Raw genomic sequence first — 57671 nt, 5'->3', positions numbered from 1 at the left:
TCGAACGGCTCGGGCCCGAACCGCCGGCGCAGGGTCTGCTGGACGCGCAGGGCGAGGCCCTCCAGGGAAGGCAGGGCACACGCGTCGTCGCCGAGGGGCGGGAGCTCGAGGGCGAGGAATACGCCGAGCTCCGCAGGCCAATCCGGGCTCTGGTCGAGCTCGTCGAGGCAGGCCTCGGGCTGCGCGGAGTCCCCAAAGGCGCGAAGGAACGCAAGGGGGTTCATCGCGTGTTCACGTCCGTTGTACCTCGGGGGCGACTTCGGACGGAACCTCTCTCGGATATCGATTCACGACACCGCCCCTGCTGCGGGAGTTCGCCCTGGTCTTGGATCACCGCGAGCCCGCATCCTCATAGCGCCGCGACCACAGCCCGGTGCACTCCGGGATGCGGCGCCACGCTCGCTCCCTGACCAGCGCGCCGAATGCCTCTCCAAAGAAGAAACCAGTGACGTCGGCGGCCTGATCGACGCTGTCGAACAGGTAGTCCGTCCGCAGGTGACCACGCACGAGCCCGAGTTCGTTCTCGAGCCAATCATAATACTCGGCCAGCGCTGGATTGGGCGGCTCCGGCACCTCGCGCCCCGTGCCCAGGGTCTCGATGATGATCAGTGCCCCACCTGGACGTAGGGCGCGCCGCATCTCCGAAATCGCGCGGCCGATGCTCTCCCGCCAGTCTTGGGGCATCCAGTAGCGGAAGTGTCCAAAAACCCAGCCTGCGATGGCCGCGGAAGCCCAGCCTGACTCTACCGGGAGGCTCTGCGCGTCCCCGAGCTCGAGGCGGCAGCCGTCCCCGTGCGCGCCGAGGTGCTTGCGCGCCACCTCCAACATGGCCGGAGATTTCTCGAAACCCACCACCCGCGCGCCCGCCCCGACCAGGAGCCGAGTGATGCGGCCGGTCCCCACGCCCACTTCGAGGATACTCTCCCCCTGGAGGGGCGTTACGGCCTGAATCGCCGGAAGCAGGTGCGCGTCCACGTCCTCGGCGTTGACAAGCTCGTCGTAGCGGTCTGCGTGTTTAGCGTAAATTTCCAGGAAATCCATAGGGCTGACTCGACCGAAGATTCGTCGATGACGACCGCTTTCGCAATTCATTTCGGGTCGGCACGCCGGCACCGAGCGTGGCGTCGTGATCCTGCGCCGACAGGATCGTCGTTGTAGGGTCGAGGCCGCCGTGATAGGTCTTCGACCCGTGCGTGAGAGCGGCCCTATCGCCGATGTGATCGCCCTTCCGGCGTCGGCCGCCGCTGCCATTGCGTGGCGCGCCGCAGGGCAGCTCCAGCTCACCGTCATCGCCAAGGCCACGTTCGCCTTCGTGCCCGACGCCGATATGCAGCGCGCCGATCCGCAGCCCATCCTGCGGGCCGAGGTCCATCACGGCAACAACCCGAGCCGCAGCGTTCGGTTCACCACGGACGTGGCGCCGTATCTGGGCCGCGCCGATGTGCTTTTCACGGGCCACGCCCACGCGCCCCCGGAGCGCGCCGCGCAGCCTTTGCCATTGCGCCTCGCGGTCTTCGACGGCACGAGGTTCCTGATCGACAAACGGCTCGTGGCCCATGAAAAGGCGGGCTTTCAGCGCATGCCCGTCGTCTACGAGCGCGCGTGGAGCGGCGCGCTGGGGGAGGAAAATCCGCTCGGGATCGCGCAGGGCGCCGGCGAGGCGAGCATCACCGATCCGGGCGCGCCGCTTCGCCCTGCCGGCTTCGGCCCGATCGCGCGTGCCTGGCCCGCGCGCAAGCGGCTCCTGGGAGCCACGCCGCGCAAGGCGCTCGAGGGCGCGATCGCGGAGATCCCCGATGGCTTCGACTGGTCGTATTTCCAGGCGGCGCCCCCGGATCAGCGCATGACGTTCCTGCGCGGCGATGAGTGGATCGTGCTCGAAGGGCTCTCGCCCGCGCGGCCGCGCCTCGCCACGCGCTTGCCGGGGGCGCGCGGCGTCGTGAGGATTTTTGGTCTCTCCCCGTTCGGCGTGCCCGAGGGACATCCGCTCGATCTCGTGGCCGACACGCTCCGCATCGACGGTGACGAGCAGCGATGCACGCTCGTGTGCCGGCGCAGCTTCCCCGTCGCGAGCGAGGCGGCGCTCGCGGCCGCGCGCCTCGTCGCAGGCATCGAGGTCGCGGGGGAGACGCTCGTGTGGCCCGATCCGCGACGGCTGGAGCAGGCCGCGGCTCCCGCATCCCTCGTGACATCGCTCCGCGTCGATGGCGACGACGCCGCGACGGTGGTCATCGGCAAGGGCGCGGAGACCGTGGTGCTCGCGGGCGACGAAGGAGCGTCGGCGACGCGGCCGATCCTGCCATTTGCGCGAGCTTCGAGTCACGACGCGCCCGCGGCGCAGACCGCCGCCGCGGCCTCGACGTTCGTGCTGCCGCCCGATGACGGTGTCGTCACGGCGTCGCCGCTTCCCTTCGCGGATCCGGGCACGCAGGGCGCGCCGCGCGTAGGGCCCGCTGCGCCGATCGCGGGCGCTCCGTGGTCCGGTCAGAGCGCGCCGCGCATCGTGGCGCCCGCCTTCGACGCCGGTACGATGATGCTCGCCCCGGAGTCCGAAGAGATCGCGCCGATCGTCCCGCCCGAGCCGGAGCCTTTCGTCACTCCCGCACCTCCGCCCACGCCGGCGCCTCCGGCCTTGATGGCACCCATCGTTTTACCCGAGGCAGAGCCCCCTGCGGCACCGGCGCCTCTCGCGGCCACTGCACGAGCGACCCCGCCTTCACCGCACGACCGGATCGACCTCGAGCGCTGCGCCGCGATCTCGGCGGAGCTCGCCGAGCGGGCGGCGTCGCGCGCCGAGATCCTCGCCGGGCACGGGCTCACGGAGGAGAGCTGGCGCGCCGCGGAGCAACGCTGGAACGACGCAGTGGATCAGGAAGTCAAGCGCGGGGTGAAGGCGCTGCGCGATCGCTTCGACGCGGCGTACATCGCTGCGTGGGAGGCCATCCGTGGCCCGCTCGACGTAAAAACCTACGCGACCCTCGTCGTCGCCGATGAGCGCGGCAGCCTTTCCGCGGCGCTCGATGCGCTCCGGATCCGGCGCACCGTGTGGACACGCGTGAAACGGCGGTGGGAAAAGCGGATGGTCGATCCGGCGCTCGCCGCGCAGGTCGAAGAAGAGATCGTCCGGGTCCGGTCCGCGTGAAACGACATCTCGAAGTTTACGCTCCGGCTGCTCGGCGCATACCGCCAGACGCAGGTCATCACGTCTTTTTTCTCGGGAACCAAATCGCTATACTCCGCGCCCGAAGCGCCGGGCCCCTCGGCGCCGCGATGAGAAAGGTACACCCATGCGCGACCTCATCACCTTTTCGTCGAGCGGACTTCCCCGCCCGTCGCGTGTCGTCGGCTTCCGTGGCACCGAAGCCGTGTCGCGGCCCTATCGATTCGAGGTCTACCTGCAATTTCACAGCGACGACGGCGACATCGATTTCGCCGAAGCCGTGGGCGACCCGGCCAGCCTGGTGATCGATCGCGAGAGCGACGACATCCCGCCCTTCGTGCTCGCCGGCGTGCTCGGCGACGTCGATCTGGTGCACGAGTATGGGGGCCGGGCCTTGGTGCGCGTCGTGCTCGTGCCTCGCTTCTCACGCCTCGCTCTCTCGCGGCACAGCCGGATCTTCACGAAGAAGAGCGCGCCCGACGCCATCCGGGCGGTCCTCGACGACAACGGCCTCGCCGGCAGCTACGAATTCCGCCTCACCCAGAGCTACGAGGTGGAGGAGCACATCGGTCAATACCGCGAGAGCGATTTCGATTTCGTCTCCCGCTGGCTGGAGCGCGAGGGTATCTTTTATTTCTTCGAGCACACCGAGGAGGGCGAGAAGGTCGTCTTCTGTGATGACAAGTCCTACCCCGCCGAGGGCATGGGCAAGCCGGTCCGTTATTCCCCCCAGACCGGGGAGGATCGCAGCGCCGGCGCCTCGTTCCGCTCCTTCTCCATGAATCACGGATCCATGCCCGCCGAGGTCAAGCTCCGCGACTACGATTATGCGCGGCCGAAGCTCGATCTATCGGGGTCTGCGGCGGTCTCGGCCAAGGGGGCCGGGAAGGTCAGCCTCTATGGCGAGCGCTTCTTCTCTCCCGACACCGGGGCACGCCTCGCCAAGATCCGATCCGAAGAGTTCCTCACCCGGAAATCGATCGCCCGGGCCACGGGCACGCGGATGCACCTCCGCGCCGGCCACACCTTCGATCTCGAGGAGCACCCCCGCGCCCGCTTCAATACCAAGTATCTGGCCATCGAGGTCCAGCACCAGGGCAACCAGGCGGCCGGGGATGTGCACATCAAGGAGCTCATCGGCCTCGAGCACGAGGACACCTATTTCGTCGAGGTGGCGGCCATCCCGGCCAGCACCCAGTTCCGGCCCGAATCCCGGACGCACTGGCCGCGGATCTACGGCTTCGAGAATGGCGTCGTCGACGGCGGCGGCGAGAGCGAATACGCGCAGATCGACGAATACGGGCGCTACCTCGTGAAGTTCAACTTCGACGAGAACGACTCCCCGAGCGGCGCCGGATCCACCTACGTGCGAATGATGCAGCCCCACGGCGGGAGCATCGAGGGATTTCATTTTCCCCTCCGCAAGGGCACCGAGGTGGTCCTGAGCTTCCTCGGCGGCGATCCCGATCGTCCGGTGATCTCCGGCGTGGTCCCCAACGTGCTCACCCCGAGCCCGGTGAGCAGCGGCAACCACACCAAGAACGTCATCCAGACCGGCGGCAGAAACCGCCTGGAGCTCGAGGATCTCGCGGGCTCGCAGCGGGTCACGCTCTCCACGCCCTACTCGAACAGCTACATCCGCATGGGCTCACCCAACGACGGGCACGAGCTCATCGTCAAGACCGACGACAACGGCCTCATGGGCATCGGCAAGAACCTCGACACCAACGTGGGCCAGAACTGGAACATCACGGTCGCCGAGAACATGACGGCCAAGGTCGAGGGCGATATCGAGATGACGGCCGTGGGCGACGCCAAGGTCGAGTCGGAGAACAAGGTCGAAATCGAGCGCTCCGACAAACTTTCGATCACCGGCGGCGCCACCATGGATATCAAGGGCGGGATCACGTCCGAGTTCTTTGGCGGTTGGAAGCAGGAGCTGCTCCTCGGGGCCAAGACCGAGCAGCTCATCGGCGTCAAGCAGGCCACGCACTTCGCCCTGGTGCACGAGGTCTTCCTGGGGGCGAAGATCGAATTCATCAAAGGCAAGAAGGCGGAGACGCTCAAAGGCCCCAAGACCGAGCTCCACGTCGGCGACAGCAAGTCGACGGTGACCGGCAAGCAGACCTCGCTTCACACCGGCAACGCCAACTCGCGGCACATCGGCAACCTCGACGAGTTCCAGCAGGGCAACGCCAAGTCGGTCCTCCACGGCAATTTGCAGGAGACGCACCGGGGGAACGCCACCACCTCGCACTACGGAAACGCCAAGGATACCCACATCGGCAACCTCACCGAGACCCACCGCGGCAACGTCACCTCGAACAGCACCGGCTTCTTGCGCGAGACGCACAGCGGTGCGGTGGTCTCGAAGGTCAAAGGGTCGATTCTCGAAGTCTTCGAGGGCCCCTTTGCCGAGGTGAAGATCAAGGCCCTGGAGCGCCACGAGGCCAACGTGCGGGTGAGCAGGATGAGGACCGATATCCAGAACGAGGTCAACACCATGTACCGGACCAGCCGCTTCGTGATCCTCTGAGGTCCTTCGAGGTTCTTGCGTCATGCGTGTCGTCAAACCCAGCCGCCTCTCGGTCCTGCAGCGCGTGTTTACCCTTCGCGGGAAGCACTATTTGAGCGTCGGCCTGCTCGCGTATTTCCCTCTGGAGGCCCCGGAGCTGCCCCTGCCGGAGGTGGCCCTGTGGCAGAAGGCGGCGGAGGAGATGGGCAAGGGCGCGAGCGTCCCGCCCATCCTCGACGAGGGTATGCCCAAGCCCCGCGGCGAGGTTCTTCTTTATGGAAGCGCCTTTGCGCCCGGGGGAAAGCCGAGCCCGGCCGTTGCCGCGCGCCTCGTGCTGGGCCCCGCCGAAAAACCCCTGGTGGACAAGACCATTTACGTGGTCGGAGCCCGGCAGTGGCGCAATGGCGTGCCCACCGACCCCGAGCCGATCGTGGAGATGGCCCTGACCTGGGAGAATGCGTTTGGCGGAGCCGCGTATCCGCAGAATCCTCGAGGGATGGGCCTCTCCCCGGTGGACGAGAATGGCCGCTCGGTGCACCGGCTCCCTCACCTCGAGGATCCCCGGCACCTGATGACCTCGCCCCGGGATCGGCCTCCGCCGGCCTGCTTCGGGGCCCTCGATCCGGCGCTCGAAGCCCGCATCGCCAAGCTGGGCACCTATGGCACCGCCTGGCTGGAGAAAGAGTTCCCCGGCTTTGCCAGCGACATCGATGTCGAGGCCTTTCAGGTGGCGCCCGCCGATCAGCGCCTCGGCGAATACTTCCAGGGAGGCGAGGCCATCGCGCTCGAGAACCTCCACGGAAGGAAGACCCGCCTCGAGAGCCGGGTCCCATGGCTTCGCGCTCGCTGCTTCGTCTCCAGCGCCGAGACGGCCGAGACGGTGACCGCCGAAGGAGCCCTGCGCGAGGTGGCGACGCGACTCGAGACCCTGATCCTCCTGCCCAACCTGGAGCGCGGAATCGCCGTCTTTCGCGGCGTCATCGAGGTCGACGAGAGCAACGCCGGCGACGTGGCGCTGCTCCTCGGCGCCCTGGAGAAGGCGGATACGCCGAAGCCCATCGAGCATTACCGCGAGGCCCTGGCCGCACGTCTCGACGAGGAGAAGGGCGCGGTCAACGCGCTCCGCGATCGCGAGCTCTTGCCCCCGCCGGATCCGAGCGCGCCGCTCTTCGAGGAAGAGCTCGGCACCGACATGGACGATCTCCTCGACGACGAGGAGCTGCTCGAGAAGCGCGCCGAGCTCCGAGCGGAGCGCGATCTCGAACGAGCCCGCGACGAGCTCCGCGCCGCCGGGATCGATCCCGAGGTGGCGCTTCCCAAGCAGCCCGTCGCGGCGGCTCGTCCGCCCTCCTCGCTCGACGATCTGCCGGACTACATCGACCGCGCCGACGCCGAGGCCCGAGCGATGGAGAGGGACGGCGAAGCCCGCGCCAAGGAGGCCGAGGCCAAGGCGCGCCGCGATTGCGCCGCGCAGGGCATCGACTTCGACGGCCTGGTCAAGCGATCGGAGCAGGAGGGTGGTGGCCCGCCCAAGTTCCGCGCCGAGACCGAGCTCGCCCAGATGCGCGAGGTCGCCGGGGCGGCGCGCAAAGGCGGGGCGCCGATGCCGGATCTGGAAGCCAAGATCGCCGATCCTGCCTTCGCCGGCGAGCTTCGGCAGATGGAGGCCTCGTCGCTCGAAGCCTACCGCGCCCACGCCCACCAGTGTCCGCCCGCCACGCCGCTCTCGGAGGCCGAGAAGGCCGCGCTGCGGGCCGAGGTCGAGGCGGCGCTCGCCGCGGGCGAGTCGCTCGCCCGGCGTGATCTCACCGGCGCCGATCTCAAAGGCCTGCGCTTCGCCGAGGCGGATCTCCGCGAAGCCCTGCTGGAAGGCGCGGATCTCTCGGACTGCGACTTCACCGGGGCGGATCTCTCGGGCGCGGTCCTGACCCGCGCCAACGTGAAGGGCGCGCGCTTCGAGGACACCAAGCTGGTGGGGGCGAACCTCGGCTTCACCGAGGCCTCGGGCGTGCGCTTCGCCGGCGCCAATCTCCACGATGCGGTCCTCTACAAAGCGCGCCTCGATGGTGCCCAGCTCGCCGGGGCCGATCTCACCGGCGCCGAGTTCTTCGAGACGCAGGTGCTCGGCACCGACTTCACCGACGCCGACGCCCGCGAGGTGCAGTTCTTCGAGCTCGATCTCACCGAGGCCCGCTTCACCGGGGCCCAGCTCGGCGGGGCGACTTTCCTGCAATGCAAGGGAGCCCTCGCGAGCTTCGACGGCGCCCACCTCGAAGGGACGAGCTTCCTCGACTTCGCCGGAGAAAAAGCCTCCTTCCGCGAAGCGCGGGCCCGCGGCTTGTGCATCATCGCCACCTCGGCGCTGCCGGGCGCGGATTTCTCGGAGGCCGATCTCGAAGAGGCCAACCTCAGCGGCGTGAACCTCAGCGGCGCCAACTTCGAGAAAGCCCGGGCCGAGGGCGCGGACTTCAGCGAGGCCGTGCTCTGCGGCGCGCGCCTCACGCAGCTCGCTGCCCGTGAGGCGCGCTTCGCCGAGGCCGATCTCAGCGGCGCCGATCTCCGCGAGGCCAACCTCATGGAGGCCATCCTCGACAAGGCCAAGGTGCCGGGCGCGATCTTCGAGAAGGCAAATCTCTTCGGCGCGAGCCTCCTTCATACGATCGGCGATGACCGCACGAGCTTCGCCGGAGCCCTGGTGAATCAGGTCGTGTTCACGAGGAAAGAAGGATGAGCCGCGACGAGCTCATCGCGGCCATCGGCGAGGGCGAGCTCATCGCCGGAGCCGATCTCGCCGGCCTCGATCTCGCCGGCCTCGATCTCTCGGGTGTGGTCTTCGAGGGCGTGAACTTCCGGGGGGCGAACCTCGCGGGCGCGAAGATCAGCGAGTCGATCTTCAACGCCTGCGATCTCGGCGGCGCCGATCTCACCGGGGTCAAGGCACGCCACACCTCGTTCTACAAGTGCGCCATGCAGGGCACGGCGCTTCCGGGCAGCGATCTCGTGGACGCCAAGTTCGTCGACTGCGATCTCTCCCGGGCCTCCTTCGAAGGCGCGGATCTGAGCATCGCCACCGTGGTCAAGGGCCGCGCCGCCGAGACCAGCTTCCGCAAGGCCAAGCTCGATCGCTTCGCGCTGGTCGAGACCGAGCTCGAGAAGATCGCCCTCGACGAGGCCGAGCTCGAGCGCTGCTGCCTGATGGCGGCCGACCTCTCCAGCGCCAGCCTGCGCGGGGCCCGGATGCATCTCTCGGTGCTCAGCGGAGCCAAGCTCCGGGGGCAGGATCTCTCCGGGATGCACCTGTCCTTCACCATGCTCGACGAGGCCGATCTCAGCGGCTGCGATCTGCGCGGAGCGGAGATCGTGCAGACCAACTTCAAGGGCGCGAAGCTCGTCGGCGCGAAGCTCGACGACGCCAACGCCGAGCGGGCGATGTTCGCCGAGGCGCGGCTCGACGGCGCCTCGGCGAAGGGACTCCACGCCCGGCAGGCGGTCTTTCAAAAGGCGAGCCTCGAGGCCGCGAATTTCGCCGACGCCTGCCTGTACCAGGCCAATTTCCAGCGCGCCGCGTGCAAGCTCGCGAACCTGCGCGGCGCCGATCTCAGCTACGCCGATTTCTCCCACGCCGGCGTGGAAGAAGCGGATCTGTCGCACGCCAAGCTCTTCCGCGCCCGCTTTCACCAGGCGCGCGACGAAGGAGCGGTGTTCACGAGCCGGGCCGGGCTCCTCGGCGATGACGAGGAGCTGCTGGAAGCAGAGCGTTGGTCTCCTTGAGAGGCCTCTTGCGAGATACGGAGACGAGCGATGCGAGACAACTTGGCGAGACAGCGAACCGAGACCCTGGCCACCCAGGAGGTGGGCACGGTGACCGCGATCCTGGGCAAGCGCCTCATGGTGCGCGTGGGCTCGGGTGAGTACGAGGCTCGGAGGGCGGTGAGCTGCCTGGTCGAGCCCGCGCTCGGGGACCTGGTGCTCCTCGCCCTCCACGACGAGGGCTGCCACGTGCTCGCGGTGCTGGAGCGCGAAGGCGGAGGGGCGACGCGGCTCGTGGCCGAGGGCGATCTGGAAATGAGCGCGCCCGCGGGCAAGGTGACGATCCACGCCCAGAGCGGCGTCTGCATGGCCACGCCCGGCGAGACCACGCTGGCCTCGGGCAAGGTGCGGGTCCACGCCCGGGAAGGGGCCCTGGCCGTGGAGGCCATGAGCTACCTCGGCGATCGGCTGGTCGCGAAGATCGATCACGTCAAGACCGTGGCCCGATCGGTGGAGTCGGTGGCCGATCGCTGGGTATCGCGCGTGGCGCGGGCCTATCGCTTCATCGCCGAGTCGGAGCAGGTTCGGGCCCGCTATTACGAGGTCTCGGCCAAGGCCGCGGTGAACATCAAGTCGCAAACCACCCTGGTGACGAGCGGAGAGTTGACCAAGATCGACGGCGGTCAGGTCCACATCGGTTGAGGAGGAGCCCATGTTTGCCAATACCCAGCGCGGGGGCATGGCCTTCGCGATCCCCGACGTATGCCTCACGCCCCCGGGGCCCACGCCGATCCCGTATCCCAACTTCGCCGCCAACCCCATGGCGGTCTCTGCGGTCTACAAGGTCCTGTTCGTGTGCGCGCCGGCGCACAACATGCGCACCAAGGTGCCCATGACCAACGGGGACAACCCGGGCATCAACGGGGGCGTGCTCTCGCGCTCGGTGATGAGCACGTCGCGGCACGTGATGGGAGCCCGCAAGGTGCTCATCAAGGGCGCGCCGGTGACGCGATTGACGAGCCCCACCATGCAGAACCGCACCAACGCCCGGGGCATGACCGTCGCTCCGAGCCAAACCAAGGTGCTGATCCTCGCTCCCTGACGACGCCCGCATGAAAGAGCAAAACCGCCTCCGCCTCGAGCGGCTCACCGCGCGCTACGCGCGGCGCATCGCCGAGGGGCGGACGCCGGACGAGGCCGATTTCCTCCGAAGCTTCGCGGCCCTCCGCGACGATCTGCTCCGGCCGCAGATGGAGGAGGTCGCGGCCGAGCTCCGGCGGGCCGGGCACGAGGCCCGGATCCTCCTCGATCAAGGGCACGACACCCCGAGCATCGAGCTCGCCCTCGGCCTGCGCGGGGCCACGGGGAGCCGCAACGTGGTCGGCTTCTGCGTGATCCGCTGGAAAGGCTATCCGCTCCAGATCCTCGCCTATCTGGAGGTCAACCCGCCGCCCTTCGATCTCGAACGCTTCGCCGACGCCCGAGCCATCGAGGCACCGCGGGTGGAGCAGATCCTCATCGACGCCGTCGAGCACATCATCATGTGCAACGCGCCCTGATACCTCAGCGCGGCCGGCGAGCGCAGCGAAACCCCACCCAGCTCTTCGCATCCGCAGGCTCGTAGCCGATCCTGAGAAACGAGCTCAGGCTCGCCGCGTCGTTGTTCCAGTCGCCGCCGCGCGCCTCGCGGCCCCCGATCATGTTCGTCAGGTTGGCGCAATCGTCGCAACGTTCAAAGTACACGTCGTGGTAGTCCAGGGTCCACTCGCGCATGCTGCCGGCCAGGTCGGATTGCCCCCATTTCCCATCGCCCGCGGGAGACCTGGAGCCGACGTTGGAGATGTCGGCGAGCGTCGCGGTCGGACAGCCCTGATCCACCTCCGAATAATTCGGGCAATACACCGCATGGTCATCGTCCGGCGCGGCGTTCCCCCACGGGTAGTTCGTCTCTTCGCTGCCGCGGGCCGCTGCATAGTTCCACTCGGCCTCGGTCGGCAATCGGCCGCCATCCCAGGCGCAAAAGGCGAACGCGACATACCAGTTGACGCAATTGATGGGCTTGTGCTCGCCATCGCCAGGCTCGTCCGTCCAGGTCTGGTAGTATTCGTTGCACTTCAAAGAAGCGGTGAGCTCGGCCTGGTCCTGCGGTAATGGCCATGCATCGTCCCACCCGCTGTACTGCATGTTCGGATGAGCCCCCTCGCCCGCGGCTGGAATATTCCTAGGATACTCGCTCCAGAACCTTCGAAACCGCCCGACCGTCACCTCGAAGCGATCCAGCCGAAAGTCGCTCACCGTGGCCGAATAAGACTTGTTCTGTTCGAGATCGAGGCGCTCGTACGCCCCCCCCGTGACGAGCGAGTTCGCGCAGCAGATTTCGTCGTTCTTGGGCCCGCACGTGGCCGCCAGATCCGTGCAGCTCGGGAGCGAGGAGCTCGGCACGACGTCGTCGATGCAACCGGCCGGCCCCATTGCCAGGGCGAGGGCGCACAGGAGAGACCACTTCGAAGCAGCCATCAGAATCTCCCGAAAATCGACGCTCCGGCTGCACCGGGAGCGACCCAGGGCGCCACCGCGACGCCCTGCGACTCGGTCGGTCTCGAGCGAGGCGCCGTCGCGATTCCATAAACGGCGGCGCCAAGCGCCAGCACGCCTGCGCTGCCCAGCCCCAGAGCGAGGCCGAAATCGAGGTTCTTGCGCCTGTTGTCCGCCTGGTAGTCGTAGCCCGAGGCGCAGTACGTGCCATTGTAGCTCACGTCGCAGTTTTCACGCAGAGCGTCGATCGCGGCCAGATCGTCGTAAATGAAATAGGCGCTGACGCCCACGAGCGCGAGCCCGGCGCCGCCGGCGATCCACGCCCAGACGGGGACACCGCCCTTGTGCGGTGTCGTGTCGACCTCGAGCGCGATCTCGACCGTGCTCGTCTTGCCTTCTTCGAGTGTCACCTCGACCGTCCGAGGCTTGCGGCCCGGGGCCTGCGCGCTGACCTCGTGTTTGCCCGGATCGACGGGGAGCGCCTCACCCCACGCGGCGCTCGGCAAATCCTTGCCGTCCCGCGAGACTTCGATTCCGGCAGGAGGCGCGGTGACGACCACCCTCAGCCTGGGCAAGCGCGGCTCCAGGTCCTTGATCCCCTGGTTTGCGATGTCGTCGAGCTCCTGCTTGCGCGCGGCGCCCGCCGTTTCGCGATTCAATGTCCGCGCGCGGTGGTAGTCCTCCCACGCGGTGGCGAGTTTGCCGTCATGCTCGTGGCATTTGGCGATGTTGAGCATCGTCCCGGCGGATGGATTCAGCTCGAGCGCGGCCTCGAATTTGGGGCAGCCCGCAGCATAGTCTCCCTTCTTGACGAGGTCGCGGCCCGCTCTGAACAGCGCCTCCGCGGCCGCTGGATCCGATTTCACGGGCTCGGCGTGCGCCGCGGCCGCACCCGTGACGATCGCCCACGTCACGCATGCCACGGCTGGCCGGAAGCGGGCCCCGCGGCGCGCGGCTCTACTGATGGTCGAGCGGATCATGGCCTGTTTTGGTCCCTTTTTTCGGCTGGACCGCGCCCTTGACGGGCCTTCCGGACGGCGCCTTTGCGCCCACCCCCGCGGCGCTCGCGGACGCCGTGCCGCTCGCGGACGCCGTGCCGCTCGCGGACGCCGTGTCGCTCGCAGACGCCGCGCCGCTCGCGGCTCCGGCAGGGCTGGGCTCGGAAGACGCCGGACGCTTTTCTTCACCTTCCAGCTCGGAAACAGGCGCGCTCGGGGCCGAGGAGCGCGACCACGCGAGCGCGCCCAGCCCGACGGCGAGGCCGGCAGCGAGAGCGATGCTGACCACCACCGCGATCGTGCGCGGCTTGCTCGCCGGCGACTGCGCGAGGCTGAGCCCCGAGGGCGACAGCGTTCCGCCCGCCCCCGAGGCCGCCCCCGGCACGCTGACGGGTGCTGCGCCCGGCTGCGACGGCGGGCCGAACGCGTGATTCTGCGACGAGGACGCTGCGCCCGGCTGCGACGGCGGGCCGAGCGCAAGATTCTGCGACGAGGACGCTGCGCCCGGCTGCGACGGCGGGCCGAACGCGTGATTCTGCGACGAGGACGCTGCGCCCGGCTGCGACGGCGGGCCGAGCGCAAGATTCTGCGACGAGGGGCTCATCGGGATGGTCCCGCCGCCCATCGCCACCGCCGCGAACGCGTCGGCGAGCTCGCTCGCGCTCTGGAATCGCTTGCCGACGTCGCGTGTCAGCGCGCGCTCGAAGAACCGGTCCACGTCGGGGCCGAGAGCGCCGTGGATGCTCGAGGGTGCAGGGATCGGATCCGTGCAGATCTCGACGAGGAGATCGCCGATCTCTTCGCCGGAGAACGGCAACCGGCCCGTCACGCAGCGGTAGGCGATCACCCCGAGCGACCACAGATCGCTGCGGTGATCGACCTCTTTCCCGCGCCGCACCTGCTCCGGGCTCATGTATTGCGGCGATCCGATCAGCGTGCCCGTCCGGGTGGCGTTCCCAGCGAGCACCGGACCATTCGCCTTCGCGATCCCGAAGTCGAGGATCTTCACGAGCTCCTCCTCGTCGCCGTGACGCGACAAGAAGAGGTTCGCGGGCTTCAGATCGCGGTGCACGAGCCCCAGCTCGTGCGCGCGGCGAAGGGCCTTGCAGACCTGTTGCACGATGTCCATCGTGGCCGCGAGCGAGAGACGCCCGACGCGGACGAGCCGGCGCTCGAGGTCCTCGCCGTCGAGCAGCTCCATCACGATGTACGGGCAGTCGCCTTCCACGCCGTAGTCGTACACCTGCACGACGTTCGGGCTCTTGATGACCGCGGACGCCTGCGCCTCACGCTCGAAGCGCACGCGCGCGTCGGCGGAGGCGGCGAGCGCGGGCGCCATGAGCTTGATGGCCACGCCGGTGCGGAGCTGGAGATGCTCCGCGAAAAAGACGGATCCCATGCCGCCCTTCGCGAGCGGGCGACCGAGCCGGTATCGGCCAGCGATGATGCTGCCTTCTGTGAGAGCGCTCATGCACGTTCCGCTACGGCTCGCCGCCTGGCGGATACCCTAACAATAACCGAAGCCGTCTGCTCGTCCTAGCCGCCGTTGATTCTCTGCTGCGCGCCCCGCTGCCGGCCCGACGCTGCATGCGTGGAGCGGTATCGAGGATCAGGAAACGTAAGGGTTTCGCGAATGTCAAGCACTTTTGTGCTCCCGACCCCGCTGAGGAGGATCCGTCTGCGCGAACCTGCGCTTCGACAGCTCGAGGCCGAGCTCCGCGGCCGCGTGGCCGTCGACACTTGTCGAGGGGTCGATCAGCGAAGCGCGGGAGCCGCGTGTGCTCGAGGACCGACATGTACCCGCGGCGGGTCGTGACGTCGTCGGGGATGGGGACGCGCCCCGGTAGCCCCGACAAACACGCCCCGGGTAACTCGGCTGCGCCCGAGCGATACACCGAATCCGAGCCGCCGACGCTGGAAGCTGCGCTCCGATATGCGATCAAGCAGGGGCAAGGGGAGAACACAGAGGTCCCGAAGGGGGCCATCGCGGCGTGCGCTCTGCTCGGTAGCGAGCAAACCCCTCCGGTCGATGCCACTCATACCGGTATCGCGAAGATCGTGATCTCGCCGGATCAGACGTTCGATTTGGACGTCACGTACAACATCATTGTCGCGCGTTGAACATCCAATCGGACGAGGGTAAGCCCCCGGATTGGCCGGGTGGTTCCTTCAGCTCGGCTGACTCGGCGCCGCAATCACCATCATGTCACGTGGCTTCACGCGCCCGCAACCAGGCCTCCATCGCAGAGAATGTCCGTCCCCGTGAGGTAGCCGGGTTGGCGTGGCCAAGGCGGAAGGAGCGCACGACTCTCCACTTTCCCGGCTTGTTGCGATAAACTCGACCTGTGAAGGTCCGTTCATTCTCTCCTCTCTCCGTCTCTTCGTTCCTCTGGCAGCCTCGGCCCGGCGCATTTGCGCTCGCGGTCGTGTGCAAGGCGACGTTCAGGCTGCAGCCTGGCACGTCCCCGCTCGCGGAGCAGCAAGAGGCTCCCTTCGAGGTGGACCATCCCTGGCCGGACGGTGCGCAAGGAAGCCTCCGTTCCTCCACCGATCGTGTGCCGTTCAAGCGCCACGCGGAGGTGCTCGTGGGCGGACATGTATACGCGCCGCGCGGCCAGCCGACCACGTCCCTCGTCGCTCGATTGTCCGTGGGCCCCCTGAACAAGGCGATCGAGGTGCACGGGGATCGGGTGTGGGTGCCGGATGGCCGGCTCTCGGCGGCCGCACCCTTCGTGAAAATGCCGATTCGCTGGGAGCGATCTGCGGGGGGGCCGGGGACGTGGAATCCAGGGGGTATCCCCGCCAATCCGTCGCCCGATGGGCGGGGATTTCGACCGGTACCGAATCTCACGCCCGTGGGTCTTGCGCTGCGCGCGGCCGCTCAGGTGATTCCTCCGGTCGGGTTCGGACCGATTGCACCCGGCTGGCCGGAGCGTGCGTCGAAGCTTCGCCGGCATATGGCAACCTGGCGGCAGGACACGTGGGCATCCGAGCCGCTGCCGGCGGACATGGACGCGGGGTTTTTCAATGCGGCTCCATCGGATCAGCAACTCGCGCAACTCGGCGTCGGAGAGCAGATCCTCCTCGAGCATCTGCATCCGGAGTATCCGCAGCTCGTCACGAAGCTCGCCACGGTGACACCGCACGCGCTCGCGCAGAGGCCTGGGGGCGCAGCCGAGGAGATCCGGCTGCGATGTGACACGATGTGGATCGACACGGATCGGGGGACGTGCGCGCTCGTGTGGCGGGGAATCCTCGGATTGAAGGATCCGATGGAGGACGGGGCCGTGCTCGTGACGTGTAATCATCCGGGGGCGAACGAGGACGACGGGACGAGGACCCAGCTCGCCCCGCCGACGTCCGTGAGCCAGCGCAAGCGCGCCACGATGCCTTTTCAGATCGCACGCCAAACCTTGCCGTTGCCTCCGACGCCGACGGTGACGACCAAAGAGACCTCCGACGAGTCGTCCGCGCCTATCCGGAAGGAGACGGGGACCTGGATCACGACACATGGGAACTGGCTGGCAGCGACGGCCCCCCTGCCCTTCGATCCTGCCTCGGCACCGATTCGTCTGACAGAGGACGATTTCGAGCCTGAAGAGATCGACGAGATCGAGGAAATCGACGAGCTCGAAGAGATCGCCGCGCAGCATGAGGACGAAGCGGGAATGACGCTCATCGCCCCGCTCAGGGCACCGGGCGAGACATCGCCGGCTTTACCCTTTCTGGATTTGCCCCCGGGTGCGACTTCGGCATTGGCAACCGGAGCGAGTGAGGGGAACCGGTCGTCGATACCTCTCGCTGCTTTCAGAACGGGGACGCTGACGCCGTGGCACTCCGCGGAGGCGGATCCCGCGTCCGCGCTCCCATTCGCGTCGAAGTCCCTGGAGCCGCCCGTCGTTCCGGAGCATGTGGAGGAACCCGCCACGCTCTCGCCGCCTCCCGTGAACGTGCCGGAGCTCCCGGCGGCACCGGCCATGCTGAGGCCGCTGGAGACGCCGGCGGTGATGAAGGCGGAGGACGCGGGGGCGGTGGCGAAGGAGGAGAAGCTACCGCTGGAGGAGTATCCGATCGAGCGATGCGCGGGGATTACGGCGCGGATGGCGCGGGGGAAGATGGATCGGTATGCGATTCTGGAGGCGGAGAAGCTGAAGGAGGAGCAGTGGCAGGCGCTGCATGCTCACTGGCAGGCGGAGATCAAGGCGGAGGCGAGGCGAGGGGAGAAGAAGATGCTGCTCGCGTATGATCAGGGGTATGTGGGAGCGCTGGAGAAGGAGTGCGGGGCGATCGGGGCGAAGGAGTATGCGAGGCTGGTGGTGGCGGCGGAGCGGGGGATGGAGGCGGAGGTGCTCGGGGAGATGGGGTTGCCGAGGGGGGCGATGATGCGGATTCGTAGGGTTTGGTTGGAGCGGATGGTGAGGGATAAGGGGGTGGGGAGGGAGGTGAGGGAGGGGATGAGGACAAGCGTTATGTAAGTGCCAGGTCTCTATGACCAACCACTATTTCGGACAGGGCCGGAAAAATCTGTGATTTATTACCTCTGTGTTCCCAGAGGCGGATGGCCGTACTCCGATCTCGAACGTTCCTTGCTTGCCGTTCAAAACCCCGGGCAACGAATACATGACCGCGTCATTACTCATCCCTGTCCTGGGCTTTCTCCAGAAGTTTGCTGTGACGGTCCGCGTTCCGCGTTCAAATACATCTTGGTCGTAATGTTCCGGGAAGTTGTGGTAGGGCCCCGGCTCTTCAGCGCGCCGCATCAGCTCACGTGCAGAAAAAATCCGCTTGGGACTTGATACCTTCGGGGTCGTAGTATTGCTTCCATCCGATTGAAGCCCCATCGGGTCCACCATACTAATGGGCGAACCATCGAATCCCGACAGATTGCTCCCACCAGCTACATCTAACGGATCCGGACTACACCACCTCCCCGTCTCCGCATCAAAATACCGGAACCTCGTATAACAAAGCCCCGTCTCCTCATCCGCATACTGCCCCAAGAGCCGAAACGGACTCTCGACCTCCCTCCCCCGTCGCACCGCCTCATCCCGGTGCGCCTCGCTCACCCTCCCCCACGCCGAATGCGCCGCCGACCACGCAACCCTCCCCTCCTTGTCGACCAGCTCCTTCGACATCCCCAGGTGGTCATTGACCACCGCGAATACTTCACCCTGCTCGGCCTGCAGCGCTGGCACGAACGTCCCCGGCTCGTGCACGAAGACCCGCGCCCCGCGCTCGCTATCTAGATCCGCCGCCAGCTCATCGCCATCCCAGACGAACTCCACCACCCGCGCGCCCGCCTCACCCGCCGCCGGCAGAACCTCCTTCCGAACCCGCCGGCCGAACGCGTCGTACGTGAAGAGCACCCGCTCGCCCGACGCCTTCAAAACCTCCCGCAGCCGGTCCCGATCGTCCCACCGATACGTCGTGACCTCCCCCGCCCGCGCGCCCTCCCCATCCACGAGCGCGACCTTTTTTACTCGCCGCCCGCGCGCGTCATACTCGTATTCCGCCCGATCCGAGCGCCTGAGCAAATTCCCTGGCGCCGTGTCCCATGCCTTCCCGCGCCGCGGCCCCTTCAACCCCTCGAAGATCTTCCGCAACGATCCCGTCGCATCGTAATGGAACACCTCGCAATACGAGCGCCGCTTCGCCTGGAGAAGCTGACCGATGCTGTCGTACCGGTACGTCGTCGTGCCCCACCGCTCGTCCCCGATCTCCACCACGCGGCCGAGCTCGTCGTACCTCCACGAGCGCCTCGACGAGACCGTATGCCCACCACGCCCCACCACGGCGCGTTCGGCCAGACGATCCATCACGTCATACGTATTGCGGATCTCGACCCCGGCCGCCCCAGCGCGCCGTACCTCACGGCCGAGAATGTCCCTCTCCAGCACGAACCGCCGCCCATCGTGTTCGAGCCAGCTCAGCTCGTGATCGGGACCGTACCCGTACCGCGTCGTCGAACCATCTGACAGAACGCGCTCCGTGCGCCGGCCAAAACGATCATGACGATACTGGATCGCCCGCTCGTTTTGACGCTCCTCCGCGACGAGGCCGAGTTCGTCCCTCTGGAACGCCGTGACGACCTTGCCGCTCCGCTCCTGGAGCACGGCGCGCAGCAACCGGCCGAGGTTGTCCCGCTCGAACTTGATCTCGCTGTCCGCGGTCTTGTCACCGAGGACGCCCCCGAGCTTGTCGTACCGAAGCTCGCGCGTCGCGCCGTCGGGCTCCGCGATCGAAGAGACGCGTCCCGCGTCGGAATACGAATACTTCAGCGTCCGGTCATCGAAGGTTCGCTCCGCAACGACCCGGCCCGCGGTATCGTAATCGAACGCATAAAGCTCGCCATGCGGATTCAGGATCTGCCTGAGCCGTTCGACACCGTCGTATCGCAAATGCCAAACGGTTCCATCCGGCCGCACCATCCGGGATAGTTTGCCCGTCCCCGAATACTCCATCTCGGTCGCCCCGCCGAGCGCGTCCACCTCCTGCGTGACGTTGCCGTACGCATCGTGCTCGCGGCGTGTCACCGTCCCGTCCGGGGCCGTGATGGATACCGCCCGGCCCAGCGGATCATATTCGACCCGCGTCATGCGCCCGAGCGCATCCACCCGCGTGATCGCCCGGCCGAGCGCGTCGTACGCGTATTGCGTGGTCGCGCCGCGCGCGTCGACCTCGACCACGCAATCGTGCCGCTCGTCATAACCGAAGCGACGAACGACATGCTCCCCGTCGTCGACCGAGATCAACCGCCCCTGCTCGTCGTGCTCGAGCCGGTACTGCGACCCCGAGGGATATGCCACCTGGCGCAGCTCCCCTTTCGACCCGTACCCGTACCGCGTGGCCAGCTTGTCTGGCCCGATCCGGTGCGTGGGCAGGTCGTCCAGGTACGAATACTCGGTGACGTTGCCCGCCGGATCCATCGTCCGGACGCGATTCCCCCGCGCATCGTACTCGTGACGCGTCGTCTCCCCGGCGCCGTTTCCCTCGGCGATCAGATACTGATCCCTGTCGTACTCGCAGGTCCGGATCAGGATCCCGTCGGGCGTCTCTTCTCGCACGACGAGACCGTCAGCGTTCCAGTGGAAGACGCGCGGCTCCTCGGCGTTCGTGAAGTACGTGATACGATTTTCGAGATCGACGCGAATCTCGCCCGAATGCAGCCCGCCGTCTCCCCACGCCCTGCAGCACCAGTCCGTGCGGTCGTCGTAGGCATAGTAGAAGCTCACACCATTCTTGAGCGTCTTCTTCACGATCCGGTGCTGAATGTCGTACTCGTACCGAACCGTGTTCCCGAGCATATCGCTCGCGGCCACGAGATCGCCTCGGCTCGAGTACGTGTACGTCACCCGATCGTGAACCTCGCCCCCGACGCGGATCTCCACGCCGGAGACGCGCCCGTCGACGCCCCCGGACAGGACGCGGATCTCGCGGGCGGCCGTATCCACGATGCGGTAAAGGCCATTGGCATTGTAATGAAGCGCGATTTCGTTGCCGAAGGCATCCCGGATCGATCGGAGCACGGCCGCTTCCCCGCCCTCGATCGGCGCGAAGACCCGCGTGAGCCGATCGTCGAGGCTGTAAAGCTCGAACACGTCCCCTTCCATGGCCGTCAGCAAGAGGCGATCGGATCGATGGAACGAAGACTGCCCGGGATTCAGCTCCGGAAAATAGACATCGCGCCCTTCCGCGTCGTGGAACGTCGTCAAGCCGACGTCACGAAATACCCATTGCTCGAAGCAATGCGTCCAGCCACCGGTCCCGAGCGCGGTCTGCTCGTGCGCCTGGGCGGAGCTATACGCCCGTCGCCACGCGAAAGGGATCAACCCCGGAAGCTCCAGATCCACGGCAGAGTCGAGGACACGCCCGGATCCCACGTCCACCGGATCGCCGCACGGCGAGGTCTTGTTGGACCTCACGCAGGAGGCGTTCGTGCTGGGTTTCGTTGAATTCGACGTCGGCCTACCGGTCGGCCTCTTCGAGCCCCCCGAGACGGATGCCCTCGGCCCGCCAAGCGTCGGTTTGCCTGGTCTCCCGGGACGCCCGCCGAACGTCGATGCCAGGTCCCTGAAGACCGCCTGCCCCTCGGACCCTTCGCCAAAAATCGCGCCGCCGAGGGCATGTGCGCCCTCCTCGATGACGAGCCCCGTGGCTTGTTCGAGCAGCACTTCGCGAATGACCTTCTTCAGCCCATACTTCGCGATCGCCACCCCTACGCCAGCCGCGCCGACGACCATCTCGGCCACGCGAATGTAAGTCGGAATCTCGTCTTCGATGTCGAGTACGGTCTTCGTGGGGCCGCCGATGAGGACGTCCGGAGAACCCTCGCATATCTTCGCTCCGCACTCGATCTTCTCGCCGATGCGCGCCGCGTGCGCCCCATTGATGAGCACGCTCTCGCTGCCCTCCGCGAGCCGCTTGCCATGGTGATCGCCGAACGGATCTCCCGGCGTTCCCGTGCAGGTGACGACGTCCTTCTCCGCCCGCGCGGCAGGCTTGTCGTTGACGCGAACGTTGAAGGAGCCTTTCGCAATGGCTCCCGTGATTTCTCGCCCGACGAGATCGTTCACCGCGTCCGACGAGCCCAACATCTCGCCCACGCTCGCGCCCGTGGTCACGGCGGCGCCGACCGTCGCCACGACTGCCAGGGCGGCTCCCCCGGTCGCGACCACGGCAATTCCGATCACGAGCCCAACGGCCGCCCCGATCAGCAGGCCTTTGAGCGCGTTCGAATGATCGATGTCGTCCGCGACACGAGCTGCTACGGGCATCGAGACCTCCGTCAGGTTCGCAGGCGGAAGTTCGTGAGGAAATCATTGAACATCGCGCTCCAGCGCGATGCCATCTTGTCCCCGCGGCACGTCGCCGTGAGCAGGAGCATCTGGTGCGGGCCCTTCGCATACAGAACGACCTGCCGCTGGAACATCGGGCCTTCATTGGAGGTCCACGTGTACTCGATCGACACGGCGGGCTGGTTGTCGACGCGGAGCAGCTCCCGCTTCAGCACGCGGAACGCAGGGAGCCGGCTCAGGAGCAGGGTGAAGAGCCGCTCGACGAACAGCTCCACCGTCTCTCCCGACTTGGGCCGCTCCCGCGCGACGACGATGCTGATGTCGCTGGGTCCCTCCTCGGTCAACGAAAAGATATGGGTCGTCTTGTCTCGAAGGCCGTCCGGAAGCGCGACGATGAAGTCGTTGGCGTGATAAATGGACATGACTAGGGCGTCTTTTCAGGATTGATGTTGACGGGTGCCCCCACGATTTTCGTCTCGCCGGGGGAAGCAACGAGGAGGGTCTTCTCTCCCGTGTGCGTCGCGTTTTCGCCCACGGTCGCCAGCGAGGTCGTGCCCTGAACGAGGGTATTCGTCGACTTCATGAAGGCGAGGTCCCCGCCATCGACGAGCACGCAACTGGAACCGATGACCCCGCTCATCTTGGCCTTGGCCATGAAGCTCGACGCCGCGCTCATGAGCACGCTCTTGTTGGTGTCGACCGTCACGTTTCCCCCCGACGCATTCACCACGATCGCGCCCTTCTTCGTCGCGACATGCACCGTTTGGTCCGATTTCAAAGCAATATCGGTCTTCGCGTGGATCGAGACGTCCTTCTGCTTCGCGTCCGCCTCGATGTTGTTCTTCGCGAAAAACTCGATCGTATCCGCCTCGATGGTCACCTTCGCCCCGTCCATCGTGATCGTCGCGCCGGCGCCCGTGGTGATGGTGATCTTCTTGTGCACCATCGTCACGCTCGTCGGCGTCGCCTTGCTCTCCTTGGCCTCGGGGCCCTCGGCTGCAAAGGCCTGCTCGGCGAGCGCTCCTTCGCCGAATGCGACCGAGCTCGCCTTCCCGAGGGCACCCGCGAACCCCCCTGTCCCGGCCATACCGCCGAGCATCCCGGTCAAACCGCCCAATCCGGCAGGAGCGCCGCCCATCGCCGCCCCCGCGATCGCGCTCATGGCCTGACCTGCAAGGCCGCCGGCCGCTCCGCCGAGCGCGCCCTGCGCCATTCCCGCAATCGCGCCCATCACCCCGCCAGCGGCCCCGCCTGCACCGCCGGTCCCCCCGCCTTGCGCCATTCCAACCATCGCGTTCATGACGGCACCGGCCGCGCCTTCGGCGCCGCCACTCCCGCCCGCAGCGCCGCCCTGTATCCGTCCTGCGAGGGCATGGACGATACCTCCGGCCGCGGCCGCGGCCGCACCTTCTCCTCCCTCCCCCGCAGCGTCGGCCTGGAGCATACCGACGATGGCATTCACCACGTCGCCGGGAATTCCTCCGATACCCCCACCACCCGCGGCGCTGCTTTGCAGCACGCCCGCGAGCGCGCTCATCACCTCGGCCGAAGCGCCACCGCCCGCTCCTCCCTGCACCATCCCCGCACCGGCACTCATCGCCGTACCCGCCATGCCCGCAATGGCACCCGCAGCCGCACCGGCAGCTCCACCACCGCCGCCGGCCACACCTGCAATGGCATTCGCCACCGCCCCTGCCGCGCCGCCGGCTCCGCCGGCGAGCCCCGCGAGCACGTTCACCGCTCCACCCGCGAACCCGCTCCCGCCCAGCGCGCCGACGCGACCGAGGCTCGCCATTCCCTGGACGAACCCGTCCTCGATGCCGATCACCTCGCCGAGATCGTCGATATCTTCCGCCTCGCCCTCCGGAGGCTTCACCTCGAGGTAAATCTTCTCCCCCACGGACGTCGAATCGACCAGTCCGATATCCGCCGTCCGGTTCTGCCCCACGCTGATCGTTCGGTTCTGCCCCGTCGTCTCACGCTCGTTGCTGCCGACGTTTTTGGTCAGATCCTGCCCCACCGTGACGTCTTTGTTCTGCCCGACGTTCTGCACCTGATCACGACCAATATCGAGCGACTCGTCCCGCCCCACCGATCGCGTCCGATCTTGCCCCACCGAGACGTTCTCGTCCCGTCCGACCGATCGCTGCCGATCCCGCGCCACGTCGTGGCTATCGTCTCGACCGATTTTTTTCTCTCGATCACGGCCGATCTTCACGTTTTCGTCGTTCTTGACCAGCTTCTTCAGGTCCTTTTCCGCCTGCATGCGCACGAGCTCCTTGCCCGCCGCATCCTCGAACATGATCTCGTTGTAACCGCCCGTGTTGCTCGTGCTGTTGCTCTTCAGCCCCGTCTGGGTCTTGTTCTCGGGCAGCTTGTAGGGGGTCTTCTGCAGGTTCGTATAAACCCGCCCGATGATCACCGGTCGATCCGGATCGCCGTTCAGAAAGTCGACGATGACCTCCTGCCCGACCCGCGGCAAGGCGCTGCCCCCGAACCCAGCTCCGCCCCACGGCTGGCTCACGTGGATCCAGCACGACGACTTCTCGTCCATCTGGCTCTCGCGATCCCAGTGGAAATGCACGCACACCCGGCCAAACTCGTCGACGTGGATCTCCTCTCCGGGCGGCCCCACCACCGTCGCGCTCTCGACCCCCACCGCTTTCGGCGCGGGCGTCTGCACCTCGGGACGATACGGCGCTTCCCCGCTGACCGTCGTGACCGATTGAGACCACTCTCCATCGTTCGTCCCCGACAACGCGGAGTCCACGACGAGGAGCCGCTTGCCCGCCGCGAGCTCGCTCTTCGGATGATCCAGCACCGAGAGCACTCGACCCGGGGCCAGATCGTGGGCATTCGTCTGGAACGAGACCATTCGCGCCGTCGCTCGCGCCCCGTCGAGCCGTCGCTGCGCCAGGGCGGCCCCTTCCCCCTCGTCGGCACGATACTGCCCGCGCCCGTCCGACATCGACGCGCCATCTGGCTTGCCCACCTCGACGAGGAACGCGCCGGGTGTGTAATGAAAACTCTCCATACGCGCCTCGACGCCGGACGCCCCCGATGCGCTGCCGAGCAACTTGTAATCCGACGGCCGTCTATAATCGTGATCGCGCACCGTCACCTTGCCGGGACGCAGGCGCCTGCCCACGCAAACAGCCGTGACATGCTCGGCGTCCGCCACCGTTGGTTTGTCCCGGAATGCGATGGGAGATCGCGGCTCGTTCCGCTGCGGGCCATCGTCGAGCACGAGCCGGCTCTCGCCGCCCGCGTCGTCGAAGTAGAAGCTCACGCCCGCGTCCTCGAGCATGCGCCGGATGAACGTCTCGTCGGTCTCGCCGTACTGGACGCGATACTTGCGCTTCTTGTACGTGCCCGTGAGCCGCAACGTCGGCTCGATGCCCCACTCGCCGAGAAGCTTCTGCACGATATCGATCTCCGACATCTGCTGGAACATGCGCTGGTTGCGCCGCTGCGTCAGGAGCCACAACGTCGGGACGAGCGAGAGTTCGTACGTGGAGAGCCCGCGCTCCTCCACGCCGATCTGCTGGAGATGATTGCACACACCCGTCCACGTGCGGCTGTGCCGGCCCTGCACCGTGAAGCTCATCGGCTGCCCGACGACGGCCTCGAAGTCGATGTCGTGGTTCTCGGACACGGCGACGATCTTCACCTCGAAAATCGACGACATTCGCTCCGCGACGTCGAAGCGCCGAACGTCGAGCGCATCGCCGGAGCCTACGACCAGCGAGAGGTTGCGCTCCTCGAACCCCACGCCGACCGCCGTTGACGACCTGCCCGCTCCTGCAAACTGCACGACCATGCCCTCACCATCACGTTCGAGGCCAGATCTTCCGCCAATACACAACTCCAGCGTACGGGACAAGAGGAAAGGTGCCCCAGCGCCCCACGAGGGCTGACGCGCGAAGCAGCTTTGGCCGCACTCTCCCCGGGCCGAAGGAGGCGCTGCAGTTCGTGAAGGGTTCTCCGGCTCGGCTCGGGCGGCGCTGAGCACGCGCGGCCTTCATGCTCGCAGAACGTCTTCCAGAACGTTTACCAACGCCGATGTGCGCTCGAAACGCGACGCAGCGCGAGCATCAGGCCCCACCATCCGGCTCCACCCGCGCCACCGGAAAACGCAGCGTGAACTCCGATAGTCGCGCCGCGAAGAGGACCTTGCCCTGCGATACGTCCGGAAAACGCGCGGGATCGACGCGGGCCTCGACGAGACGGGCGAGCTCCACCTTGCAGGAAGCCTCGGGCGCATAATAAAAGGCTCGGCCTTCATCAATCTGCACGAGGGTGCGGAGCGACTCGGGCATGAGCACACTGGAGGCGGGCAGACGCAGGCCCCGAGGCGCGAAGACGAGGTCGGCGAAGACGTGGTCGCCGTCATGGAGTCGCACGCGGTCCCGACCCGCTTCACGAGTCACCTCGAAATCGGCGCGGTCCTTGGGGATTCCCCAGTTCTGCCGGCCGTTCACCACGCTGTCCCAGGAGCTGACGTAGATCTTCGTGATGGACCAGAAGAGCCCCCCGCCGATCCGGAAACGGCAGGGGATGAAGAGGAGCTCACGATAGGGGCCGACGTCCGAGGTCGCATAATCGACGAACATCAAGGCGCCCGTGCGGCCCTCGGCCCGCCCCCGGAGCGGCTCCGGCACGAAGCTGCCCTCCTCGATCAGCCGTGGAGGGAGCCGGAGCATGACCACGTAAGCGTCTCCGCCGAGCGTCCAAGGGGCGGGAACGCGAGGCACATCGGGCGCCGAAGGCATGACCAGGGAAAGAAGCGCAGAAAGGATGCCTGTTGTCAAGCTCGGCGAGGGTCTTCACCGGCGACAGGCACGGACGAGACGAGACGACGCCGGACACGGGGCCCGATGACGCTGGCGCCTCCGAATCCGCAGATCAGAAATCGATGCAGGTGCCGCCGGTGCAGCGCCGGATCAGCTGCCAGGTGCCGTACTGGCACTCGTAGGTGCTGGTTTCCGTGATGTTGCCTTGCTTCTTGGTGATGACGTGCGTGGCGCCCTCGTTGGCCTCGGTGCAGGGCGGCATCGTCCCAGCCTGTTCCGCGAGGGTGGGGTCATCGAGGTCGAGGTCGACGTCGAGGTCTTCCTCGGCATTACAAGCAGCAAGGGCCAGCGCGGCGATCGCGATCAGTCGTTTCATGGGTGCTCCTTCATCCCTGTCCGGGACTGTCGAATGAAATTCGAGCTCTCGCTCTGTCTGCCCTGCTCGCTCTATCAGGGCTCGGCCGGCTCGGTGATCGCCTGTTCGCCACCGTGATTCTCAAAATTGCGAGGTGTGGTCGATCACCCCGAGGAGACACGCGGCCTGCGCGTGAGGATCGTGCTCCCTGCTCCGCCGGTCCCGGGCGGCCCGATCCAGGCGCTTGACAACTCATAAGCATCGGCTTATAGGTTCGGCATGCAGAGCGCGGCCGTGGTCGAAGACAAGATCTTCCAGGCGCTGGCGGACCCCAGCCGCCGGGCGATCTTCGAGTCGCTCACGCATGGCGAAGCGGCGGTGAAGGACCTCACGGCGCGCTTCGACATCTCGCAGCCTGCGGTCTCGCAGCACCTCGCCACGTTGAAAGACGCCGGCCTGGTGAGCGGCCGGCGCGAGGGGCGCTGTGTCTACTACCGGGTGGAGCCGCACGGGCTGAAGCCGCTCGTCGACTGGATCGCGCACTACCGCGCCTTCTGGGTGGAGCGCGTCGATCGCCTCGAAAAACTGCTGGAGAAAATGGACGAATGAATCTCACCGACACGACCGTACAATCACAAACGGAATCCATTTCCTTCGAATTCGATTTGCATCATGCGCCGGAGAAGGTGTGGCGCGCGCTCACCGACCCGACACTGCTCGCGGAGTGGCTCCTGCCCGTCGTCGGCCTGAAGCTCGAGCCGGGGGCGGAGTTCATGTACAAGACGCAGGCATACCCCGGTTGGGACGGCACCGTGAATTGCCGGTTCGTCGAGATCGAACCACTCCGGAAGCTCCGCTACACGTGGAGCGTCCCCTTCATGGACACCGTCGTGACGTTCACGCTCACGCCCACGGCGTCGGGCACGCGCCTGTCCCTCGTGCATTCGGGCTTCAAGCCGGACCAGAAGCAGAACTTCGGCGGGGCGCGCTACGGCTGGAAGATGATGGGCGGGAAGCTCGTCGACCTGCTCGCGAGGATTTCATGAACAACTCGATTCGACAAACCCACCGCTGGGTGTCCATTGCCTTCACGGTGGCCGTCATCGCAAACTTCGTCGCCATGGCCATGGGACAGGGGCAGCCTCCGGCCTGGGTGACCTACTCGCCGCTGCTCCCGCTCGCCTTGCTCCTGTTCACCGGGCTGTACTTGTTCGTGCTGCCGTACGCCGCCAAGTTGCGCCGCTCTTCCCAAACCGTCGAGACTCGATAACACGCTTCCGAACATGGCATCCTCCAACCAGCACCCCGCAGACAGCCACGACCTGATCCGCGTCCAGGGCGCCCGGGAGAACAACCTCAAGGACGTCAGCATCGCGATCCCGAAGCGCCGGCTGACCGTGTTCACCGGCGTCTCGGGATCGGGCAAGTCGTCGCTGGTGTTCGGCACCATCGCCGCGGAGTCGCAGCGGCTGATCAACGAGACCTACAGCGCATTCGTGCAGGGATTCATGCCGACGCTGGCCCGGCCCGAGGTCGACCTCCTCGACGGGCTGACGACCGCGATCATCGTCGACCAGGAGCGGATGGGCGCCGACCCGCGCTCCACGGTCGGCACGGCGACCGACGTCAACGCGATGCTGCGCATCCTCTTCAGCCGCCTCGGCAAGCCGTTCGTAGGCCCGCCGAACGCCTTCTCCTTCAACGTGCCGTCGGTCCACGCGGTCGGCTCGTTTCAGAAGGGAACCGACAAGGCCGAGAAGGTCGTCTTCAACCGCGTCGGCGGCATGTGCCCTCGCTGCGAGGGCCGGGGCTCGGTCAACGACATCGACCTGTCTCAGCTCTACGACGACACGAAGTCGCTCAACGAGGGTGCCCTCACGATCCCCGGCTACAGCATGGATGGCTGGTACGGCCGCATCTTCCGCGGCTGCGGCTACTTCGACCCGGACAAGCCGATCCGCAAGTTCACCAAGAAAGAGCTCCACGACCTGCTCCACAAGGAGCCGACCAAGATCAAGGTCGACGGCATCAACCTGACGTACGCGGGTCTGATCCCGTCGATCCAGAAGTCGTATCTCTCGAAGGACATCGACGCGCTGCAGCCGCACATCCGCGCCTTCGTGGAGCGCGTGGCGACGTTCAGCACCTGCCCCGATTGCGGCGGCACCCGGCTCAGCGAGGGCGCGCGATCCTCCAAGATCAAGGGAAAGAACATCGCCGACATCTGCGCGATGCAGATCAGCGACCTGGCCGCGTGGGTGCGTGATCTGGACGAGCCGTCCGTCGCGCCGCTCCTTTCGGCGCTCCGCCACACGCTCGACTCGTTCGTGGAGATCGGGCTCGGCTACCTGAGCCTCGACCGGCCCTCCGGCACGCTCTCGGGCGGCGAGGCGCAGCGCACCAAGATGATCCGCCACCTCGGCTCGTCGCTCACCGACGTGACCTATGTCTTCGACGAGCCGACGATCGGGCTGCATCCCCATGACATCCAGCGGATGAACGACCTCTTGCTGCGGCTGCGCGACAAGGGCAACACCGTCCTCGTCGTCGAGCACAAGCCGGAGACGATCGTGATCGCCGACCACGTCGTCGACCTCGGCCCCGGCGCCGGCACCGCGGGCGGCGAGGTGGTATTCCAGGGCACCATCGACGGGCTGCGGGCGAGCGGCACGCTCACCGGGCGTCACCTGAGCGACCGGGCCTCCCTGAAGCCGTCGGTGCGCAAGCCGTCGGGTGTGCTGAAGGTGCGCGGCGCCAAGCGGCACAACCTGAAGAACGTCGACGTCGACATCCCGCTCGGCGTGCTGGTGGTGGTGACCGGCGTGGCCGGTTCGGGCAAGAGCACGCTGATCCACGGCTCCGTGTCCGGTCGAGACGGGGTGGTGTCGATCGACCAGAGCGCGATCCATGGCTCGCGGCGGAGCAACCCGGCGACGTACACCGATCTGCTGGAGCCGATCCGCAAGGCCTTCGCGAAGGCCAACGGCGTGAAGCCGGCCCTGTTCAGCGCCAACTCCGAGGGCGCCTGTCCGACCTGCAACGGCGCCGGGGTGATCTACACCGACCTCGGGATGATGGCCGGCGTCAGCACGGTCTGCGAGGACTGCGAGGGCCGGCGATTCCAGGCGTCGGTGCTGGAGTACAAGCTCGGCGGGCGAAACATCGCCGAGGTGCTCGACATGTCGGTCGAAGAGGCGGTCGGCTTCTTCGGCTCCGGCAAGGCGAAAACGCCGGCCGCGCACGCGATCCTGCAGCGCATGGCCGACGTGGGGCTCGGTTACTTGCGGCTCGGCCAACCGCTCCCCACGCTGTCGGGCGGCGAGCGGCAGCGGCTCAAGCTCGCGACGCACATGGGTGAAGGCGGCGGCGTCTACGTGCTCGACGAGCCGACGACCGGATTACACCTGGCCGACCTCGAGCAGCTGCTCGGGCTCTTGGACCGGCTGGTCGACGCCGGCAAGTCGGTCATCGTGATCGAGCACCACCAGGCGGTGATGGCGCACGCCGACTGGATCATCGACCTCGGGCCGGGCGCGGGCCACGACGGCGGGCGGATCGTGTTCGAAGGCACCCCGGCCGACCTGGTGGCGGCGAGGTCGACGCTGACCGGCGAGCACCTGGCGGCATTCGTCGGGAGCCGTCCGAAGGCTGCCCGAGCCCGCTGAGCGAGTCCGCGTTACCCACCTACCGGCGCCGGCGAATCTCGCACCTCGCCTGAGGGCCGCGAGCTTCGATGCTCCAGCCACCATTGGGTCGACAGCAGCGGCAACGTCCAGCCGAGCCAGCCGGCGATGCCGGCGATGGCCTGCCGCAGCAACTCCTCGTTCCCAGCGAACGTGGTGTGCAGTTGTGGCATCAGGGCGATCGCCGCGGCCACGCCCCAGATCCGATTCGTGATCACGGACATCGTGAGTGCGAAGCTGCGGATCATCCATTTTTGGTGCTCCGCCATCTGCTGCTGACGCGCGCTCCGATGGCCGGCGACGGTGAAGGTCAGCCACAGCAGGGCGAGCAGGACGTTGCTCACGCGGATGACGGGACCGAAGGGGCTGAGCGCGCCGATCACCAGACCGATCAGCCCGGCGGGGAGCACGCCACCGAAGACGTAGAGCCGCCCCAGGCGCCGATGCGCCCGCGGATGGCGCCGCCGAAACCACGGCCAGATTTGCACGCAGCCGCTGAGCATGGCGATCGCCCCGCACACGACGTGGACGACCAGCAGCGGGTAATACCAGCGCAGGCCGGTCGGGACGGGGACCCGGGAGCGGGCCGGCTCGAGCGACAGATACGGCAGCAGCGAAAACGCGACGAACACCACGGCGACCGATCCGAGCAGCGCCAGCCACGGGCGCCGCCACCCCCGCGTCGTGATCATTTTCATCCCTCACGCCTTACTGCGTACACCATACGCTTTACTGAGTGAGGTATACGCAGAACCAGGATGCGGTCAAGCGAGAAGGGGAAAGCGGTCGGAGACGAGGGACGGCAGGTCTTGTCGCTGGGCCTGGCGACGGCGTGGGGCGTGAAGGACCGTCCGGGCAAGGGACCCAAGCCGGGGCTGAGCCTGGAGCGGATCGTCGCGGCTGCCGTCCAGGTGGCGGAAACGGAAGGCCTGAGCGCGGTCTCGATGAGCCGCGTGGCGGCGGTCCTGGGCGCCGGGACGATGGCGCTCTATCGCTACGTCGAGTCCAAAGAAGAGCTGTTGATGCTGATGATGGATGCGGCGTTTCGCGAGCATCCCCAGCCGCCCGCGCCCGAGGAGCCATGGCGAGCGGCAGTGGAACGGTGGGCGCGGCAGCACCTGGCCGTGCTGCGCAAGCACCCCTGGGTGGTGCGCATTCCGCTGGGCGGACCGCCGATCACGCCGAACCAGGTGGTGTGGTTCGAACGCGGCATGAGCAGCCTGAGCGGAACGGGTCTGCCCGAGATGGCCAAGCTCGACTCACTCGCGCTGGTCAACGGCTGGGTGCGGCACGAGGCGATGCTGGAGGCGGATCTCCGCGAGGCGGAACGCCGCGCCTGCACCAGCGCCGCCGAAGCCTCCGCGTCGTACTGGCGCACGCTGGGCGGGCTGATCGACGCGCAACGCTTCCCAGCGATGAGCGCGCTCGTGGCGGCGGCGACGAGCGATGCGGCGGCGGTGGACGATGCGCAGTTCACCTTCGGACTGGAGCGCATCCTCGACGGCATCGCGCAAGTCGCCGAGCGTCGCAGGCCGCGGCATCGCCCGCGCTGAACGGAGCGGCCCGGCGCATCGGCGTCGCCGCGCCAGTTCATGGGCAGATCGCCGAAAGCGTGAGCTCGTTGTTGTTCTCCACGCATTCGCTTGCGATTGCATTGCCGGCGCCATCCTCGTCGACCGAGAGCACGAGGCTCACGAACCCCGCGGCCGCGCTGGCCTCGACGATCGATTCCAGGGGCTTCGAGGACCAACCCGGCGCGAGCGGTTCGTCGAGCTTGCCCGACGCGAGCAAGGTCCTCGTTCCATCTCCTGCCACGCCTTGAATGGCCCACGAGAGCCCCACCGGCGCGGCGCCGGCGCCTCGGTTTTCCACGCGGAAGACGAGCCGGCCCGACGCGGGGCAGCTCTCGCTGCAGCTCGCCAATACGACGGGGACGAGGTCCGGCGCGACGAGCGCGCCGAGCGCGCTGAAGCCGCCCTCGCGGAACGAGTTGCGTCCGAGCCAGTGAGGCGTCTCCTTCGCAGGGATACGAAGGTCGTCGCCCACGTTCGTGATGTGGTAGGCGTGCTGATTCCAGACGGGCCGGCCCGTGGCCCAGTCGTTGCCAGCGCCCGACAGCACGGTGATGCCCGTCCACGGTCCGGCGAAATACCCGTTGTTGGACGCGAGGACGATGTCCGCGTGGCCGTCGGCGTCGACGTCCGCCATGACGGGATACTCGTGATACGTCGCGCTCACGTGCTCGGACATCTGCGCGACGACGTTGCCCGTGGATCCATCGAAAATCCACAAGGTCTGCTCGTCCGCGTAGACCACCTCCGCTTTGTTGTCGCCATTGAAATCGAAGACGGACGAGCCCGTGACGTACGAGGTGTTGTCCTGGATGGGAGCCGTCCAGAGGACCCCGTCAGCGTCCTCCGGATCCAGCACCGCGTACACCGAGCTCGCTGCGACGCCGATCTCGGGTTTCCCATCACCGTCGAAATCGGCGACGGTCGGCGGACCGCCATGGGCGTCGAGCACCCCGGAGCGGCTCCATATCGTGGTTCCGTCGCCCGGATGCAGGATGGACACCGTGCCGGCATGAATGACGACGACCTCGGGCTTTCCTGGATCCGCGCCCGGGATGTCGAAATTGGCCACGGCGGCATGTCCGCCCGGCCCGGTCCACAGCGTCGACCCGTCCAGCCGGCTCGCGCCCACGCCGCTCACGATTTCCATGGTGCCGTCCTGATCGAGATCGACGAAGAACGACGTGGGGCTGTGGAAGTCGAGGACACCGAAATACCAGTCGTGCGCGAGGGCCGTTTTCACCATCACCTGCCCGTCACTGGTGCAGACGGTGCTCCCCGCCAGGATCTCGGCGTTCCCCGTACCGTCGGCGTCGGCGATGGCAGGATACGCATACGCTCCGACGCCGGCGGGGCAGCTCCAGAGGGGCGTCCCGAGGTGATCGAACGCGAGTAAATGGCCCCCATTGTCGATCGTGTACACCTCGGGCGAGCCGTTTCGATCCACGTCACCGATGGCCACGCCCGCAGCGCCCCGCGGTCCGGGCACGCTCCAGATCTCCGCGCCGTCCTTGCCCGAGATCGCGCGAAGGTACCCATCGCCGAACCATCCCGTGGGGCCGGTATACGCGGTGAATACGATGTCGGGGATGTCCTTCGCGTCGACGTGACCATCTCCGTTGTCGTCATTGAGGTTGCCGACGACCGGCGTCACGATGACCTGGTTGTACCCGGGGGCGACGTCGAATGTGTCCTTGCGCCATTTCACGACGGGATCGAGCTCGCCTGGCGGAGCCGTGAACTGGCACGCCGCGTCCGACGTGACGCTCTCCGCGGGCGGAGGGTCGCCGCAGAAATCGACCATCGCGCCGCCGGCCCCGCCCATGCCGCCGGCCCCGCCCATACCGCCGGCCCCGCCCATGCCGCCCATACCGCCGGCCCCGCCCATGCCGCCGGCCGCGCTTCCCGTCGTGTTGGTCGTGCCGTCGGTGCCGCCGCATGCGACCGCTGCAGTCAGCGTGAACAACGCCATATACTTCGCCGCGACGAACGACGCTCCGACCCTTCGTGCAAGATGAATGCTCGTCACCCGTATCCTCCTCCGTGGCGAGCCGACTATACACGACGGCTCGTCACATGCCGATAAGGCCGGGATGCACGCTCGCCTGGCTGGTTTCCTCTCGAGGTCCACAATCCCCCGGGAGCGGCGCAATACGAGCCGCCTCGGGGTGCGGCACGCGGCATCGATGTTCCAGGCTAGGAGATGAGGGTGAAGGCGACCGTCAGCGGCAGGTGATCCGACGGCTCACTCACGGACGGCATCACGGTGTCGCGGCCGAGCCTGGGGAGGACGCCGGGGCGCGGGTCGAGCCGGCCTGCGGAGTGGAGCAGGTAGTCGATCTTGCGCGGGCGGCCATTGATTGCGGTCGTGTCCCACGGCCGCTGCGCGCGGCAGCTCTCGGCGAGACCGCGCTCGTAGGCCGAGGCGAGCACGGAGCTCTGTGAGACCGCGTTGAAATCGCCCGCGACGAGCCAGGTGACGTCGGCCGGGGCGGCGTCGCGGTAGGCAAGGAGCTCGAGCAGCTGACGGCGCCCGAGGTGCTCGTCGGGCGCCGTGCCGTCGGGCTGCCAGGTCAGGTGGGTCGTCGCGACGTGGAGCGGCCGGGCATCGATGGTGAGACGCGCGATCAACGCGAGGTCGTCGTCGCCGGGACGGTGCGCGGCAAAGTGCAGCACGTCGTGCCCGTGCCACGCGAACACCGCGCGACGGGCGAACAGGGCTGAGCCCTCGCGGCGGCCCGCCCGCTGCGCATAGGCACTGGCGTGGGTCGAATCGAGGCGGGCGCGCAGCGCCGCGTACAGGTCGGGCTCGACCTCCTGCAGGCACAGGAGGTCGGACCCGAGCGCATCGATATGCGCGAGCAGGCGGGCGCGGCGGGAGGTGGGCTCGAGCGCGTCGGCCGGCGAGCTCCGGTAGCGATCGGGACGCACGTAGCATTGCGCGAGCACGTTGTAGGTCGTGGCGGAAAACGTCGTCGTCATCGAGCGCCACCGTACAATCCGCCGCGCGGAGCCGCCAGGACACGATTCCGGACATCGTCCTGGCGGCTCCGCTCTTCAGGGCAGGTCGGAGGGGAACGCCTGGGCCGTGACGGTCGCCCCGGCGCGCATGTAAAGGAGATCGAAGCGACGCCGGGTGAACCGGAATCCGCTCGCCGTCCGCACGTAATCATCGCTGTAGACGCCGCCCACATAGGTATCGACGCCCTCCTTCACGCCGAACTCGGTCAGGTACCAGCGCCCCGTGGCCTGCTTGGGGTGCGTGCCCGGCAGGAGCTCGACGGTGCCGGAATGGACCGCCTGAACGATACCGCTCCAGAGGCTCAAGATGTCGGTCAGGAACGTGATGATGTTATTGCGACCGACGATGTGCTGGAAGCCGGTAATGTCGAGCACCGCGTCCGGCGTGAAGAGGTGGTGCATTTCGTTCATCGCCTTGCGGTTCACGAGATCGGCGAACCTGGCGACGAGATCGTGGATCTCGAGCTTTTGCCTGATTTGAGCTTTTCCGGACATGGGTCACCTCATGACATCGGATGTTGACATCAATCCCGCAGGCGCCGACGCGCATGACAACCCGCGCGGTCATGCGCCATCCACAACGGAGCCAGCGCGCGCGAGATATCGATATGATAGCACCGTCCATGGCGCCCGCGGCAAATGGAATCACGCGGTCCGGACATTGTTTGACCGGGATTCGGTTTCACCGAAGTGGCGCACCGCAGCATTCTTTGCGACGCTCGGTGTCGTTATCTTCCATGGGCCGCCCGAACACGAAATTTCGGACACAGGTCGGCGTTGACGAATATTCAGCGTTGTGAAACCCTCGCCCCCTCAACGTTTCGGGCCGAAAGGGCAACGCTCTCCCATGGACGCCACGCTCTTCATCCCCAATTATTCTGGATTCGATAAGATTCACGAGGGGCCGGGGATGGCCCTTTTCCGTGGCATCCGGGACAACGACGGTGCTCCTGTCGTGCTCAAGGTGACGAGGGGGGAGCGCCCGCACCCGCGCGAGCTGGCCAGGTTACGCCACGAGCACACCATCCTGCGCATGCTGGAGGGCCCGGGCATCCTCAAGACCCACGCGCTCCTCCGATACGGCGCCGGCCTCGCGCTCGTCCTGGAGGACACCGGCAGCGCGTCGCTCGCTCTCCGCCTGCGACGCGGCCCGCTCGAGCTCCGCGCCTGCCTCGACATCGCGCTCGCGCTCGCGCGGATCCTCGACGGCGTCCATGCGCGCGGCGTCATCCACAAAGACGTCAACCCGAACAATGTCCTCGTGGGGGAGGGCCCCTCCGACGTCCGGCTCATCGATTTCGGCATCGCCACGCTCCTGTCCCACGAGAGCGCACCCGCAGGGGGCCACGCGTTCCTTGAAGGGACGCTCGCCTATATCGCCCCCGAGCAGACGGGCCTCCTCCGACGCACGGTGGACTCCCGCGCGGATCTCTACTCCCTCGGCGCCACGATCTACGAGATGCTGACCGGCGCCCCGCCGTTCGACGAGCAGGACCCCATCGATCTGGTGCACAGCCACACCGCGAGGATGCCCACGCCCCCTCACGAGCGGCGGCGCGGGATCCCGGAAGTCCTGTCGGCGATCGTGATGAAGCTCCTCGCCAAGGCCGCGGAGGACCGTTATCAGCAGGCCGCCGCGCTCGCGGGCGACCTCTCGAGGTGCGTCGCGGCGCTCGACGCCGGCGGCGCCATCGAGCCGTTCGAGCTCGGGCGCAGGGACATCCGCGATACGCTCACCATTCCGGAGAAGCTCTACGGGCGCGAAGCCGAAGTCGCGGCCCTCCTTTCGACGTTCGACAAGATGAGCCACGGCGGGGCGGAGCTCGTCCTCCTCGCGGGCGCGGCGGGTGCCGGCAAATCGGTGCTCGTCCAGGAGGTGCAGCGCATCCTCGCGCTTCGAGGGGGCCAGCTCGTCGCCGGCAAATTCGACGCGCTGCGCCGCGATATGCCATTCAGCGCGTTCACCCAGCTTTTCCGCGAGCTCGTGAAAGGCGTGCTCCGCGAGCCGCCGGATCGGTTCGCGGAGCGCCGGAGCGCGCTTCTCGCGGCGCTCGGCGAGGGCGGCTCGCTCCTCATCGACCTCGTCCCCGAGCTCGAGCGCGTCATCGGCCCTCAGCCCCCTGCCCCCCCCGCGGGCCCCGTCGAGGCGCAGAACAGGCTCGGGATGCTGATGCAGAGCTTCGTCCGCGCCCTCTCCAGCCCGCAGCGCCTGCTCGTCTTCTTCATCGACGATCTGCAATGGGCCGACGCCGCATCGCTCTGGCTCATGCGCCTGCTCACGACGGACCCGGCCGGCAGTGCCGTCGTGCTCCTCGGTGCCTATCGGGACACCGAGGTGGACGACACGCACCCGCTTCGAATGACGCTGCGCGAGATCCGGAAGCAGGGCGTGACCCCGACGGAGCTCGCGATCCGTCCGCTCGACGAGGAGAGCGTCGTGAGGCTCCTCGGGGACACACTCCCGCGGAGCGATCCGGAGCGCCTCCGGACGCTCGCCGGGCAGCTCAGGGCAAAGACGGGCGGCAATCCGTTCTTCCTCTCGCAGCTCCTCCTCACGCTCCATCGCGACGGCCTCTTTCGCGCGGATCGAGCCGAGGGGAGATGGACGTGGGACGACGCGGCCATCGCGGCGGCGCCGATCGCGGACAACGTGGCCGATCTCATGGCCGCGCGCCTCGGTCAGCTCGATCTGCGCGCCCAGCGGATTCTATCCATCGCGGCGTGCGTCGGCCGCGAGTTCGACCTGGCGACGCTGCATGCGATCGCCGACGAGCCCCCGGGCCGCGTGGCCGCCTCGTTATGGCCCGCGCTCCGGGAGGGGTTCATCGTGCCCCTGGATCAGGATTACCTGCTCCTGCCGACGTCGGAGGACGGCGAGGTACCGAGCGTCGCTTTCGGCTTCGATACCGCGGACGGGGCCGTCGCGGACGGGGATACCGCGATCAATGCACGTTATCGATTCCTGCACGATCGCGTCGAACAGGCGGCGTACGCGCTGGCGCCCGCCGAGGTCCGGGCCGGGGTTCACCTGCGGATTGGACGGCGGCTCCGTCGTGCGCTCGGCGAGGGCGCGCGGCCCGAGGAGCTCTTCGACGCGGCCCGCCAGCTCAATGCGGGCGCCGCTCACCTCCAGGACGGCGAAGAGAGGCGGGCGGTCGCGCGGCTCGACCTGCAGGCCGGCCGGGCCGCGAAGGGCCAAGGAGCGTACAGCGAGGCGGCGGCCTTCCTCGCGGCGGGCGTCGCCCTGATCCACGACGAGGGGTGGATCGACGAAGACGATCTGACGTTCTCGCTCGTCCGGGATCAGGCGGAGTGCGAGGCCATGGCGGGGCGCACCGCCCAGGCCGACACGCTCATCGACCTCATCCTCGGGCAGGCCGGCCGCGCGTGGCAGCGCGCGGACGTGTATGGCCTGCGGGCCATCATGTACACCTCGCTCGGGCGGTTCTCCGAGGCGATGGACGCGGGGCGCGCGGGCCTCGCGCTACTCGGCGTCGACCTCCCCCGGACCCCGGAGGAGGCGGAGGAAATTGCGACGCGCGAGGCCGAGCGGATCGATCACCTCCTCGCGGATGGGGGCGCCCGCGCGCTCCTCGCGTCGCCTGAGCTCACGGATCCCGAGGAGCTCGCGGCGGCCCGGATCCTCCCTGATCTGCTGGTCCCTGCGTACTGCATCGACATCCGGTTCTGGAAGCTGGTCCTCGCCACGCAGACCTTGCGCGGGATGACGCGTGGCCATTGCGGCCCGACCGCTCAGTCCTATGTGTCGTACGGGTTCTATTTGGCCGGGGCGCTCGGGCGTTATGCCGAGAGCCGCGTCTTCGGCGAGGTCGGGCTCAGGCTCGCCGAGGCGCACGGCGACCCGGCGCTCCTCTGCAAGGTGACCCAGTCGTTCGCGACGTTCGCCGGTTATGCGCATCCGCTGCGGCGGGTGGTCCCGCACTTCGCGCGGGCCCGGCAGCTGAGCCTCCAGTCGGGAGAGCTCGTTTATGGCTCGTTCGCGTGCGTCTTCGTCCCGGTGACACTCTTTCGGCAGGGCGAGCCGCTCGACGTCGTGACCGCCGAGGCGCATCGCAGCAGCGCCATCCTGAAGCGGATCCAGAACCCGATGTCGAGCGCACAGCTCCTCGCCGTCGAGCAGGCGATCGCCTGCATGCGTGGAGACACCGAGAGCCCCACGTCCTTCAGCGACGGGACGTTCGACGAGGGGGCGTGGATCGCGGGCCTCGATCCGGTCATGATGGGGTTTGTCCGGGTCCTCTATTTCACGTACAAGACGCTCACGCTCTTCCTGCACGACCGTCCCGAAGCGGCGCTGCCGCTCATCGAGAGCGCCGAGGAGGGCGCGGGGGCGGTCGTGGGGCATCACTGGCCGACGGATCTGCCATTTTATGCGAGCCTCGTGCTCGCCGCGGTTCACCCGGATACGAAGTCCGAAGACCGGCCGCGCCTCCTCGATCGACTCGCCCGTTACCGGGACAAACTCTCCTCGCTCGCGGACGCCTGCCCGGAGAACACGGCCCACCGGCACGCCCTCGTCGCGGCGGAGATCGCGCGGCTCGAAGGGCGCCCCAGTGAAGCCATGGACGCCTACGAGCAGGCCATCGCGCTGGCCGGCGAGCACGGCTTCCCGCAGGACGAGGCGATCGCGAACGAGCTCTACGGCCTCTTCTTCCTCGGGCGGGGACAATCGAAGAATGCCCGCACGTATTTGACCGAGGCCCATTATGGCTACCTCCGCTGGGGTGCCTCGGTCAAGGTCGCGCAGCTCGAGAGAAAATACAGGGCCCTTTTGCATGCGCCGGACCGCACGCCCGCCCCTGCCGTCGAAATAGGCTCGACGAGCATCACGGCCCGGTCGACGGTCGGCAAGCTGCTCGACCTGACGACCGCCGTTCGCGCCGCGCAGGCGCTCTCCAGCGAGATCGTCCTCGCTCAGCTCATCGAGCGGCTGATGCGCATCATCCTCGCCAATGCCGGGGCGGAGCGTGGCTTTCTGATCCTCGATCGGGGCGGAACGTGGGTCGTCGAGGCACGGTTCCAGGTCAGCCCGGATCTCGTGGAGTCCCGGCTCGACACGCCCCTCGAAGCGCGCGCGGATCTGGCCCAATCCATCGTCCGCTACGTGGCGCGCACGCAAGAGCCGCTGGTGCTGGAGAGCGCCACGCGCGACCCGCGTTTCGCGGCCGACGCTCACGTGAGGAGCGCCGCTCCCCAGAGCGTGCTCGCCGTCGCGCTGACCCACCAGGGCCGCTGTCGCGGCGTCCTGTACCTCGAGCACAACCGCACCGCAGGCGCGTTCGCCGAGGAGCGGCTCGAGTTCTTGCAGATGCTCTGCGCGCAGGCGGTCATCTCCATCGAGAACGCGATGCTTTATGAGCGGCTGCAATCGGTGAGCGCCGAGCTCCGGGAGCTCAACCAGCACCTCGAGCAGGGAATCGCCCGCCGCACCGAGGAGCTCTCCGCGGCCAAGGAGCGCCTGGAGCGGGAGCTCGAGGAGCGCGCGCAGGCGGAGACCGCGCGCGCCGCGCTTCAGGAGGAGATGATCCAGATGCAAAGCGCGCGGCTCGAGGAGCTCTCGACGCCGCTCATCCCGATCACCGAGGAGATCCTCGTGCTCCCGCTCATCGGGACGATGGACACGCAACGCGCCGAGGCAATGATGAACGCGGTCCTCCACGGAACCCAGCAGCACGGGGCGCGCACGGTCATCATCGACGTGACGGGGATGAAGCGCGTGGACGCGCGCGCGGCCGGCGCGCTCCTCCAATCGGCGAGCGCGCTCCGCCTGATCGGCGCCGAGGTCGTCCTGACGGGCATGCGCCCGGATTTCGCGCGCGCGATCGTGGATCTCGACCTGGACCTCGCCGCGCTCGTGACCAAAGGGACGCTCCAGAGCGGCATCGCCTACGCCATGGGCCGCGCACGCCGGCGGTCCTGATCGGCGAGGCAGACCGGGCGGCGCCACGCCCCGCGGCTCAGGTCATTTCCGCGGCGGCATTGCGACGAAGCTCATCGAGATCCACACGATAATCGGGTTGCAACCGGTCGAACCTCGTCCCATGGCACGTGAGAAGAATGACCTGCAGCTCCTTCGCCGCGTCCCGCAGGATCCGCACCATCGAGAGGAACCGCGCGTCGTCGGTCCAGCCCATCGTATCGTCGAGGATCAGCGGCAGCGGCCGCCGATCCTTGGCGAACACCCTCGCGAGCGCGATTCGCACGATCACCGAGAGTTGCTCTCGCGTGCCGCCCGAGAGCTGCCCGAAGTCCTCCTCCATCCCGCGACGAACCACCTTGTCGAGCCGGAGATCCTGCGTCATCCGGATCTCGGTCCCGGGCCTCAGGTTGTTCAAATAAGGCGCGGCCTCGTTCAGCACGGGCCCGAGGAAGATACGTTGCGCCTCGACGTACGCCTCCTCCGTCAAATCCCAGAGGATCCGCGCCGCCCGCGCCTGCCGCTCGACCCGCGCGAGCGCCTCGGCGGCGGCTGCTTGCTCCGCCTTCGCCTCGCTCAGGTCCTCGAACCGCCCCTCGGCCGCTGCTTTGGCGAGCAGCGCTTGCAAGCTGCTCACCTCGTCCCGCAATTTGCGCAGATGTCCCTCGTGTGACTCCAGGGCAAACTGCGCGCGCGCCTCTTCATCGCGGAGCAGCTCCGGCGTCGCGGCCGCGAGCTCCGTGGACGCGCGTTCGGCGTTCGTCCTCGATTCTTCGAGCTCGCGCCGCGCCTCTTCGAGCTTCGCTTCGAGCGCGGCGTCGGGCGCGTCCCTCCGGGATGCCACGAGCTCCTCGGCGCGCCTCTCGTGCTGCGTCCCGAGCTCTCTCCACCCGCCGCGGAGCTCCCCCACCTCGTGCATGCAGGCATGCTCGAGCTTCTCGGCCGCCATCGCCTGATTCTTCGCCGCCGCCTGCGTGGCCTCCAGCGGCGACAATTCGGCCTCCAGCGCCTCGATCCGCTGCCGCAGCGCCTCGACGGGCATCCCCGATTCTCCCTCGGGCCCCGAGGTTACTGCAGCCGCTTCGAGCGCGCGTTTCCGACCTCGCAATGCTTCCAGGCCCTCCGGGGCCACGAGCTTCAACGTTTCGACGAGCCTCTCTCGTTTGCCGACGAGGTCCCGGGCCGTCGCCCACCGCTCTCGCGCGGCGCCCACGTCGGCGACCTGCGCTCGCTGGAATGCCTCGTCGAGCGCACGCTCGGCCTCTTCGAGCTTCACCCATTCGCTCGATTCCCCAGGGATCACCGTCCACCCCGGCCCGCCGGAGGTCTCTTCGATCGGCGTCGGCTCCCCCACGACGAGCTCCCGCTTCTCGAGCTCACCGGACAAACCACGCAGACGCGCGGACTTCGTCGCCACCGTCGCCTCGCGCGCGACGAGGGCCTCTTCGAGCTCGACGAGCCGCGCGAATTTCGGCGCGCTCACGGGATTGGCGCCGAGCACGACCTCGACCTCGGCCTGCCTCGTGAGCGCCTCCCGCGCCGCAACGAGCTCGGTCTCGGCCGCCTGGGCCTCGCGCTGCATCCGGTCCACCTCGGCGCGCAGCGGATCGATCCCGCGCGGCGCGGCCTCGGCGAGGCGCTGCTCGACGGCCGCTTTCTTCCGCGCGATCACGTCGCGGGCCTGCGCCATCACCTCCGCCTGCTCCAGCGACTCGACCGCGTGCACGCGCAGCGCCGAGGCAAACGCGCGTTCGGCGTTCTCCAGGCGCGCCGTGGCCCGGGCGAGCTCCTCCCCGCGCGGCGTGAGCAGGACCTCCGCCATGTTGCCAATGGAAACATTCGTCGGGCGGGTGACCTGACGCGCGATCGTCTCGCCGGCCGACAACGTCACGGGCGGCGCCTCGTCCCCCACGCGCACGGTGACCTCGGAGATGGCGCGCAAGAGGAGCTCCGTGCCCATCGCCCCCCGCGACTCCCGCGCGAGCGCGACCTGCTTCTCGGCGGCGCGCAAGGCCTGCATCGCGTCCGCGTCGATCGAGTGCCGCGCGAGCTCGGCCCGGATACGATCGAGCTCCTCCTGCGCCTTCAGGGCCGCACCCAGGCGCCCTTCCAGACGTTTGTGCTCCTCGGCCCGCTGCGACGCGCGGACGGCGAGCTCGTCGAGCCCCGACGGCGCGAGCTGCTTGATGCGCCGTCGCAACCCCTCCGCTTCTCGCTCGGCCTCCTCGCGCGCCGCGCGTCGCTCCCGTGCGCGCGGCACATCCTCGACGCCGAGGTTGTAGAGCGCCTCCTTCAGCGCGGAGCGCGCCTCCTTCGCGAGCACCACGGCTTGCCCGAGGCCCGGCTGCGCGGGCACGAGCTCGACGCGCCCGAGCGCGGGGACGTCCATCCCCTTGCCCGTGCCGATCCACACGCGCCCATCCGACCGCGCCAGGATCCGCGTCCCCTCGATCGACAGCTTCGCGCGCAGCGCCTCGACTCGACCCGAGAGCGCCTCGATGTGCTCGTAGCTCCGCGCGTCGAGGCCACCGCTCGTGCGGGCGCGGTCCACCTCCTCGATTTCGAGCGCGATCGCCGCGGCCTTCGCGAGCCCCTCCGAGACCCGCTGCGCCTCGGACCGCGTATGCGCGCGGACGAGCTCTTGCCGCGACGCATCGAGGGCCTCGCGCCTGTCCCCGAGCGCCGCGTCCGCGCGCCGCAGCGCCTCCTTCGCCTCTTCGGCTTCTTGCACGCGGGTGGCGAGCAGCCCCTCCAGCGCGTCGAGGTTCTGCCGAGCGCGCGCCACGCTCCCTTCGAGCGCGGCCACCTCCTCGACGAGCGCCGCGCGCGCCGCGACGTCCCGCTGACGTGCCGCGACCCGCGCTTCGGCCGCGGCGACCTTCGCGCTCGCCTCGCGGAGCCGCGCCTCCTTCTGCTGAAGCGCGTTCGCCTGCCGGTGCGCGTCTTCCCGCTCCGCCTTGAGCGCCGGCAGCTGCCGCTCCGCCTCCTCGAGCTGCGCGCGCTTGGCCGTGAGCAGCGCGGACAGCTCCTCGACGTCACGCAGGGCCTTCTCGATCTCCGCCACGCGCGTGTCGGCCGCCTGCTTTCGGTCGAGGGCGTCCTTGTACTCCCCGGTCGGTTTGTCGGTCTTCGGCGTGTAGAACCGCTTCAGCTCCTCGTGGACCCTGGCGCGGATCCGCTCGCCGTGTTTGCCGCCCATGACCTTGCCGACCTGCCGGCCCACGGCCTCGGCGAGCGCGCCGCGCACCTCTTCGTCCAGCGTGCCTCCGGGGTCCGCGTGCGCGGACTCGTCCTGCGTCACCCAGAGCAGCCCCCACACGCCCATGTCCTCGCGCGAGAGCCCCGACTTCTTCGGCGCTCGGCCTTCGAGCTTGTTCCGGAGATAGTCGTCCGCGTCCTGCGCCTTGAGGATGGAACCGTTCGCGAGCCTCACCTCGGCCATCGGCTTCTCGAGGAAGCGCTTCAGGATCTGGAGCCGCTCGCCCTCGAAATCCAGCACGATGTGCACCTCGGGCGCGAGCTTCGTCCCGTGCGGCTGCAGCGCCATCACGCCCTTGTTCCTCGTGGCGTGACGCTCGAAGAGGCCGATCTTCAGCGCTTCGACGAGCGTCGACTTGCCCGCCTCGTTGCTGCCGCTGATGACGTTGATCCCGGGCGCGAAGGGCCCGAGCTGGATGGGGCCGCGCAGCGTGCCGACGTTCTCGACGCGCAGCTCGACCAGGCGGATGGCGCGGCTCACGACGCCTCCTTGTGCAGCCGATAGAGCAGCCGCAGCGCGCGCTCCGTGTCCTCGATCGGTTTGTCGGGCAGGCCCGCCTGGAGCCGCTCCGCGACGCGCCCGATCCACCCGCTCGTGCGCAGCGCGGCGATGTCCTCGTCGCCGAAGATCGTGTGCAGGTTCTCGTCGCGCACCCGCAAGAAGCGGAACCTGTCGCGCGCCCGCGCGAGCACTTCGTTTTCCAGCCGCGCGCGCAGCTCCATGCGCGGCGCGCCCTTCAGCGTCAGCTCGATCAGCGTCGAGTCCTTGCCCTGGTACGTGTCGAGGAACCGCTCGAGCCGCTCGAGCTCGTCCTCCGTCTCGACCGTGAACTCGTGCTGTTTCCAGTGGAACGTGCAGACCTGCTCGCGCGCGACGACGGGCCGCTCCCCGCGACCGCCGACCTCGACGAGCAGCACGCTCCCCGGGTTCTGCTCCTTGAACCGCGTCGCCTCGGGCGTGCCCGAGTACCAGGTGCGCTCGTCGATCTGCAAGAGCCCGTGCCAGTCGCCGAGCGCCAGGTAGTCGAGCCGCGCACGCCCCGCGAGGTCCTTGGGGATCGCGTTGTGGATCGTCTCCTCGTCGTCGACGAGCGCCGCGAGGAACTCCTTGATGCCGCCGTGCGCGACCCCGATGCGCACGTGGTCCTGCGGCCCGTACTCCGCCGTCAGGTGCTCGGTCACGTCGCCGAGCTCGTGCTTCTCGAAGAGCGGGCACGGGAAAAGCGCCACGCCGTCGCGAAGGATCATGGGCGCGCGCGAGTCGAGCACGCGGACGTTGGGCGGGCACTCCTTCTTCCACAGCGCGGTTTTGTAGAGCGCCTCCGGCGTGAGCGGGTCGTGGTTGCCGGGGAGCAGCAGCACCTCGGCGGGGATCTCGCGCATCTTGTCGAGCGAGCGCCGGATGGTCTCGGGCTTGAGTCCGTGGTGCTCGAAGACATCGCCCGCGACGACCACGAAGTCGGCCTTGAACTCGCGGGCGATGGTCCCGATCTTCTGCACGGTCTTGAGCCGCGCATCACGCACGACCGCGCCGGCATCTCCCGGGATGAAGTGCGCTCGAAGCCCGAGCTGCCAGTCAGCGGTGTGGATGAAGCGTACGGGGGTCATGGTGCGAGGAAGCGAATCGTACCGCGAACTCGGATCTAGTGACGTACCGCAGAACCGTTCGAGAGACAAACCACATCTTTGGAGGAAGATGCCCCCCGAGCGTGCTCATCATGTATCGTAGTAATGTGCCCGGTCCAGCAGGCGCCGGGTTCTCCACCATGCTCGAGCAGCAATCTCCCTTGAAACTCGTTGTTTTCGATGCGACCGACACGCCACGCGCGCATGTCCGCGGCGCCATTGCCGAAGGCGCCGCGCCGCGCTCGATGGGCCTGTCGCCGATCTGGTGGATGGGAACGTGGATGCATCGATTGCTGCGGGCGGCGGACGCGACGCTCGGGGCACGGAGCTGGGAGGAGGCCCTCGCGTGGGCGGCTTCGATTTCGGAATCACGCAATCGCGCGATCGGGTCGATCCAGTTCTGGGGACATGGGGCGTGGGGGTACATGGCGATCGGTCGGAGTCGGCTCGATCATGCGTCCCTTGGGAGCGACCACGCCATGGCGGCGGCGATCGACCGATTGCGGGAGCGTCTCACGGGGCCGGAGGCGCTGTTCTGGCTGCGTTGCTGCAGCGCGTTCGGCGGTCAGAGCGGGCGCGCGTTCGCCGGGCGGCTCGCATCGAGGCTCGGATGTCGGGTGGCTGGGCATACGTACGTCATCGGTTTCTGGCAAAGTGGGACGCATTCGGTTCGGCCAGGGGAATCGGCGACGTGGAGCCCTCGGGAAGGGGTACGGGTGGAAGGGGAGCGCGCGATCGGGGCGCTCACGTCGTCGGCAACCGAACCGAATACCGTGACGTGCCTGCGCGTCGATTGGCCGGAGGCGTGGTGATGGGTGAACAGCAAGAAGGGGAGCGCCCGAGAACCGTGCGGAAGACGATGTCGGCTGTTGCTCGAATCGTTCTTGGCTGCATGATGGCATGCCTCATCATCGGGCTTCCTGTGTTCGTCTACATCAGCACCACTTCGAGGCACTTTCGCGTGGGTGATGGTTATGATAGTCACGATCGAGAAGAACCAAGTTATTCCAGCTATCGACAGTGCCTCGGGTTTCGTCACACACCGGAGAGCCGCGATGGGTTCTCCACGAACTGTGTCGGAATTCCCTTTGGTCCTTGGCGGTGCTACGCAACTCTTCCGGATTACGGAGGATCGTGGGAGATTCCGTGTCATTGAGCGCCGGCTCAACGGGCGAGCATGACGGCTGAACGCTCACCGACTCCGGCGTGGCGGCATCGAAGGTCGGTTTTCCGATTGCCCGTACGTGGGTGCTGGTGAGCCGACTCGTTCATCCAGCAGACACGGAGATCCCGGATGTAAACAAGGTCTGGTTCTTGCGGATCACGAAAGGAGACGCCGCGGTCCTCGAGAATACCGGCATCGACCAGCTCACCAATGATGGTATCCGTCATTTCACGGTATTCGTGTAGACCTTCAGCCGAATGACCGCTATGGTCGTCGACGAAGGCGATCTCGTCGCCGCTTCGGCTGAGCAAATACCAAGTCGAGAGTGCTGCGGACGCAGGATGACCCGCGATTTCCCGTGCCGTGTTTACCGGCAGGTGCAGAAAGGAGATCTTCTCACGCTTCGTTCGGTTCACGAGGATGTAGCCGATGCCCATCGCAACCCCCCGGACACGCGAAAGCAGAACGTTCGATTGGACGCATCTGGCTCATGTCGTCCTCGCAGAGGATGGCGCTAGCCCCGGACCTCGCCAAAATCCTCGGTCGTCCACTCCAGCGCGCCGCGCTCGTTGCGCGCGCGGCGCGCGGCCTCGAGCTTGCGGAGCTCGACACGCCGGATCTTGCCCGAAATGGTCTTGGGCAGCTCGGTGAACTCGAGCCGCCGCACGCGCTTGTAAGGGGCGAGCCGCTCGCGTGCGAATTGCAAGATCGCCTGCGCGGTGTCGCGCGTGGGCGCCACGCCGGGCGAAAGCACCACGAACGCCTTGGGCACGCTCGTGCGCACCGGGTCGGGGCTCGGCACCACCGCGGCTTCGGCCACGGCCGGGTGCTCCAGAAGCGCGCTCTCGAGCTCGAACGGGCTGATCCGATAGTCCGAGCTCTTGAACACGTCGTCGCCGCGGCCGACGAAGGTGTAGAGCCCCGCCGCGTCACGCACGGCTTCGTCGCCCGTACGGTAGTATCCGCCCGCGGTGACCTCTGCGGTGCGCGCCTCGTCGTCGAGGTAGCCCGCCATGAGCCCCATCGGCCGCGGGTCGAGCGCGAGCGCGATCTCGCCCTCGGAGCCGGCGCGGCCCTCGGCGTCGAGCAGCGCGACGGTGTAACCGGGCAGCGGCCGGCCCATCGTCCCGGGCACCACGGTCATGCCGGGCGTGTTGCCGATCTGCGCCGTGGTCTCCGTCTGCCCGTACCCGTCGCGCACCGTGAGGTTCCACGCGCGGCGTACCGCATCGATGATCTCGGGATTGAGCGGCTCCCCGGCGCTCACGGCCTCCCGCAGCGAAACCCGGTGCGCCGCGAGGTCCTCGAGGATGAGCATCCGCCACACGGTCGGCGGCGCGCACAACGTGTCCACCTTGCACCGCGCGAGCAGGTCGAGCGTGGCGGCGGGCACGAAGCGCTTGTACGCGTGGACGAGCACCGTGGCGCCGACGTTCCACGGCGCGAACACGCTCGACCAGGCGTGCTTGGCCCAGCCGGGCGAGCTGATGTTGAGGTGCGTGTCCCCCTCGCGCAGCCCCACCCAATACATCGTGGACAGGTGCCCGATCGGATAACTCTGGTGCGTGTGCAGCACGAGCTTCGGCTTCGCCGTGGTGCCCGAGGTGAAGTAGAGCAGCAGCGGGTCGGTCGCGCGCGTGGGCGCGGCGCTCGCGGGCAAGGCGGCGGGCGCGGCGTATGCGTCGTCGTAGCGCGTCCAGCCCTCGATCGGCTCGCCCACCGCGATGCGTACCACGTGCGGGCCGGCGGCGCCGAAGCGGTCCGCGACCGCCGACTCGGCGATCACGCAGCGCACCTCGCCGCGCGTGAGCCGGTCGGCCACGTCCTCCGCGGTGAGCTGCGTCGTGGCCGGGATGATCACCGCGCCGATCTTCGCGGCGCCGAGTAGCACCTCCCACAGCGGCAGCACGTTGGGGAGCATGACCAGGACACGCGCGCCACGTTCGACGCCGAGCCCGCGGAGAAACCGCGCCACGCGCGTGGAGCGCTCGGACAGCTCGGCGAACGTGGCGGTCGTCTCGGCGCCCGACTCGTCGACGATCCAGAGCGCGCGGCGCGTATTGCCACGGGCGTACACGTCGAACCAGTCGGTGGCCCAGTTGAAGTGCTCGAGCACGGGCCAGGAAAAGCCCGCGCACGCGCGGTCGTGGTCGTCGCGTGTCGCGAGCAGGTGGTCGCGGGCGCGGAGGAAGAGGTCCGTGGCGTTCATGGCGGCGGGCTGCTTGAAAGCAGTATACGACCCGCAATGCGCGCGCAACAATCGCCTGGGAGAGGACGCCTCAGCCGCCCGTGGACGCGGGGGCCGGTTGCGACGGCGGAGCGGGCGCGGGCTTCACGTCCGTGTTCTGGCCAGCGACAATCGACCACGTGCCCGCCGATTGCTTCATGACGTAGCGCATGCGGGTGCGCAGCACGCCCTGCTCGGTGGCTTGCACCCCGGGGGGCAGCGCCGTGTATCCCGTGACCACGTGGTCGGTGTCCACCACGGCCACGTTGGGCTCGATGATGTGCAGCTTCCTCACCGTCACCTCCGTCCGGGTGTCCTTGAAGATGCCGACGAAGATGGAGGCGTGCCGCTTTTCGATCTCGTCACGGCCCTTGAAGACCGTCCCCACGATATTGATGAACTCGGCGTCCGGAGCGAAGGACTTGCTCCACGCCGCCGCGTCGTGACGGTTCCAGGCCTCGGTTTGCTCGGCGACGAGCTTGCGTAGGTTCGCCTCCTCGTTCGGGGACGTGCCCTCGGCCTTCTCGGGTGAGGAAACACAGCACGTCAGGAACAAGGCCATGAGGGCCGAGCTTCGCGCGAACGTGTTCATGAAGAGCTCTCCTGGGATCCAATGACGAGAATCAGGGCATCGATGGTTGAAAACACGGTCAGCCATTCAATGCCGCAAGCGATTCGGGCAGCGTCTGACCGCCGTCGACGACGAGGGTCTGTCCGGTGATGAAGCCGGCCTCCTTCGAGGCCAGGAAGGCCGCAGCATGCCCGATGTCCTCGACGCTGCCCAGGCGCCCGAGGGGGATCGCGGCAATCATGGAGTCGACATAGTCCTTACCGAGATCGGCGAGGCCCTCGGTCGCGATGTTCCCCGGCAGGATCGCGTTCACGGTGATCCCCTTCCGCGCGAGCTCCAGCGCGGCGGTCCGCATGAAGCCGAGCTGCCCGGCCTTGCTGGCGGCGTAGTGCGACCAGCCGGGGAATCCGGTGATCGGCCCCGTGATCGAGGAGGTCAGGATGATGCGCCCGGCGCCACCGCGCGCGAGCGCGGGGATGCTGGCACGGACCGACAGGAAGCAGCCCTCGAGGTTGACGCGCATGACCTCGCGCCACTCGGCGAGCGACATGGTTTCGAGCCGGGCGGCGGGGAAGATCCCCGCGTTTGCACAGAGCACGTCGAGGCCCCCATGGCGCTCGACGGCGGCGTCGACCATGGCCTTGACCTGCTCCTCGTCGCTCACGTCGGCGGCGAAGGCCGAGGCGACGGCGCCCGCCTGCGCGAGCTCCGCGGCGACCTCGGCCGCCGCGCGGCCATCCCGCGCGACGAGCAGCACCTTGGCGCCGCCTTGCGCAAATACCTTCGCGATGCCACGGCCGATGCCCTTGCTCGCGCCGGTGACGATGACGGATCTTCCTTGGACGAGTCTTTCCATGGGATCGATCTCAATGGCGTCGGTCGGGAGGTGTCAAGCGCGGGTTTCAGGCTCTCGCCTCATTCGCCCGCCGGCGGACGCGTCTGATACAACATGTCGCCGAGCAGCTCGAACCACGTCCCCGCCGCCAAGGGTTTTCCGCCAATCGTGGCGGCTCCGCGCAACGTTCCGCTCACGAGCGCTTGCTCCTCGCCTCGGAGGACGACGCGTGTCCCGGCCGCGAGCGGAACGCCGCCGACGTCGTGGTCACGATCGAGCACGCCGCTGGCGCTGGCCGAGAAGACCGGATCGTATACGTAGACCTCGTGGTCCGCGCGGAGCGGGAGCCCGTCGATCACGACCGGCTCCGCAGGCGTGAAGCGTAGCGGACGTCCGGTCACCGGATGAAGCGACAGCGGTGTACCCGCCGCGCACGCAATTCCATCGACGATGGCGCGGGCCGCGAGCATCAGGAAGTGCACGCGCCCCTCGTCGGTGAGGTAGATCGACTCGCCGCCGCGCGCGGGAAGACCGGCGGCGAGGACGTCGTGCGCGGAGACGACTTCGGCCGGCCGGCGCGTGCGCGCATGCACGCGTCTCACGTCGACGAGCCCCTCGATGCCGGGGACGCGCACGCTGCGCGGAGGTTTTTCCGACGCCTCTTCGTCGAGCGTGGGCAGGTCGTACGGGTTGAAGCCGCGCGCGAGCCGCGCGCGAAGCTCGGCGTACGACGGCGCCGCTCGCCGCGCGTCGCCGTAGTCGCCGCTCATGTGGAGGTGAACGATCGATCCGGCGCCTCCGCCGAGGCGGTCTTCGACATCGCAGTACCAGACGCCACCACCGCCATCCATCCCGAAGGAGACGAGGCCGGGAATCACCTCGCTCTCTTCCAAGGCGGGGGCGAGCTCGATCCGGCTGTTTGGGCCGGAGATGGTCCATGTTCGCGTCTCGCGTGCTCGGGCGAAATCGTCGAGGAGCATCGGCGGAAGGCGTGTATCCATGACGGCCGTGCGAGCTTGGTCCGGGCAGCGACGGCGCGCAACGGACATGTCCCAGCAAATCTACGGCGCAGCTCCACCCTCCAACGCGTCGGGAACACCGCCATCCCTTGGCGATTGTCCGAGCGAACGGAACACTTCCAGCGCCTCGTCGCGATCGAAGCCACCCACGTGCACCTCGCCGTCCGACGCGCAGAACATCGTGTAGGACACCTGGGGGTTCTGCGGATTGCGCTCGAACATCAGAACGTCCGTGGACCCCTCCTTGACGAGCACGTGGTGCGTCTCGCGGATGGGACCAAAGACACGCGCGCGCTCGTACACGTCGCCGGAGCTCCGCGCGAAGGACTCGCACAATGGGCGTATGGGCCTGAGAGCAGGGTAGGGTTCGATATCGAGGTTCGAGTATGTGAGCTTTCCACCGGAGAACATCCAGCCGATATGATGCGCTGCTCCGATGGACGCCATGCTGCACAGGAGCATTGCAACGAACAGCCCGAGGAACGCGGCTGTCGAGCGTAACCGCCACGGTCGCGCCGAGGGTTCGTCCGACCGCATGTGGCGATCGATACGCGAGAGCACGGCATGGAGCCCTGCGAAGAGCGCCCCCGCGACGAGGAGCGCAGCGACGACGGCCTCCACGTTGACGCGGACCTGTGGGAGCACGCGCACCAGGAAGTAAAGCCACCCCGTGACCAGGAACCACGGGGCTTCGAGCACGATGGTCAACCCGCCAAAGATCAGGAACAAGAGGAGGAAGAGCAGTGCCAGGATCAGGCATCCGCCGGCCGCACGTTTCCCCTTCACGGTGCCCCCTTGCTCGTCTGCTCCGCGTCGATGCGGCGCCTGATCTCGTCGATGTCGAGCGTCGTGATCTCACCGCTGCTCAGAAGCACCATGCGCTTGCTGGAGTAGATGCCCGGCTCGTACGCGACGGGGACGGCATCACGTTCTGGGTGCAGGCCCGGCACGTACACGTAATGCATCCCGGAAGGGTCCACGATGCGCCACGTGCCCTCGGGGATCTCTTCCACGAAATCGTGTGGCGGGAAGCTGCCTCCGTGCCCATTGGCGTACCCCCAAAGCGCCGTGCGCAGTCGCTCGAGTTGCTGCTTGCGGGCGTGCGCGAGCGCCTCTTCGGCAGGTGCCGCGCGGGCGGGGCCGAGCTTGTACGTTGCCCCATTCTTCTCCCACGCGCCGGGGGTCATGAGCTCGCGACCGCCCGCGATCATGCTGAGGACGAGGTGCATGCCGAGCGCCCACAGGCCAACGACGCCGAGGGAAGCCTTGTACGAAAGACGGGGGAGCCGCGGGATGTCCCGCTGCACGGCGTTCCACAGCCACTGGACCAATACCGTGAGCAATAAAATGAGGAGCACGAAAAACGAGATGGCCTCGAGCCGCATCCGCGCGATGTCCGAGAGCCGCACGAACGGCATTCCGGCATGTGCCGCCGAGGGGGCGACGAGCGTCGTGATAAAGACGAGTACGCCGAGCTTTCGCATGGCTGCGTCCTTTGCATTCAGCCCCCGTAGCAAATACATATCCCCCCTTCGACCATAAGCAGATTCCATACCAGAGTTGGGGCCAAGCAACAAGCGGCCGACGAGCGTCGCCTGGGTCGAGCCTGGATGACGGTCTGTCGCGCCGCGCTGCGTGCGCAAGGACGGGTTGTCAACGGTCCTGGCTTCGTGGTCCTCGACGGACGGCTCCGTGTCAGTTATCCTCTCATCGCCTGCCACGAAGGCAGGGTCAGGACGCACGCATGGAGACAAGCAAGTCCGCAGACGAGTGAGCCGCAGCAACCCCTGAAGTCGTTGCTGCGGCCATCTGCTCCCGAGCGCTCGACGAATGCCGTCCTGGAGGCAGATCGCCGCCGAATGTCCACCATTTGCGCGGGTGTATCGTCGTGCCTCGAACAAGACTCTCGACTTGGAATGTCTCGCTGTCCGCAGCGCTGCTGCTGATGGCCCCCTTCGATCTGCTGGCCTCGCTGGCCATGGATGTGTACCTGCCCGTGGTGCCGACCATGCCAGGCATCCTCGGCACGTCGCCGGCGATCGTTCAGCTCACCTTGAGCCTCTACATGGTCGTCCTGGGCGCGGGACAACTCGTGTTCGGGCCCATTTCGGACAGGATCGGTCGACGGCCGGTCCTGCTCAGCGGTGCGGCCCTGTTTGCTGTCGCGTCGTATCTGCTTGCGGGCACCGGATCCGCGGCATGGTTCGTCCTCCTTCGCGTTCTCCAGGCGCTCGGCGCGGCCGCGGCGCTCGTCGCGACCTTCGCGACGGTACGCGACGTCTATGCGGAGCGTCCCGAGGGCGCGGTGATCTACAGCCTGTTCGGCTCGATGCTGGCGTTCGTCCCCGCGCTGGGGCCCGTGCTCGGTGCGCTGCTCGCGGACCATGTCGGGTGGCGCGCGATCTTCATCGCGCTCGGCGTCGCCGCCACCGCGGCCGCATTGCATGCGGCTCCGAGGTGGCACGAGACCCGGCCCGTGAACGCGTCGAAGCCACACGCGGCCTTCGGCCAGATCCTCGCGGACGGCTCGTTCTGGACCTACACGCTCGGCTTCAGCGCGGCGATGGGCGCGTTTTTCGTCTTCTTCTCGACGGCGTCACGCATCCTGATCGATCGGGTCGGCTTCTCGCAGCTCGGCTTCAGTCTCCTCTTTGCCACGGTCGCGCTCGTCATGATCGCGACGGCCCGGTTCGCGAAGCGATTCGTGGCGCGATGGGGAAGGGCCGGAAGTCTCGTCCGCGGGATGGGGATGCTGCTCCTCGGAGCCGCGTTGCTGGTCGTCGGGCAAGTGACGTTCGCTCCGTCGTTCTGGACGTTCGTCCCGCCCATGTGGATCATCGCGATCGGCATCGTGTTCGCCAGCTCGGTGACGGCGAACGGCGCGCTCCAGAGCTTCGGCCACGTCGCCGGCACCGCGACGGCGCTTTACTACTGCATCGAGAGCCTCGTCGTGGGCATCGTCGGAACGACGCTGGTCGTGCTGCTGCCTGGGGATACGGCGTGGCCGCTTGCGGCCTATTGCACGCTGATGGCCGTCGTCGTGCTCGGCTTCGTCTGGCGGATGGAACGAGTCGGTTTTCCCCGCGGCGGTTGACGTTTCGGATCGGGATGATCGGGTTCTTTCCCGGTCATCCCAGCCGAACTGCGAACCGCCGACGTTAGCATCCGGGCTGCGCGACATCGACCTCGCGCGTCGGCATGTTTCCGGTGCCGTGGCGCTGAATGCCGTCGCGAGGACGGGCAACGAACCTGCCAGCATGCGTTCCAGCAGACAGAACCGGGCGTGGCCGTGGTCGGGGGCCGCCGCGCTCCTGGGGATCGTGTTCTCCGGCAGCGCGGCGTTCGCCGCGGAAATGGGTGGTGAGAGCCGCGCCGTAGTGGCCGCCTTCGGCCCGGAGGGGATGCGGCTCGCTCCCCGGAACCCGGGCCCGGCCCGCGGGATGACGCTCACCCGCGCCGGATGCGCAGGCGATCCGCGGCCCGTGGGGCCCGCCGTCGTGCACGCCGCGCAGGGACGCGTGGAGTACGTCCGGCACGGCGTGCCGCTCGTGGAATGGTACGAGCAAAAGCCCGAGGGGATCGAGCAGGGTTTCACGCTGGCCGCGCCGCTGTGCGAAACGAGGGGCTTCGAGCTGTCGCTCACGCTCTCCGGGATGGAGGCCGCGCCGGGCGCGAGCGCCGGGGATATCGCGCTGCGCGACGCGAGCGGGGGTCTTTCGCTCCGCTATGGCGAGCTTTCGGCCTTCGACGCGCTCGGACGCGTGCTGCCGTCGCGCATGGTGGTGGAGGGCGGGCGCGTGATATCGCTCCGGGTCGACGACGCCGGCGCGGTGTATCCCGTCACGGTGGATCCGCTGGTGGTGCTGGACTGGCGAAAGTCGGTCATCACCAAGCACGTCCTCGATGTGGCTTTCTATCAGGACGGACGGGGCCTCGCGCTCGAGGACGGCTTTTTGGCCGTCAGTTTTTTTGGCCCCGACATCGGGGGGCTCTATCCCTCGGGCACCCGCTTCGCCCCGGACTGGCAGAAGTTCTACCCCACGTCGAGTTCCGGCACCGGCTTCCCCCTCAGCCCCTACCCCTACGGGGCCTTGGCCATCGGCGGGAGGAGCCTGTTCATCGCGCCCTCCAATGCCCCGATCGAGGTGTACGAGCCGCAGCCAAACGGCACCCTCAACCAAGCACAAATCGCCCTTGTGGGCAGCGGCATCGCCGCCTCGGGGACGACCATGGCCGCGCTGAGCGCGGGCTCGCTCTACGTTCACGTGAACGGCGCGCAGGGCTGGACGCAGGAAGCGGTGGTACCGCCGCCCGGAGGCGGATGGCAAGCCCCTCTGGCCGTCTCCGGCGACCGGATCGCGCTCTTCAGCGGCAGCAGCGTGGTCGTGCTCCTGCGCAGCAATGGTATCTGGAGCACGGAGGCCACGTTGCCTTTCCCGATGACCGGCACCCCGAAGAGTTTGGCGCTCTCCGGCACGACGCTCGTGCTCGGCATGCCAGACGCCGACGTTGCCGCGACGGGCGCAGGGGCGCTTCAGGTCCATGTCGTGAGCGGGGGCGTCTGGGTCCCGCACGCCATGCTCACGGCGAGCGACGCGGCGGCCGGCGACAAACTGGGAGCCTCGGTGGACATCGACGCGGACACGATCGTGGCTGGTGCACCCGGCAAGAACGGCGACGAAGGGATGCTCTACGCCTTCGGCAGGACCGGCAGTCTCTGGTTCCAGCACGGCTCGTACCGGCCGAACTACGGCCCCCCCTACCCCGGCGGCCCATACCATGGCCCGTGGAAGTTCGGCAGCAGCGTGGTCATCTCGGGCGACATCGTGGCCGCCACCGCGCCCTCGGAGGAGGATTACTTCCGGCAAAAGCCGTATATCGGCGCGGAGTACACTTTCCGGATCGACGTGTCGTGCAAGGGCCCGGCGGACTGCCCGAGCGGCTTCTGCGTGGACGGGGTTTGCTGCGACACGGCGTGCGGCGGAGGAGACCCGAACGATTGCCTCGCATGCAGCACGGCGTTCGGCGCACCGGCAAACGGGACCTGCGTCACGGTGCCCACGGGCGGCATTTGCCGGGCGGCCGTGGGCGTATGTGACGCGCCCGAGACGTGCAACGCCGGGGTATGCCCTCCGGACGTGGCGGGCCCCGCTGGGATTCTCTGCCGAAAAAAGGAGGGAGATTGCGATGCGGAGGACTTCTGTGACGGGGTGAGCACGACCTGTCCTCCCGACCAGAAGCTGCCCGCGGGCACGGTCTGTCGCGCCGCGGCGACCATCTGTGACGTGCCCGAGACGTGCACGGGTAGCCACTCGAACTGCCCCAACAACATGTTTGCGCCACCAGGGACGATTTGCCGTCCCAAGGCGGGAGCATGCGATGTCGCCGAGCTATGCACCGGCGCATTGTGTCCCGCGGACGCTTTCTTGCCCGCCGCGACGCTTTGTCGTGCGGAGAATGGCGCATGTGACACGGCCGAACATTGCAGCGGCGCGAGCGTCGATTGCCCGGCGGACGCGGTGCGGCCGGCCGGGGACGTCTGCCGCATGCAGGCGGCCGAATGCGACATGGCCGAAACGTGTGACGGCTCCGGTTCATCGTGCCCGGCGGATGGATTCGCGCCCGATGGCTCCATGTGTTCCGCCGGATTGTGCATGGCCGGCCTTTGCATGAGCCAGGGCGGCGCGGGTGGCAGCGGCGGCACCGGCGGCGGCGGCACCGGAGGCACCGGCGGCACCGGAGGCGGTGGTGGTAGCGGCAGCGGCGGCACCGGCGGCACCGGCACCGGCGGCGGTGGCGGTGGCGGTAGCGGCACCGGCACCGGCGGCACCGGCGGCGGTGGCGGTAGCGGCACCG

The 57671-nt window shown here is 67.8% G+C and carries 40 protein-coding genes and 1 pseudogene (1 of these 41 running past the window's edge); 18 read left to right on the top strand and 23 right to left on the bottom strand.

From position 1 onward, the window contains the following. On the bottom strand, positions 1-224 hold the 5' portion of the coding sequence (locus tag QHF83_RS28690; RefSeq protein WP_282421154.1) for a tetratricopeptide repeat protein. Its footprint begins 1108 nt before the window's first position; only the first 224 of its 1332 coding nucleotides appear in the window; the start codon lies at positions 222-224; its stop codon lies beyond the left edge, outside the window. 106 nt (positions 225-330) lie between these two features. Then, positions 331-1041 carry a class I SAM-dependent methyltransferase gene (locus QHF83_RS28685; RefSeq protein WP_282421153.1) on the bottom strand — a complete coding sequence of 237 codons (711 nt, stop codon included), beginning with the start codon at positions 1039-1041 and terminating at the stop codon, positions 331-333. 148 nt (positions 1042-1189) lie between these two features. On the opposite strand from QHF83_RS28685, the gene QHF83_RS28680 reads away from it, so the two are divergent. The 7 genes from QHF83_RS28680 to QHF83_RS28650 all read left to right on the top strand — a co-directional run bounded on the left by QHF83_RS28680 (position 1190) and on the right by QHF83_RS28650 (position 10984). Then, positions 1190-3142 carry a DUF2169 domain-containing protein gene (locus QHF83_RS28680; RefSeq protein ID WP_282421152.1) on the top strand — a complete coding sequence of 651 codons (1953 nt, stop codon included), beginning with the start codon at positions 1190-1192 and terminating at the stop codon, positions 3140-3142. A 145-nt stretch (positions 3143-3287) separates the two neighbouring features. Then, complete coding sequence (tssI, locus tag QHF83_RS28675) at positions 3288-5696, top strand: type VI secretion system tip protein TssI/VgrG (protein ID WP_282421151.1); 2409 nt, start codon at positions 3288-3290, stop codon at positions 5694-5696. Between the two features lie 22 nt (positions 5697-5718). Further along, positions 5719-8406, top strand: a complete 2688-nt coding sequence (locus QHF83_RS28670) for a DUF2169 domain-containing protein (RefSeq protein WP_282421150.1) — start codon at positions 5719-5721, stop codon at positions 8404-8406. Further along, entirely contained in the window at positions 8403-9446 is a 1044-nt protein-coding gene (locus QHF83_RS28665; protein ID WP_282421149.1) for a pentapeptide repeat-containing protein, read from the top strand. The genes QHF83_RS28670 and QHF83_RS28665 overlap by 4 nt, the downstream gene beginning before the upstream one ends. 30 nt (positions 9447-9476) lie before the next feature. After that, the gene (locus QHF83_RS28660) at positions 9477-10127 is read left to right on the top strand and encodes a DUF3540 domain-containing protein (RefSeq protein WP_136972454.1); all 651 of its coding nucleotides are present in this window, start codon (positions 9477-9479) and stop codon (positions 10125-10127) included. Positions 10128-10137: 10 nt separating this feature from the next. Beyond that, positions 10138-10527, top strand: a complete 390-nt coding sequence (locus tag QHF83_RS28655) for a DUF4150 domain-containing protein (protein ID WP_282421148.1) — start codon at positions 10138-10140, stop codon at positions 10525-10527. A gap of 10 nt (positions 10528-10537) precedes the next feature. After that, positions 10538-10984: a hypothetical protein gene (locus QHF83_RS28650; protein ID WP_282421147.1), complete on the top strand. Its 447-nt coding sequence runs from the start codon at positions 10538-10540 to the stop codon at positions 10982-10984. Positions 10985-10988: 4 nt separating this feature from the next. On the opposite strand, the gene QHF83_RS28645 is transcribed toward QHF83_RS28650, so the two are convergent. Genes QHF83_RS28645 through QHF83_RS28635 form a run of 3 tightly spaced genes read right to left on the bottom strand, consistent with a single transcriptional unit; the run spans position 10989 to position 14429 of the window. Beyond that, the gene (locus QHF83_RS28645) at positions 10989-11942 is read right to left on the bottom strand and encodes an SUMF1/EgtB/PvdO family nonheme iron enzyme (protein ID WP_282421146.1); all 954 of its coding nucleotides are present in this window, start codon (positions 11940-11942) and stop codon (positions 10989-10991) included. After that, positions 11942-12940, bottom strand: coding sequence for a hypothetical protein (locus tag QHF83_RS28640; RefSeq protein ID WP_282421145.1), 999 nt, complete (start codon positions 12938-12940; stop codon positions 11942-11944). The genes QHF83_RS28645 and QHF83_RS28640 overlap by 1 nt, the downstream gene beginning before the upstream one ends. After that, positions 12918-14429 (bottom strand): serine/threonine-protein kinase, encoded by a 1512-nt coding sequence (locus QHF83_RS28635; RefSeq protein ID WP_282421144.1) that lies wholly within the window; start codon positions 14427-14429, stop codon positions 12918-12920. The genes QHF83_RS28640 and QHF83_RS28635 overlap by 23 nt, the downstream gene beginning before the upstream one ends. A gap of 323 nt (positions 14430-14752) precedes the next feature. Between QHF83_RS28635 and QHF83_RS28630 the strand changes: the two genes are divergently transcribed. Together QHF83_RS28630 and QHF83_RS28625 are read left to right on the top strand one after the other, a co-directional pair. Beyond that, positions 14753-15079 carry a hypothetical protein gene (locus tag QHF83_RS28630; protein ID WP_282421143.1) on the top strand — a complete coding sequence of 109 codons (327 nt, stop codon included), beginning with the start codon at positions 14753-14755 and terminating at the stop codon, positions 15077-15079. A 224-nt stretch (positions 15080-15303) separates the two neighbouring features. Beyond that, the gene (locus QHF83_RS28625) at positions 15304-17433 is read left to right on the top strand and encodes a DUF2169 domain-containing protein (RefSeq protein ID WP_348980476.1); all 2130 of its coding nucleotides are present in this window, start codon (positions 15304-15306) and stop codon (positions 17431-17433) included. 24 nt (positions 17434-17457) lie between these two features. Here QHF83_RS28625 and QHF83_RS28620 read toward each other — a convergent pair whose 3' ends face one another. The 5 genes from QHF83_RS28620 to QHF83_RS28600 all read right to left on the bottom strand — a co-directional run bounded on the left by QHF83_RS28620 (position 17458) and on the right by QHF83_RS28600 (position 26922). Continuing rightward, on the bottom strand, positions 17458-21732 hold the full coding sequence (locus QHF83_RS28620; RefSeq protein ID WP_282421142.1) for an RHS repeat-associated core domain-containing protein: 4275 nt from the start codon (positions 21730-21732) through the stop codon (positions 17458-17460). An 11-nt stretch (positions 21733-21743) separates the two neighbouring features. Further along, the gene (locus tag QHF83_RS28615) at positions 21744-22175 is read right to left on the bottom strand and encodes a DcrB-related protein (protein WP_282421141.1); all 432 of its coding nucleotides are present in this window, start codon (positions 22173-22175) and stop codon (positions 21744-21746) included. 2 nt (positions 22176-22177) lie between these two features. Beyond that, positions 22178-25567, bottom strand: coding sequence for a type VI secretion system tip protein TssI/VgrG (gene tssI, locus QHF83_RS28610; RefSeq protein ID WP_282421140.1), 3390 nt, complete (start codon positions 25565-25567; stop codon positions 22178-22180). A gap of 280 nt (positions 25568-25847) precedes the next feature. After that, positions 25848-26525 (bottom strand): acetoacetate decarboxylase family protein, encoded by a 678-nt coding sequence (locus QHF83_RS28605; protein WP_282421139.1) that lies wholly within the window; start codon positions 26523-26525, stop codon positions 25848-25850. 133 nt (positions 26526-26658) lie between these two features. Beyond that, a complete protein-coding gene (locus tag QHF83_RS28600) occupies positions 26659-26922 on the bottom strand; it encodes a hypothetical protein (RefSeq protein ID WP_282421138.1) in 264 nt (87 codons plus the stop codon). A 258-nt stretch (positions 26923-27180) separates the two neighbouring features. Here QHF83_RS28600 and QHF83_RS28595 point away from each other — a divergent pair, with 258 nt between their 5' ends. Genes QHF83_RS28595 through QHF83_RS28580 form a run of 4 tightly spaced genes read left to right on the top strand, consistent with a single transcriptional unit; the run spans position 27181 to position 30566 of the window. Beyond that, a complete protein-coding gene (locus QHF83_RS28595; RefSeq protein WP_282421137.1) occupies positions 27181-27510 on the top strand; it encodes a metalloregulator ArsR/SmtB family transcription factor in 330 nt (109 codons plus the stop codon). Beyond that, entirely contained in the window at positions 27507-27947 is a 441-nt protein-coding gene (locus tag QHF83_RS28590) for an SRPBCC domain-containing protein (RefSeq protein WP_282421136.1), read from the top strand. Before QHF83_RS28595 ends, QHF83_RS28590 begins: the two co-directional genes overlap by 4 nt. After that, positions 27944-28171 carry a hypothetical protein gene (locus QHF83_RS28585; protein WP_282421135.1) on the top strand — a complete coding sequence of 76 codons (228 nt, stop codon included), beginning with the start codon at positions 27944-27946 and terminating at the stop codon, positions 28169-28171. The genes QHF83_RS28590 and QHF83_RS28585 overlap by 4 nt, the downstream gene beginning before the upstream one ends. A 13-nt stretch (positions 28172-28184) precedes the next feature. Then, entirely contained in the window at positions 28185-30566 is a 2382-nt protein-coding gene (locus tag QHF83_RS28580) for an excinuclease ABC subunit UvrA (RefSeq protein WP_282421134.1), read from the top strand. 11 nt (positions 30567-30577) lie between these two features. Here QHF83_RS28580 and QHF83_RS28575 read toward each other — a convergent pair whose 3' ends face one another. Beyond that, positions 30578-31282, bottom strand: a complete 705-nt coding sequence (locus QHF83_RS28575; RefSeq protein WP_282421133.1) for a DUF2306 domain-containing protein — start codon at positions 31280-31282, stop codon at positions 30578-30580. Between the two features lie 111 nt (positions 31283-31393). Between QHF83_RS28575 and QHF83_RS28570 the strand changes: the two genes are divergently transcribed. Continuing rightward, complete coding sequence (locus tag QHF83_RS28570) at positions 31394-32137, top strand: TetR/AcrR family transcriptional regulator (protein ID WP_282421132.1); 744 nt, start codon at positions 31394-31396, stop codon at positions 32135-32137. Between the two features lie 37 nt (positions 32138-32174). On the opposite strand, the gene QHF83_RS28565 is transcribed toward QHF83_RS28570, so the two are convergent. From QHF83_RS28565 to QHF83_RS28555, 3 genes are all read right to left on the bottom strand, one after another. Then, the gene (locus QHF83_RS28565) at positions 32175-34184 is read right to left on the bottom strand and encodes an FG-GAP-like repeat-containing protein (RefSeq protein WP_282421131.1); all 2010 of its coding nucleotides are present in this window, start codon (positions 34182-34184) and stop codon (positions 32175-32177) included. Between the two features lie 167 nt (positions 34185-34351). Continuing rightward, entirely contained in the window at positions 34352-35137 is a 786-nt protein-coding gene (locus tag QHF83_RS28560) for an endonuclease/exonuclease/phosphatase family protein (protein WP_282421130.1), read from the bottom strand. A gap of 75 nt (positions 35138-35212) precedes the next feature. Then, on the bottom strand, positions 35213-35671 hold the full coding sequence (locus QHF83_RS28555; RefSeq protein WP_282421129.1) for a nuclear transport factor 2 family protein: 459 nt from the start codon (positions 35669-35671) through the stop codon (positions 35213-35215). A gap of 352 nt (positions 35672-36023) precedes the next feature. Between QHF83_RS28555 and QHF83_RS28550 the strand changes: the two genes are divergently transcribed. After that, on the top strand, positions 36024-41117 hold the full coding sequence (locus tag QHF83_RS28550; protein WP_282421128.1) for an AAA family ATPase: 5094 nt from the start codon (positions 36024-36026) through the stop codon (positions 41115-41117). 37 nt (positions 41118-41154) lie between these two features. Here QHF83_RS28550 and QHF83_RS28545 read toward each other — a convergent pair whose 3' ends face one another. Next, positions 41155-44853 carry an AAA family ATPase gene (locus QHF83_RS28545; RefSeq protein ID WP_282421127.1) on the bottom strand — a complete coding sequence of 1233 codons (3699 nt, stop codon included), beginning with the start codon at positions 44851-44853 and terminating at the stop codon, positions 41155-41157. Next, on the bottom strand, positions 44850-45980 hold the full coding sequence (locus QHF83_RS28540) for a DNA repair exonuclease (protein WP_282421126.1): 1131 nt from the start codon (positions 45978-45980) through the stop codon (positions 44850-44852). The genes QHF83_RS28545 and QHF83_RS28540 overlap by 4 nt, the downstream gene beginning before the upstream one ends. A 179-nt stretch (positions 45981-46159) precedes the next feature. On the opposite strand from QHF83_RS28540, the gene QHF83_RS28535 reads away from it, so the two are divergent. Then, positions 46160-46810 carry a DUF4347 domain-containing protein gene (locus QHF83_RS28535; protein WP_282421125.1) on the top strand — a complete coding sequence of 217 codons (651 nt, stop codon included), beginning with the start codon at positions 46160-46162 and terminating at the stop codon, positions 46808-46810. A 352-nt stretch (positions 46811-47162) separates the two neighbouring features. Here the strand turns inward: QHF83_RS28535 and QHF83_RS28530 are convergent, their stop codons facing one another. The 7 genes from QHF83_RS28530 to QHF83_RS28500 form a co-directional block, all read right to left on the bottom strand. Beyond that, positions 47163-47600 carry a hypothetical protein gene (locus tag QHF83_RS28530; RefSeq protein ID WP_282421124.1) on the bottom strand — a complete coding sequence of 146 codons (438 nt, stop codon included), beginning with the start codon at positions 47598-47600 and terminating at the stop codon, positions 47163-47165. Between the two features lie 77 nt (positions 47601-47677). Then, positions 47678-49372 carry an AMP-binding protein gene (locus QHF83_RS28525; RefSeq protein WP_282421123.1) on the bottom strand — a complete coding sequence of 565 codons (1695 nt, stop codon included), beginning with the start codon at positions 49370-49372 and terminating at the stop codon, positions 47678-47680. Between the two features lie 70 nt (positions 49373-49442). After that, a complete protein-coding gene (locus QHF83_RS28520) occupies positions 49443-49982 on the bottom strand; it encodes an SgcJ/EcaC family oxidoreductase (protein ID WP_282421122.1) in 540 nt (179 codons plus the stop codon). A gap of 58 nt (positions 49983-50040) precedes the next feature. Continuing rightward, on the bottom strand, positions 50041-50817 hold the full coding sequence (fabG, locus tag QHF83_RS28515; RefSeq protein ID WP_282421121.1) for a 3-oxoacyl-ACP reductase FabG: 777 nt from the start codon (positions 50815-50817) through the stop codon (positions 50041-50043). 59 nt (positions 50818-50876) lie between these two features. Further along, positions 50877-51797, bottom strand: coding sequence for a hypothetical protein (locus QHF83_RS28510; protein ID WP_282421120.1), 921 nt, complete (start codon positions 51795-51797; stop codon positions 50877-50879). Between the two features lie 60 nt (positions 51798-51857). Beyond that, positions 51858-52601, bottom strand: a complete 744-nt coding sequence (locus tag QHF83_RS28505) for a hypothetical protein (protein WP_282421119.1) — start codon at positions 52599-52601, stop codon at positions 51858-51860. Continuing rightward, the gene (locus QHF83_RS28500) at positions 52598-53299 is read right to left on the bottom strand and encodes a hypothetical protein (protein WP_282421118.1); all 702 of its coding nucleotides are present in this window, start codon (positions 53297-53299) and stop codon (positions 52598-52600) included. The genes QHF83_RS28505 and QHF83_RS28500 overlap by 4 nt, the downstream gene beginning before the upstream one ends. Before the next feature lie 404 nt (positions 53300-53703). Here QHF83_RS28500 and cml point away from each other — a divergent pair, with 404 nt between their 5' ends. Next, the gene (cml, locus tag QHF83_RS28495; RefSeq protein WP_282421117.1) at positions 53704-54909 is read left to right on the top strand and encodes a CmlA/FloR family chloramphenicol efflux MFS transporter; all 1206 of its coding nucleotides are present in this window, start codon (positions 53704-53706) and stop codon (positions 54907-54909) included. 163 nt (positions 54910-55072) lie between these two features. Then, a pseudogene (locus QHF83_RS28490) lies at positions 55073-57671 on the top strand (hypothetical protein); the annotation flags it as partial.

This window comes from Polyangium sp. 15x6 (assembly GCF_029960785.1).
In the GTDB taxonomy this organism is placed as follows: domain Bacteria; phylum Myxococcota_A; class Polyangia; order Polyangiales; family Polyangiaceae; genus Polyangium.
Note: the sequence above shows the minus strand (reverse complement) of the source record. Positions and strands in the feature narration are given on the sequence as shown.

Coding starts and splice junctions, on each gene's coding strand:
- QHF83_RS28685 (WP_282421153.1), bottom strand. CDS start 1,041: ATGGATTTCCTGGAAATTTACGCTAAACACGCAGACCGCTACGACGAG.
- tssI (WP_282421151.1), top strand. CDS start 3,288: ATGCGCGACCTCATCACCTTTTCGTCGAGCGGACTTCCCCGCCCGTCG.
- QHF83_RS28670 (WP_282421150.1), top strand. CDS start 5,719: ATGCGTGTCGTCAAACCCAGCCGCCTCTCGGTCCTGCAGCGCGTGTTT.
- QHF83_RS28665 (WP_282421149.1), top strand. CDS start 8,403: ATGAGCCGCGACGAGCTCATCGCGGCCATCGGCGAGGGCGAGCTCATC.
- QHF83_RS28660 (WP_136972454.1), top strand. CDS start 9,477: ATGCGAGACAACTTGGCGAGACAGCGAACCGAGACCCTGGCCACCCAG.
- QHF83_RS28655 (WP_282421148.1), top strand. CDS start 10,138: ATGTTTGCCAATACCCAGCGCGGGGGCATGGCCTTCGCGATCCCCGAC.
- QHF83_RS28650 (WP_282421147.1), top strand. CDS start 10,538: ATGAAAGAGCAAAACCGCCTCCGCCTCGAGCGGCTCACCGCGCGCTAC.
- QHF83_RS28645 (WP_282421146.1), bottom strand. CDS start 11,942: ATGGCTGCTTCGAAGTGGTCTCTCCTGTGCGCCCTCGCCCTGGCAATG.
- QHF83_RS28640 (WP_282421145.1), bottom strand. CDS start 12,940: ATGATCCGCTCGACCATCAGTAGAGCCGCGCGCCGCGGGGCCCGCTTC.
- QHF83_RS28635 (WP_282421144.1), bottom strand. CDS start 14,429: ATGAGCGCTCTCACAGAAGGCAGCATCATCGCTGGCCGATACCGGCTC.
- QHF83_RS28630 (WP_282421143.1), top strand. CDS start 14,753: ATGTACCCGCGGCGGGTCGTGACGTCGTCGGGGATGGGGACGCGCCCC.
- QHF83_RS28620 (WP_282421142.1), bottom strand. CDS start 21,732: ATGCCCGTAGCAGCTCGTGTCGCGGACGACATCGATCATTCGAACGCG.
- QHF83_RS28615 (WP_282421141.1), bottom strand. CDS start 22,175: ATGTCCATTTATCACGCCAACGACTTCATCGTCGCGCTTCCGGACGGC.
- QHF83_RS28605 (WP_282421139.1), bottom strand. CDS start 26,525: ATGCCTTCGGCGCCCGATGTGCCTCGCGTTCCCGCCCCTTGGACGCTC.
- QHF83_RS28600 (WP_282421138.1), bottom strand. CDS start 26,922: ATGAAACGACTGATCGCGATCGCCGCGCTGGCCCTTGCTGCTTGTAAT.
- QHF83_RS28595 (WP_282421137.1), top strand. CDS start 27,181: ATGCAGAGCGCGGCCGTGGTCGAAGACAAGATCTTCCAGGCGCTGGCG.
- QHF83_RS28590 (WP_282421136.1), top strand. CDS start 27,507: ATGAATCTCACCGACACGACCGTACAATCACAAACGGAATCCATTTCC.
- QHF83_RS28585 (WP_282421135.1), top strand. CDS start 27,944: ATGAACAACTCGATTCGACAAACCCACCGCTGGGTGTCCATTGCCTTC.
- QHF83_RS28580 (WP_282421134.1), top strand. CDS start 28,185: ATGGCATCCTCCAACCAGCACCCCGCAGACAGCCACGACCTGATCCGC.
- QHF83_RS28575 (WP_282421133.1), bottom strand. CDS start 31,282: ATGAAAATGATCACGACGCGGGGGTGGCGGCGCCCGTGGCTGGCGCTG.
- QHF83_RS28560 (WP_282421130.1), bottom strand. CDS start 35,137: ATGACGACGACGTTTTCCGCCACGACCTACAACGTGCTCGCGCAATGC.
- QHF83_RS28555 (WP_282421129.1), bottom strand. CDS start 35,671: ATGTCCGGAAAAGCTCAAATCAGGCAAAAGCTCGAGATCCACGATCTC.
- QHF83_RS28550 (WP_282421128.1), top strand. CDS start 36,024: ATGGACGCCACGCTCTTCATCCCCAATTATTCTGGATTCGATAAGATT.
- QHF83_RS28540 (WP_282421126.1), bottom strand. CDS start 45,980: ATGACCCCCGTACGCTTCATCCACACCGCTGACTGGCAGCTCGGGCTT.
- QHF83_RS28530 (WP_282421124.1), bottom strand. CDS start 47,600: ATGGGCATCGGCTACATCCTCGTGAACCGAACGAAGCGTGAGAAGATC.
- QHF83_RS28525 (WP_282421123.1), bottom strand. CDS start 49,372: ATGAACGCCACGGACCTCTTCCTCCGCGCCCGCGACCACCTGCTCGCG.
- QHF83_RS28520 (WP_282421122.1), bottom strand. CDS start 49,982: ATGAACACGTTCGCGCGAAGCTCGGCCCTCATGGCCTTGTTCCTGACG.
- fabG (WP_282421121.1), bottom strand. CDS start 50,817: ATGGAAAGACTCGTCCAAGGAAGATCCGTCATCGTCACCGGCGCGAGC.
- QHF83_RS28510 (WP_282421120.1), bottom strand. CDS start 51,797: ATGGATACACGCCTTCCGCCGATGCTCCTCGACGATTTCGCCCGAGCA.
- QHF83_RS28500 (WP_282421118.1), bottom strand. CDS start 53,299: ATGCGAAAGCTCGGCGTACTCGTCTTTATCACGACGCTCGTCGCCCCC.